Origin of the sequence: Kribbella yunnanensis (assembly GCF_039529655.1) — a bacterium.
Taxonomy (GTDB): Bacteria; Actinomycetota; Actinomycetes; order Propionibacteriales; family Kribbellaceae; genus Kribbella; species Kribbella yunnanensis.
Map to the genome: position 1 here is coordinate 19,269 of NZ_BAAANF010000005.1, position 53,348 is coordinate 72,616.

A 53,348-nucleotide genomic window follows, 5' to 3' on the forward strand; every position below is an offset into this window, starting at 1 on the left:
AGCTCATACCCACAAGGGTTTTCGGGCACTGTCACCCGGCAGGATCACCCCAGCACAGCCGTCCCGTCAAACGCTGGCGAGTCTGTGATACCGGTCACCGCGCAGAATCGACCGGTCGTCGCATGAGACCTCTTTGTTGCGAGCTGTTTACGCAGAGTTGTTGCGATGAGAGCGTTCTCAGTCTACGTTGGCGACTGATCTGGGGGGTCCTCCACCGAAGCCGCCACGAGGGAGATCCATCATCGACGAGTGCGCGCGCCGGACCATCGTCATCGACCTGTGTCTGGCCGAACGAGACAGCCTGCGCAGGTATGTGACGAGCATCCTGGGCCGTGACAGTCATGCGGTCGAGGACGTCGTTCAGGAAACCTTGTTACGAGCCTGGCAATTGGCCGAGCGGATCGACTGGCACGACCGTCCGGTCCGGATGTGGTTGTTCCGGGTCGCCCGCAACCTGGTCATCGACCTGCACCGCCGCGACGGCCGCGCCGTACCGGTCGGATTGGACGCTCCGGATTTCGAGACCGACCGGCAGCCCGACGAGGTGCAGCAGGTGATCGACCGCCGGGTGCTGGTCGAGGTCCTGCGCCGGTTGTCGCCTGCGCACCGTGAGGTCGTGGCCCGGATCCACCTGCTCGGGCACCCTGGCGAAGAGGTCGCGGCCGTGCTCGGCGTCCCGCTCGGGACGGTGAAATCAAGGGCCCACAACGCTGTTCGGCAGATCCGCGCCGAGCTCAGCCGCGGAGATTGGGCCGGAGCTGCTGCATGACAGGGTTCGGTAGCAGTGGCGTGCGCGCCTTCCTCGGGTACGTCGGGGTGGCGCTGCTCGTCATCATCCTGGTCAACCTGCTGGTCCGGAAGCTGGGTGGCTGGAAGCGGTTGGGGCGCTGGATCTCTCGCGAGACCCGCCGAACCGTGCACGCGTTCACCGAACCGATCGCAGCTCGCCGACGCTACCGCCGCCGACTCAGCCTGCTGACACAGGTGCTGCGGGACCAGACTGCCTGGGACGCGGCCGAGCAAGTGATTGTTGCCGCGGCCAACCTTGTTCCCGGAACCGCGCCGTACGCCGTCGCCATCACCCGCAAGCGAGTCGGCGTACTGGTCGCCGGCCCCGAGGCGGAGGTCGACCTGCCCGCGCCATGGCAGCACGACGACCAAGACCCGCGGTTGTGGTGGATCGACCGCGACAGCCTGCCCGAGCCGACCGCCCGCCTGACCGAGACGCCGCTGCTGGTCTGTCTCGGCACCGACAGCAGCGGCAGCGCCGTACTGATGATCGACGTTCTGTCCGGACCACGCACCCTGTCCGTGTACGGCGTGGACCGGATCGCCCGCCCGGTCGTCCAGGCGATCGCCGCCCAGCTCGACGTTCGGCTGCCGGTCGGGGCGATTGAAGTTGCCGACGGCATCCATTCGCGTCATGACGGTCTGCCGCTCGCCGAGGCATTGGTCCGGCTCGGCGCCTGGTTCGTGGTCGGTGCCGAACCGCTGCAAGGGCCGCTCCCAGCCGGCCGCCGCCTACTCAGCCTCGGCCCTGCTCGCGGCAGCTGCCGGTTGGTCGAGGCGCTGCCCGACCAAACCCTGCGACTGCACGGCGCGGCTGAGTGGCTCCGGATCGATCCGTTGCCGTTGGCAAGGGCTGTCGCGCGCTCGATCCGCCGACTGCCACCACACGACTTCGGGACCGAGACTGCCGCGCTCGCGAATGAGCCGCTCGATGATCTCGACGACCTGAGCCTGCCGGAGGGCCCGATCGGCGTCTCGGCCACCGCTGGCGAGCCCGCTCGGAAGGCTGCCTCATGGAGCTGAACCTCACCACCGTCGAAGCCCGCTCCGGTGAGCGCTCCGACCGGATCGTCCGCGTCCCACGCGGCCTGTCGGTCGCAGGTCTGGCCGAGGGACTCGGCAAACCCGGTACGCCGCTCTTTCTCGGCCGCAGACTGCTTGACCCGACAGCGCCGCTGGCCGGTTCCGGCGTTCGGACCGGCGGTGTCCTCGGGCTGGGTGGGCCGATCGACGTACCGGATCTGCTGCAGGGGCGCCCGACTGGTCCAGCGCCGGTCGTGGTCGAGTTGCACGCGGTCTCCGGTCCGGAGGCTGGTCGGGTGTGGCGGGTCGGACCGGGCAGCCACGAAATCGGTGCGGATCCGCTCTGCACGATCCAGCTGACCGGGAACGACGTACCGCAGGGTGGTCTGTGGGTGACCGTCGGGCCGGCCGGTGAGGCGTTCTGGCATCGCACCGACGACCTGACCGGAGCGGTGGCGAGCCGGCAGATCGGCCCGCCGGAGGACGACGCCGCGACCACGGCGATCCGGGTCGAGGACGACGAGCATGCCGGTGACCCGGCCAAGTCGCAGCGGGTGGTCGATCCTGGCCACGCCGCCGTCGGCGAGGTTCGTGCGTGGCAACCGGATGAGGACCTCGCAGCTGGCACGGTGCTGCTGCGGTGCAGTGGCGCGCTCGAGCCGCAGGCCGCGGTTCGGCTGGCCGACGACGGCTACACCTTGGACTACAACCGGCCGCCGCGGTTGGCGCCGCATCTGGACGACGAGAAGATCCGGCTGCCAACGCCGCCGGCGCCGCCGCAGAAGCGGCCGTTCCCGTGGCCGGTCGTGATGGCTCCGGTGGTGCTCGGCCTTGTGATGGTCGGCCTGTTCAACTCCTACTACTTCCTCGTCTTCACGATGCTCAGCCCAATGATGATGGGCATGAACTTCTTCAGCGCGCGGAAGACCAATCGCGCTGATCACATCGAGGCTCGCCGCCGGTACTTCGCTCGGATGGCGGCTCTCGAGGAGGAGATCGAGGCCGCGGTCACGCGGGAGCGGTTGATCCGCAACCTGACCGCGCCCGATCCGGTTCGGATCGCGCAGTTGGCGACTCGACCGGGCAGCCGGCTGTGGGAGCGTCGCCGTACCGATCCGGACTATCTGCTGCTTCGGCTCGGTACTGCTGACCAGGCGTCGCTGAAAGAGGTCGACGACCAAGGTCGCGAGGAGAACCACCGGACGATCCGCTGGACCATCCCGGATGCGCCGATCGCGCTGCCGATGCGTCAGCACGGCGTTCTCGGGATCGCCGGTCCCGAGGCTACGATCCGCGGTGTCGCGCGATGGCTGGCGATCCAGGCCGCCGTACTGCATTCGCCGCAGGCGCTGAAGATCGTCGTACTGGCTGATGAAGAGACCGTCGACGACTGGAACTGGGTGCGGTGGTTGCCGCAGTTGCAGCCGGACAAGGCCGCAGCGGCAGTGCTCATCGCGAACGACGAATCGACGACGTACGCACGGATCAGTGAGCTGGTCGCGCAGGTCCAGGGCCGGCACCGCCGGATCGCGGCCGAAGGACAGTCGGCGCAGAACCGCCTGCCCGAGACCGAGATCGTGGTGATCGCCGACGGCTCGCGCCGGTTGCGCGACGTACCGGGGTTCATCCAGGTGCTGACCGAGGGCCCGGCGGTCGGCGTGTACTCGGTCTGTCTGGATCGCGACGAGCGCCTGCTGCCGGAGGAGTGCGGCGCGGTGATCGCGGCCGAGGAAGAGACGCTGACGATCCGCCGGCCGGGGATTCCCGATCAGGAGGATGTCCGTGCCGACCTGGTCACGCCGCAGTGGTGCGAGCAGATCGCGCGGGCGCTCGCGCCGGTGCGCGACATCAGCCCGGACCACGACGCGGGCCTGCCGAAGCTGGTCAAGCTGCTCGACGAACTGGAGCTCGAACCGCCCTCGGCCGCGCCGATCGTCGAGCGCTGGCGCCGCCGCCCGGCCAGTACGTCGTTCATCCTGGGGACCGACTTCGACGGCCGGTTCTCGGTCGACCTGGTGGCCGATGGGCCGCACGGTCTGATCGCCGGTACGACGGGATCCGGCAAGTCAGAGTTGTTGCAGACGATGGTCGCGTCGCTCGCGGTTGCGAACCGGCCGGACGAGCTGACGTTCGTCCTGGTCGACTACAAGGGCGGTAGCGCCTTCAAGGAATGCGCCGGGCTGCCGCACACGCTCGGGATGGTCACCGACCTCGACTCGCACCTGGTCGAGCGGGTGCTGGTGTCGCTGGACGCCGAGCTGCGTCGCCGGGAGCGGATCCTGGCGGCGGCCGACGCCAAGGACCTGATCGACTATCAGATGAAGCGGGCTGCCGATCCGTCGATCGCGCGGTTGCCGCGACTGTTGCTGGTGATCGACGAGTTCGCCGCGATGGTTGCCGAGATCCCCGACTTCGTCCCGGGCCTGATCAGCCTCGCGCAGCGCGGTCGATCGCTCGGGATCCACCTGATCCTGGCCACTCAGCGACCGGCTGGTGTCGTGACCGGTGATATCCGGGCGAACACCAACCTGCGGATCGCGCTGCGCGTCACCGACCAGTCCGAGAGCCAGGACGTCGTCGATGTGAACGAGGCGGCGTCGATCAGTACCGGGATTCCGGGGCGGGCGCTGATTCGCCGCGGGCCGCGACTTGCGGACCTGTTTCAGACCGCGTGGGTCGGCGGGGAGCGCAAGGAGGGCGTGGAGCCCACCGGGCCGGTCGATCCGGCTGGCGTTTCGGTGACCGAGCTGCCGTGGGAGTCGCTTGGGCGACCGATCGAGCGGGACGATGAGGCGGAGGTCGAGGAGTCCGCTCCGACGGTTCCGCTGACCGATCTGCATGTGCTGGTCGAGGCGGTGCGCGATGCGGCCGCCGAGTTGCCGGACTTCGCCGTACAGCCGAAGCCGTGGCAGCCCGCTTTGGGTGCCCAGCTGTTGCTGGAGGATCTGCCGGATACCAGCGAGACCGAGATGTTCGTGCCGTATGCGCTGGAGGACATCCCGGCGTTGCAGCAGCAGCGGGTTGCGGGGATCGACTTCGACAGCTTCGGCCATCTGTATGTGATCGGTGCGCCGCGGTCCGGGCGTACGCAGGTGCTGCGGACGATGGCGGCTTCGGCGGCCAAGACCTTGAGTGTTGCGGATGTGCATATCTACGGGATCGACGCGGCTGGTGGTGCGCTCGCGCCGCTTGAGACGCTGCCGCATTGTGGGGCGGTCGTTTCGCGGCACGACATGGAGCGGCTGACGCGCTTGCTGCGCCGGCTGAACCAGGAGCTGACCGAGCGTCAGGAGCTGGCCGGGCAGCACAACGCGACTGGGTTGAACGAGCTGCGTAAGGCGCTGCCGAAGGCGAAGCGGCCGGCGCATATCATGGTTCTGATCGACGGTTGGGACGCGCTGTCGACGATGCTCGACGATCACGACGGTGGCAACCTCTTCGGTGAGGTACTGCGTCTCCTCCGCGAAGGAGGCGGTCTGGGGATTCACCTGATTGCCACGTCGGAGCGGTCGCTGCTCGGTGGCCGGCTCTCGTCGCACAACGACCACAAACTCTTGCTGCGGCAGGCCGATCGGACCGACTACCAGGCGGCCGGTCTGCGGCTGGCGAAGGTACCGGCGATGATCGGGCCGGGTCGCGGCTGGCACGTGTTGACCGGCACGGAGACACAGGTCGCCGTACTGGCTGAAGGTGGCGGTTCGACTCAGGTGGAGGCGATCCGGTCGATTGCGGCTGAGGCGAAGAAGCGCGACTTCAAGGTCGCGGACGCGCGGCGGCCGTTCACGATCGCGGAGCTGCCGACGTCGGTCGAGTTTGCCGAAGCGTACGAGAAGGTCGACGCGGTGGACCGGCGACCGCAGTGGGGTCTGATCGGCCTCGGCGGCGATGAGGGCGGTGCGATCGGGGTCGACCTGGGCGGCGTCAGTTCGTCGTACGCCGTCCTTGGTTCACCGGGCTCGGGCCGCAGCAATGCGCTGTCGTGTCTGGCGGTTTCGCTGCTCGCCGCGGGGTCCTCGCTGATCGTCATCACTCCACGCGAGTCGCCGCTGCGGATGCTTCAACGACACCCGCAGGTCGTACTGATGCAGTCCGACCCCGCCGAGGACGTCCTGCGCGCCGCCCTCGAAGGGCTGCCCGGTCCGAAGGTCGTCGTGATCGACGACGCCGACCTGCTGATGACCGCCGCCGCCGACAAGATCCTGAAGGACATCGTCGTCTCCGGCCGCGACCAAGGCATCGGCCTGATCTTCGCCGCCACCACCGACGGCTTCCAGTCCGGCCTCAGCGGCTGGTCCTCGGCCGCCCGCCGAGCCCGGCGAGGATTGTTGCTCGAGGCCCGTTCCATGAGCGACGGCGAACTCATCGGCGTCCGCGTCGGCTCCAACATCACCCGAGCCACCCCCCGCCTAGGCCGAGGCTGGACCACCGGCCCCGCCTCCCAACCCCTCACCATCCAAGTCCCCCTAACCGTCCTCCGCCCCCAATAACCCCCCCGCGCCCCACCACCCCCCCAAAGGTGGGCGCGCTGCTCTTTGTGCGCTGCACGCAACTTTGAGAACCCACCGACCCTTCTGGCGGCCGCGAAATGGTCGGTGGCTACCCAAAGACGCCGTACGTGCACAAAGGTGGGTGGGCTGCTCTTTGGGCGGCCGGTACGGCGTTGGGCGCGGATCGGGGGCTGTGGGTGCGGGCGGTGGTTGAGGGGTGCTCAAGGTGCGCCACCGTGGTTGGTGGGTGCAGAAGGTGGGTGAACCCACCGAATGGGAGGTTCCCACCCCGGGATTCCGTGGGGGAACCTCCCAGGGGATGGGTGCACCCACCAAATGGGGCGGGCCGGGGCGTGCGGAAGGGGCTCCGGGCGGTGGGTGCCGGGAGCCCCTTGGGGTGCGGGGGGTTACTTGGCCTGGTTGAGGGAGTTGCTGATGCCTTGGTCGAAGTCTTCGGCGTTCTTCTTGATGCTGTTGAACATCTCGCGGAAGTCCTCGATGCCCTTGACCGCGGCCTTCAGGCTGGTGTCGAAGTTGTTGTAGGTGTTGCGGATGACCTCGCTGGACTGCTTGAACACCATGCCGTCGTCGACGAGCGTGTTGACCCGGGTCCGCAGGTTCTCCACCAGCGGGACGATCTGGTCGTGGGCGTTCTTCATCAGGTTGGTGACATCGACGATCTTGCCGTAGTCGAGGTTGATGCCGTCGTACGCCATTGCTGGTGGTCCTTTCGGGGGTGGGCGTGCTAGAAGATCGGGGTGTAGTAGTACGGGTCGTCCTCGACCGGTTTGGGCTTCTCGACCCAGTCGGCCGAGGTGCCGTCCTCGTTGTCCGGGCCGCGGGTGTACTCGGTCACGGTGCCGTCGGACTTGGTCGTGGTCTTGGTGCCACTGCCGTCACCGCCGAGGTTCGTCACGGTGGTGTCCTTCTTGCCGTCGGCGTCCGTGCTGGTCGCGGTCGACGTACTGCTCCCGTCGGTGTTGATCTTGGTCTCGTCGTGGACCTTCGACCCGTCGGGGTAGTCGCTGTCGGTGATCATCGTGTGCTTGTCATCGCTGTACGTCGTCACCGAGTGGTACGTCTTGCCGTCGTACGTGACCGTGGTTTCTTCCTTGATCACATTGCCCTTGTCGTCCAGGGTCAGATGCGTCTGGATGTTGCCGCGGTCGGTGGTGATGGTCTGGTCGAGCGGCGGGTGGTCACCGGGGTTGGTGGCGCTGCAGAAGTCCGGCTTCTTCTGGCCGGCCGGGAGGTTCTCGCACTCGCTCTTGTGGGCCTGGTAGTAGTCCCACTGCGACTTGTCCCGGTAGTAGTTCGACAGCGCCAGGTTGCTGTTGGTGACGTTCATGCCCTGGGCGATCTCGGCGTCGAACTGGAGGAACGCCTCACCGACCGAGCCGAACGAACCGGCCAGCTTCTTCAGGCCGTCCTCGGCCTTGGTCATCGTGCCCTGGGCGTTCGTGTGCAGCGCGGTGATCGCGGTGTCGATCTCGCTGCTGCCGAGGATGCTCGAACTGTCCTGCCCGGCCAGCGTGCTGAACAGGCTGTCGTTCAGCGTCGGCTTGATGTTGCCCGCCAGGTCCTCGAGGTCCTTCTTGGCGTCGTTGAGCAGGTTGTAGTTCATCTTGAGTTTGTCCGGCACGACCCCTCCTGACTTCTCGCTTCGTACTGACCACGCTGGAGTAGGCCTGCAGGTTCATTCAGATCCTGAATGAACTCATCAGCCCGCTCGTGCGTGGTCTGTACGGAGGCACAGCACGAGCGTGAGGAGGGGTTGAATGCCACGGCCGGGCGACTGGGATGCGATCGGGCTGGGCGGGGACCCCACTCCCGGGGAGCCGGAGACCATCGGGCAGCTGGCCGACGTACTGCAGAAGGTCGGCGGCAAGGCTCGCGAGATCATGACCGCCGTCGACTCGGTGATGAACAAGAACGACGACAGCGTTTTCGTCGGTGCCACCGCGGACGCCCTGCGCGGCAAGGTCGACGGCCGGTTGCGCGGCCACGTCGAGGACGTGGCGAACGCCTTCGAGACCGCCGCTACCGCCCTGCGCGAGTGGCGGACCGCGGTCGAGGGCTATCAGCGTACGGCGGATGCCGCGCTCGCGGCGGGTCGTGGCCTGGCCGAGGACGACCCCGAGCGGGATCGCCAGAAGGGTGTCGCCGAGGAGGCTGGACGGGACCAGTCGAGTGCCGCCGGAGGGTATGCCGGTCGGATCAACGGTGTGTCCAACATCCAGCTGCCGATCTCCGAGTGCGAGGCGTTCTGGGAAGCCTTCAAGTGGCTGGCGATCATCCTGATCATCCCGGCGCTGATCTTCGGTGGGCCGATCGCGTTGATCGCGCTCGGGGTGAACCTGGCGCTGTTCATCAAGACGATCGTCGACGTCGCCAAGGGTGACGCGAGCTTCCTCGACCTGTTCCTGGCCGGGCTGGGCCTGATCGCGCCGACCACCAAGGCGCTGCCGATCTTCAGCATCATCAAGGGTGTGGCCAGCGGGATCGCCGCCGGTGTGAAGGGGATCGCGAACACCTTCCGGAACATCTTCAGCAAGAACTTCCTGATGTCGGGCCTGACCGGTCTGCGCGGGCTGGGCAGTCTGGTCAACCTGACGATCCGCGAGACCGGGCTGTTCGTGGTGAAGAACCTGCGGAACTTCCCGGTCAATGCGGCGAGTTTCGTGAACAACTTCGGGACCATCTCGCTGAATGCGTTCAACAAGCTGTCGTTGACGTTCTCGGCGGGGTTGTCGGCCGTCGGCAAGGGGATCGGGGCGATCGGTCGCGGGATCGGTGCGCTGTGGACCGGGACCGGGAAGTTCATCTCGGCGCACTTCGGTAACTTGCAGTGGACCCGGATCTTCCTGCCGGTCGCGGCTGACGACATCCGGGCGTTTCAGGCGCTGGGGATGAGCAACTGGGCATCGTTCACGCAGGCGCTGAAGGTTGGCGTGGTCGGGCGTGGCGTGTTCGCGCAGAACGTGTTCGGGATGCCGACGATGGCGGCGATCGGGCGCGGGATCAGTGCGGCCCCGATCCCCACCGGCAACCTGGGATTCGTCGACAACCTGAAGTCGTTCTTCAACCAGATGATGGAACCGCCGAAGCTGGTTCCCGCCGTACACATCAACAACTTCGGTCTCGCCACCGACTCCGGGTTCGGGGCCGGCAAGGCGTTCACCGCGATCGACGAGATCCACCTGACGCCGATGAACACCACTCCGCCGACCAACGTCGGCGTCAGCGTGGTGAACCCGCCGACGGTGACGACATCCAGCGGCCTGCACATCCCGGTCACGTCGAACGTCGGCAACGTGTCGACCAACGTCTCCTCTCTGCACGTCGGTACGCCGTCGATGGGAAACGTCGGCAGCGTGTCCACGAACATCCCCGCGATGCACGCCGGTACGCCGTCCGTCGGTGGCGTCGGCAATTTGTCGACCAACATCCCGGCTATGCATGCCGGTACGCCGTCGGTGAACGGGGTGAACGGCATCGAGGGACTCGTCCAGGGGATGCCGAACGCGAACCACGTCGCGCTGCCTGCGTTGCCGACGAACGGGGTAGCGCACGGTACGCAAGGCACCGGGACGTTCGGTCATTTGACTGGGAACGCGAGTGTCGCTCAGCCGAACGTGAACGTCAGTTCGCTGCATGTCTCGTCGCCGCAGTCGAGCGGCATCGGGGACCTGGTCAACTCGGGTATTCGCAACAACACCCCAACTGTCTCCCCGAACTTCGCTACGACGATTGGTGATGGGGCCGGCCAAGGTTTCCAGGCTGCGCACATCCGCACGTCTATCGACGAGATCCTGCACTCGCCAGGAGCCACGAACAGCAACCTGACGTCGGTCGCGCCACCGACCGTCGACCGCGTGAACAGCGCCCTCAACCTCCTGCACGGTGGAGACCTCAAGGTCGGCACCCCGGCCGCCCACGTGAAGGTCGACAACCCCGGCCTCGCAGGCACCCAAAACCTCGCCTCCCCACCGGCAACAGCCCATGTCCAGCCGGTGAACCTCCCGCGCACCGAGGTCCCAGTCCAAACCTCGCTCGTCCCAACCACCCCCGGCCACGTGGGGGCGCCAGGAGTAGGAAGCACCCCCGGGGTGGGTGGGCCGGGGCATATCGGAGCCCCGGGAGTGAGTGGCACGCCGGGAGTGGGCGGGCCAGGACATGTCGCGCCCCCCGGCGTGGGTGGGCCCGGGCACGTCGCGGCGCCGGGCAACGTCGGTACGCCGGGTGGTGGGCACTCGTTCTCGCCTGGGAAGTCTGAGATTCCGCTGACGGGGTTGCCGGATCATCCGGGGGCGGTGATCAAGGTGGAGCGGTTCGAGGGCGGGATGACTCAGTTCAACCTGCATGGGGGTGGGGCGAACGGGCGGCTTGACGTGCTTGGCGGTGGGCATGTGCGGTTTACCGACACGTCGACTGGGGCGACTACGCGGTTCGGTAGTGATGGCATCGTCATCGATCAGGGGATTCGGCTGACGAAGACTGACGGCGTACTGCGTCCTGGTGATCAGATTCTGGTGAAGGGGGCCGACGGCAACTTCCAGGTGACTGGGTTGGACGGGAAGCTGGTGCCGGACGGGTTGAAGGTTCGGGCGCTCGACACGGGCGGCGTACAGGTTCTTGGCAGGGACGGGGCTTCCTGGAACTACAGTGCGACCGGCAAGCTCGAGGGGCAGAACGTCACCGCGCACTGGCAGAACGATCTGGCCGCCAAGGCTGGTGTGTTCCACAAGGCCGGCGACACCGACCTCGCGGTCACGCAGAAGATGGACGACTTCCGGTCGGTTCAGAATGCGCAGAAGAACTTCGACATCGCGAACGACAACGTCGAGATCCATGGGCAGCGGGCGGATGGGCCGTCCTCTGGACCGTCGGTTGGCGAGCAGGTGCATCTCGACCTGCATGGTGCGCAGCGGGACCTCGACAACGCCAAGGCTGCGTTCCAGGAAAAGCACCACCTCAACGCGGACGGACTCACGCAGCAACTGGACGACATCACTCGGCAGTCGCTGAACGAGCGTCCGCGACTCCTCGGCGGCGGCCGGACGCAGACCTTCGACCTACCAGGCAATACGGGCGTCAAGTTCGATGTTGCCGATGGCAAGCAGATCACGCTGCACGGCGACGGCTACAGCTCCGAGGTCGCCGGCACCACGCTGAAGATCACGCAAGACTCGACCGGCCACTCCTGGACGTACAACCTCGGCTTCGGTAACCGCGCCAACCTCGTCGGTGAGTCCTTCCCGCTGAACGGCGGTCACTTCAACGGCCAGCCGGTCGCGCTGGAAGGCAAGCTCGGCCAGTTCGACCGCGGTCTGCTGACCAGCGACGGCAAGACCTTCCCGGTCAAGGTCACCGACGACACCATCGTGGTCGGCTCGCCGCACGGCCCGCTCACCTACGACCGGAACGGCGCCTTCACCGGCGCCGGCCCGAACGAGGCCGGCCACCTCCCGAAGCCCGTCCCGCCGCCGCACCTCCTCGACGACCCAGCAGCCCTCGCGCGCTGGGAAGCCCAGGTCGACCTGTCCCGCACCCACCTGACCGTAGCCGCGGCGGACAAGGGTGTCGAGAAGCTGATGAAGGACGTCATGGGCGGCTCCTTCACCTCCAAGCGCGGGTACGGCGGTTACGTCAACCCGACCGCCCTGGCCGACAACACCCTGGTCGCCAAGGCGCGAGCGTTCAACACGATCACCGACGACCTGTTGTTCAAGGGCCCGGCCGACAACATCACCGTCTATCGCGGTGTCTCGATGGACCCGCATGCAGTCGGCGCCAACAGCTTCACCGAGCGACTGCCGATCTCGACCTCCACGTCGATGAAGTTCCAGGACGAGTGGGCGAAGAACGGCGTACTGTCCAACCGCGCGGTGTTCGAGATCGACGTACCGCCGAGTCACGGCAAGCTGGCGATGTCGTACCCCGACCACTACACCCCCGGCGGTGGCGAGGCCCGCGCCTGGAACCAGGACCAGTCGGAGTTCACCCTCGCTCCGACAACCCTGGTCCGAACCGGCAAGCCGGACCGCTTCGAGAACGGGATGCGGATCATCTCGGTCAAGGCCGAGCAGATCCCGGCCGGCCGGCTCGACTCGCTGATCACCGAGCAATGGAAGGGCCTGGACTCGGTGACCGCGTTCGACGACTTCGCGAAGTCCTTCAACCAGACGAACCTGCGCAACTTCGAGGGTTTCGACGACGCGATCACCCGGTCGACGACGAGCACCGACAACCTGATGCACACGATCCACGTGCAGCGGCCGGGGTTCAAGGACGAGCTCACCATCACGGTGATGCGCAACGAGCAGGCCGACTCGGTCCGCGTCACGATGGTGACCGACGGCAAGACGGTCTTCAACGACACCTGGTCGGGGACCGATTTCCGCAACCTGGCCACGGATCTGCGCGGCAACGTGCTGCACAACAACGAGCAGTTCACGAACCTCGCCAAGCCGGCCGAGTGGACCAAGTCGCGGCCGACCGGCCAGCAGCTGTCCGACGCCTGGGACGCCGACAGCCTCGCCCGCACGAACGTGTTCCGCTCACCCGGTGACGCGGACAACCTCGTCGTACAGAAGGCCAACGACTTCACCGCGGTCCAGAAGGCGCAGAACGACCTCGGCAAGGCCCTGGACAACTTCACCATCAACGGCAACCGCATCGAGGGCCCGTCGTCCGGACCTTCGCTCGGCGACCTGGCTCGCGTGGACCTGCAGAACGCGCAGGGCGAGTTCGTCAAGGTCAAGGAGATGTTCGAGTCGAAGTACCCGGGGATGAACGTCGAGAGCGTCCAGCACCAGCTCGACGAACTGCTCGTCGACTCGCTCCGGGACCGCCCGCGCCTCGTTGCCGGAGGCACCCAACCGCGCCCCGCGGAGATCCCGAACGGCAACGCCTACTTCAAGGTGGACGACGGTGTCGTCACCTTCACCGGTCCGAACGCGAACGCATTCACCGGTTCCTTCGACGGCCCGGTGCTGAAGGTCACCGAGACCTCCTTCGACGGCACCGTGATGCGCCAGCTCGAGTACTCGATCAACCGCCGTACTCAGATGCCGTTCCTGAACCGCGACGAGTTCACGCTGAGCGGCGGACCCTTCGAGGGCAGGCGCATCGGCGCCGAGATCGAGGGCGGCCTGCCAGGGCAGTCACATCTGTACGACGATGCCGGCGGCAACGTCCCGGTCCAGTACTTGTCGGGTGAGTTCCGCGTCCCGTCAACGCAAGGACCGGCGAGGTACACCCGAGAAGGCGACTTCATCGGGATCGGCGCGACCCGGACCGACCACCTGCCGCCGGTGAACCCGCCGGAGAACCTGATCGGCGACGACCTGGCCCGCTGGACCGCCCAGGCGGAGATCTCCCGCACGCACCTGACCGCGGCCCGCGACCTCGACGACGTCGGCAAGATGATGGACTCGATCTCGCAGGCAGCCTTCACCTCCAAGCGTGGGTACGGCGGTTACATCGACTCGGCGTTCCGCAACGGGGACCTCGAGGAGAAGGTCCTGGAGTTCAACACGATCGCGAACTCGCTGATGGTCGACGGCAAGATCGGCCGAACCACGGTCTACCGCGGTGTCGCGATGGACAAGGCCGCCGCGCATGCGGACACCTTCATCGAGCGACTCCCGGTCTCGACGTCGAGCGAGTGGAAGTTCCAGCCGCAGTGGGCCAAGGACACCGATCTGAGCAAGCGAGTCGTGTTCAAGATCGACGTACCGGAGACGCACGGCAAGCTCGCGATGGCCTATCCGGACGACTACGCCCGGGGTGTCGGCGAGGCGGCGCCGAAGAACCAGGGGCAGTTCGAGGTGACGCTGTCGCCGACGATCCTCGAGCGGACCAGCGAGCCGATCTTCGAGCGTGACGGTCTGACCGTGATCCCGGTGCGGGCCAAGCAGATGAACGACGACCAGATCAGCCACTACCTCAACGAGCGATGGGGTGGGCTCGACTCGGCGGATGCGTTCGACGACTTCACCAAGTCGTTCGGTACGGCGTCGATGCAGAAGTTCCCGGGGATGGACGGGGTCACCGCGACCTCGAAGACCACCGACAACCTGATCCACGAGGTCACCGTCAGCAAGGCCGGGTTCCCGGGCAACGACCTGAAGATCACCGTCACCCGCAACGTGGACGCGGACTCGGTCCGGGTGACAGCGACCGCGGACGGACGGCCGGCGTTCAACCAGACCTGGAGTCGCGAGGAGTTCGCGAGTATCGCGACCGACCTCAAGGCCGGGACACTGCATGACAACGACCTGTTCGTGTCGATGTCGAAGCCGGCGGCCTGGAGCTCGAAGGGCAAGGGCGCGGAGACGTTCCACCCGCAGTGGGATGCCGATCTGGCCGCGAAGACCAACGTCTTCAAGCGGGCCGGCGACACCGATGCGATGGTCGACGTCCGGATGGAGGACTTCTCCCGGCTCCGCCAGTCGCAGCACAACGTGCACGAGGCCGATCTCAACTTCAATCTGCACGGCGATCGGCTGGACGGCCACTCCGCGGACGTCTCGGTCGGTCAGCAGGTCAAGATGGACCTCGACTCCGCGAAGGCCGATTTCGACAGCGGCCGCGCGGCGTTCAAGCGCAAGCACTCGATGGACTTCGACGACGTCCAGGCCGATGTCCAGGCGACGAACAAGCGGCCGCGCGGCGATGGCGCCGGCAAGTTGTTCGACGTACCGGGTGGGAACGTCTCGTTCCAGGTCGAGAACGGTGTCGTCAGCTTCGCGGGTAACCAGGCCGGTGTCTTCCACGGCGTGGTGAACGGCCGCGAGGTCGTAGTCACCCGCGCGGGCGCCGGTGGCGCGCAGGTTGCGGGGGACGCCTGGACGTTCCGGCTGGGCTTCGGTGGCCGTCCGAACCTGATCGGCCGGACCATGACGCTGACCGACGGCCCGCTGGCCGGCGAGGTCGTGAACCTGCGCGGTATGGCGGGTCAGCTCGACGGCTCGCTCGGAGATGCCGGGGTCTGGCCGCGGCACTTGTCCGGCGACGATCTGTTCGTCGCGACGCCGACCGGTCCGCTGCACTACACGCGGGACGGCAACTTCATCGGCCCGGTCCAGACCGTGACCCGCAACCTCGGCCCGGCCACGCCGCCGCCGCACCTCGTCAACGACCCGGACGGTCTGGCGCGCTGGACGTCGCAGGTCGACTCGTCGCGGACGCACCTGTCCGCAGCGGTGGACAACAAGGCTGTCGAGAACCTGATGAAGGACGTGATGGGCGGTTCGTTCACGTCCAAGCGCGGCTACGAGGGTTTCGTGAAGCCGTCCGCGCTGGCCGACGGCACGCTGGCTGCCAAGGTGAACGACTTCAACAACGTCACGCGCGATCTGCTGCTCAAGGGGCCGGACGAGCGGATGACCTTGTACCGCGGGGTGTCGATGGACCCGCATGCCGCGCAGGCCGACGAGTTCGTGGACCGGTTGCCGAGTTCGACCTCGAACCACCTCGGCTTCCAGGAGGAGTGGGCGAAGAACGGTGCCGCGAGCAACCGGTTCGTGTTCGAGATCGACGTACCGGCTGGCCACGGCAAGCTGTCGATGGCCTACCCGCCGGGCTATCAGGCCGGTGACGACGCGGCCAAGGCCTGGAACCAGAGTCAGTGGGAGGTCACGCTCGCGCCGACCACGCTGACCCGGACCGGACCGGACCGGATCGAGGACGGGATGCGGATCATCCCGGTCAAGGCCGAGCAGATCCCGCCGGGCAAGATCGCGGACCTGCTGAACGAGAAGTGGCCGGGGATGAACCTGGACACGGCGTACGACGACTTCGTGCGCGCGTTCGACAACGGTTCGGTGAACCGCTGGGACGGCTTCAGCGACGTCACCGTGACGACCACGAAGAGTGCCGACGGCAACCTCACCACCCACACGCTGAGCAAGCCGGGGTACGGCGACAAGCTGGATGTCCTGATCAGCAAGGACGGTGGCGCGGTTTCGGTCAAGATCGAGGGTGGCGAGACCGCCTTCAGCAAGGGTCCGTGGAAGGGCACCGACCTGACCGATCTGGCCGCGCAGTTGCGCGGAAACGTCTTGCACGACAGCGATCTGTTCATGCGGTTGCCGCAGCCGGGCGCCTGGGCGCAGGAGCCGGTCGTCGTCAACATGATGCGCATGCCGCAGGTGCAGCAGCACCCACTCGGCGGTGCGTTCAACGGTCACCAGGTGGTCCTCCCGCACGGTGGGCAGCCGCATGTCACTGGTCCGCAGGCGAACCAGTTCGCCGTCCACGACTTCGGCGACGACGGCTTCCGCGTGATCGGCCCGAACGGACAGACCCAGCGGTACGGCGCGGACGGCGTACAGATCGCCGACCGGCTGCAGCTGAACGGACAGTTCGGTGATCGGTGGGTGGTCCGGCCGGTTCAGGGTCATCCGCATGTGGCGGGGACGGACGGCCCGCTCTTCAGTGTCTTCAATACGAACGACGGTGGCTTCCGCGTGCTCGGACCGCGGGGCGAGACCTACCGGTACGGCGCGGATGGCGCCCTCCACGGTGGTGGTCGGGCGTTGGCCGACAACATGTATCCCCGCGGATCGGTGTTCACCGAGGCCGATGGCGCTGGCGGGCTGCGGGCGGTCGACGTGCACGGTACGCCGGTTCTGCATCACCGGGTGGAGTTGCTGGGGAACGGGCAGTTCCGGATGTTCGACGACTCGACTTTGACGGTTCGGTGGTTCGGCGATGACGGGCTCGGTCGCGCGCACGGCATTCGGGTGCAGGACCCGTCGTACACGGGGAACACCTATCTTTATCGGACACCGGACGGTCAGGCCCGCTTCGTCGACGACGCGGTGGCCCCGCGGACCGGCGTGGTGCATTTGTCGCAGGACGGTACGAACACTTTCCATATCATTGAGGCGAACGGTGTCAGCCGGCACTTCGACAATGCCGGGGGCTACCTCGAGCGGCACGTGCCCCTCGCTGGCACCCAGCGGGTCGTCGTCCACGACGTCAACAACGGCCTCGTCCTGCGCGGTCCGAACGGCGACACCGCCACGGTCACTCATGTGCAGGGCGGCTACCGGGTGGTCGACAACGCGCGGTTCGATCAGTTCGGCGCGGATGGTGCGTTCCAGGCGTTCGGCCGGCGGATCCAGCTGCCGGGCGAGACTGCATGGTTGGAGATCGGGGCCGGTGCCGGGGCCGGGGGTGCGAGCGCGCGTTGGCTGGATGACGCCACGTTCCAGCCGGTGCCGGGCCGGACGGTCAATGTCAACGGCACCGAGATCCATGTCTCGCGGACCAACGGTCATGACGTGTTTGATCTGCACGGTGGGTTGGTTCGCGAGGTCACCGATCTGCCGGGCAACGGCGTGGCGCTTGGCGGTAGCCGGATCACGCGGGACAACAACGGTGTCGTGCACTGGACCGACAACGCCGGTACGGCGATGCCGACGCCGCATCACCCGCCGACGATCGACAACGCGGGCAACATCCGCATTGAGCTCAACATGCCGGGGCGGCCCAGGAACGGCGAACACCACGTGTTCAACCGGGACGGCGTGGTCACCGAGCAGGGCTTCCGGGTGGTTCGCGACAACCAGCCGACCGAGTTCAAGTACGTCGTCAACCGGTCCGACAACACCTGGCAGCGGGTTCGCGACAACGGGACGGTCGGCGACCTCGGGTTCCAGAAGGGCAAGGTCGACATCGTCGGTCTGGACAACGGCCGGATCCGGTTGCAGAGTTCGACCGCCAAGGAGGTCGAGGTCTTCGAACGGCGGTGGCTGCCGGGTGGCGAGATCCTGGACAGCTTCCGCAAGACCGACACGCTCGGGTTCGGTTCGTTCAACCGGCGGACGACCTGGGCGACGTACGACGGCAATGGCACCCTGACGAACTGGGGTAAGCGGCATCACGCGACCGCCGGCAACGCGTGGCAGGACATCGACCACAACTGGCGGACGGTCCGCGACTACCAGCAGGGCCTGCAGAAGTACGACAACCCGATCGCTGATCAGATGGGCCCGCTGGCCAAGGCCGAGGAGAAGATCACCGGCCATGTGCTGGCGATCCGGAACGGCGACAACTGGACCTGGCACCGGTACCAGGCCGACTTCGTACATGTTGCCCAGGGCAACCGTACGTTCGAGTGGATCGGCGAGGGCTGGACCGACACCGTCCGCGTGATGGAGGGCGGTAACGAGGTCGGCCGGGTCGCGCAGCAGAAGTTCGGCACCTGGCATGGGCCCGACACGGCCCGGCAGTACAAGGAATTCACGCTCGAGCCTGGTGCGGCGCATCCGACCCGGGACGGCTCGTTCGAGCTGCTCTCGCCGCAGCTGAAGCCGATCGGGAAGGGCGAGCTGCTGCCCGACGGGACGCTGCTGTCCGCGGTTCGGCAGGGCGACCAGCGGCCGCCGATCTGGATCCGGAAGAACTTCCTGGACAACCCGCCGACCACCGGCAGTGTCGCGCACATCGCCACCGACAACCGCTTCCAGATCTTCCGCTGGGAGACCAGCACGGGCGGCCGCGGCGTCCGGTACGTCGGCGCTGACGAGGCGATCGTGGATGTTGACATGAACGGCGCGTTCGTCCGGTCGAAGGGCAAGCTGCACGACGGTACCGACCTCAAGGTCGGCGACCACGCGACCCCGCCCACCAACGCCTACCCGCACGCGCAGACCGACGTACCGTGGACCAACGGTGACGTGAACGGCTGGCGGGTGAACAACGGCAACGCCTGGCAGGACTTCGCCGAGGTCGACGGCCAGGGCTGGCGAATGTTCCGCGAGAGCCAGCCAGGCGGCATCGTGCGCGAGTACCCGGAGCCGGGCAACGCGCACATCTGGGTGAACCGCGATGCCCACGGCAACCTTGTCGGGATGTCGCACCGCGTCCCCGACCCGGCGCTTCCCGGCCAGAACCGGTACGTCGTTGCCACTGGCAACGCGGATTCGTCGAGCTGGCGGTGGCATGAGCTGGACCAGAACGGCGTACAGATCGCTGGTCGTGAAGGCGATCGGTTCCACTTCAAGGGCTCGCGGGACGAGAGCATCAGCTTCGACAACTCGTTCCGGGACTTCGACAACGCCGGCAACCTGGTCCGCGACCGCCGGATGCTCGACGAGCGGCGCTTCATCGAATCGTGGAACGACGGCGGCCAGTGGGTGGTCAAGGAGTTCGACAAGGCTGGTGCCGAGGTGGTCGGGACCGCGCAGCTCAACCGCACCTGGCTGCAGGCCGACGGGACCTGGGGGAACAACTGGACGACCGGTTCCAGCCACTTCCGCGACAGCACGCCTGCGACGCCGGGGACCCCGGCACAAATCGTCCGGGAGACGCCGACGCACATCGGCGACGGCCGCCCGGCGCGGGTCCGCGAGTACACGATGGACGGCAACGGGCACACGGACTTCGGACAGTGGAAGGAGTTCGATCTCGACAAGGTCGTCCGGGAGCGGACGCTGTCGGGGAACAACTACCTCGAGACCGACAAGATCCACGGCCAGTGGAAGCTGTATGACAACACCGGCCGGGTGGTTGGTGAGCGGTCCGACAACGGCCTGGTCTTCGAGTTCCGCGACGGGCAGTTGCGGCTGACCGGCAACGAGTTCGACTTCCGCGGGCAGATGACCGAGTTCCGCGGCTGGAACACGCGGGTCGGCGATGTCCAGCGGCAGCCGTGGCTGATGCAGTCCGAGTGGACGTTCGCCGACAAGACGCTGATGCCGGGTGGGAGCGCCGTACTGCGGGAGGCGAACTACGCGCCGTTCTCGCGGCTGCTGACCCAGAAGCTCGCGATCACGATGACGTTCGACTTCCTACTCGACTACGCGGCGGCGCTGATGATCGCCGGGATCGTCGCCGAGGCGCAGAACAAACCGTTCACCGGGAACGACGCGCTCAAGGCCCTGATGAACGCAGCGGTCGGCACGGTGATCAAGGGCGTGGCCGGGGCGGCGCTGACCGACACCAAGATGCTGGGTGCCTTCCGGAACCTGAAGCAGAACATGAGCAACCTCGACGGCGGCAAGCTGATCACGAACCGGCCGATCAACCACACCTCCACCTGGGGTGCGGAGTGGGCCGCCAACACCGGTGCGGTGAAGTGGCGGGCGGGCGTCTTCGACTACGGCTTCGGCATGCTGCTGCTGCCGTTCACCGCGTTCGTGAACGGCGCGATGAACGCCGCGATCTTCGGCGTACCGGGCTCGGACGGTAAGAGCCACAAGGTGTACGGCTGGCAGGCCGTGGCCGAGGGCGGTATCACGGCCGTGGCCAGCCTCGTGTCGGCGAACAGCATCGGCCTGCTCCGGACAGGTATCGGTCAGTACTCGATCGGACGGTTCGTCCAGAAGGGCGGCATCGGCGAGATGGCGCTGAACATGCCGCTGCGGCTCTGGGAGAAGGGCATGGGCTCGCTGCTGACGCCGGCGATCCGGGGCGCGATCGACCCGCCCTGGTCGCACATCCCGCCGACGCCACCGCCGGCGCCCCCGGCCGGGCAGCCTACGATCACTTCCGGCGGCGTCATCCTGCCGCCGGGCGTCACCTCCGTACCGGCTCAAGGAGCACCGTGACCACTCGCTACGTGGGCCCGAAGGGGCGTGGAAGTTTCCGTCGGATCGGCGACGCTCTGCGGGCCGCCGGTCCCGGCGACGTGATCGTGGTGGCCGGTGGCGAGTACGCCGAACAGCTCCGCCTGGACCGCTCGATCGCGGTCGTGGCCGAGCCCGGTGGCGGGCTGGTGACGGTGACCGGCGTACCGGGGGGTGAGCCGACGGTCGTTGCCGAGGGCCTCGAATGCACGGTGCGCGGGATGACCATCAAGGCGCCTGCTGACGACGCCGGTGCGCCGGCGGTCGGGGTGGCCGGTGGTGCCGGACTGATGATCGAGGACTGCACGGTCTCCGGTGGCCGGATCCATGCCCGGGGCAACGAAAACACGGGACAGGGGTCCGACCTGACCGGGTACGGCGTTACTACGTTGATGATCCGTGGTTCTCGGCTGGAGCAAGGGCGGTTGGCCGCGATCCACTTGTCCGGGCGGGTCCAGGCCAAGATCGAGGACTCCGTGATCGACACGGTCGACGGGATCGGCGTCGTACTGTCCGGACCGGCGTACCTGGATGCGTCGCGGCTGCGGTTGAACCAGACCTCGGGGTACGGGTTCCGGTTGCGCGGGACCAGCAAGCTGGTGTCGACCGACGGGACGATCCGGCAGACGGGGATGGCCGGCGTACTGCTGGAGGACGGTTCGGCGGCGACGCTGAGCGATATCCGGATCGAGAAGGCCGGTGGGCCGGGTGTGCATGCGACCGGGTCGGCGCGGAGTGAGTTGACCGACTGCCGGGTTCGTGACGCGCGGGCGAGCGGGTTGGTCGCTCAGGACAGTGCGGAGCTGATTGCGACCGACTGTGCGGTGACCGACGCGGGTGCGAATGGCTTGCTGGTCTCGGATTCCGCGACGGCGACGGTGACCGCGACGCGGTTCGACAGGCCGGCGTACAGCGCGGTGCATTTGACCGGTACGGCGAATGTGAAGCTGACCGATTGTCACGTCCGCGAGGGTGTTGAGCACGGCGTCCATGTGACGGCGTCGGCGCGAGTTGAACTCATCCGGTGTGGGATCCAGGACGTCGGGCTGACTGGGCTGTCGGCTGTGGACGCTGGCTTTGCCGATGCTGAGGACTGCCGGATCGTCGGTGGTGGGACGGGTATCCGGTTGGAGTCCACGACTGCGACGAGTGTGCGGACGTCGTCGGTGACGGGGACTGTCGGCACGGGCGTCGAGTTGGCGGGGGCCGGGTTGGCGACGCTGGATGCCGTGCGGGTCAGTGGGACGAAGGCGGCCGGCATTGTCGTCGGTACGGGCGCTGCTGCGGCGATCGACGCGAGCACTATCGAGAACTGCGCGGGGTCCGGGCTGGTGATCTGGTCGGAGGCGACTCCGACGGTGAACGGGCTGCGCGTGAGCACGGTGGCGAAGAACGGGATCTACGTGGCCGAGAAGGCCGGTGGAACTTACACGGACTGCGATGTGGTTGGGACGAAGTACCCGGCAGTGCACTTGGCGAAGACTGCGGCTCCTACTTTCAAGCACCTGCGGATCCGGGACTGTTCCGAGGCGGTCGGTCAGGAGGACGGCGCCGTACCGGTCTTTGAGGACTGCACTGTCGACGGTGTCGCGATGATCCGCGAGACGCCGGTAGCGGCGACCGCGGGGAAGGCTCCCGAGGTTCAGGTGGCGGGGGCGCTCGACGAGAGCATGCCGCCGGACGACGAGACGCTTGAGGACGTGCTGGCCGAGCTCGAGGAGCAGGTCGGGCTGGACCGGGTGAAGCGTGATGTCCAGTCGATGGTGAAGCTGATGCAGACGGTCCGGATGCGCGAGGAGGCCGGTCTACCGGCGCCGCCGCTCAGCCGGCATCTGGTCTTCGCGGGTAACCCGGGTACCGGTAAGACGACGGTCGCGCGGCTGTACGGGCGGATCCTGAAGGCGCTCGGCCTGCTGCGGAAGGGCCACCTGGTCGAGGTCGACCGTACGGCGTTGGTCGGCGAGTACGTCGGTCATACCGGACCGAAGACGCAGGCCGCCGTCACGCAGGCTCTGGGCGGCGTGCTGTTCATCGACGAGGCCTACTCGCTGGCGCCGATCGGGATCGGTAACGACTTCGGCGCTGAGGCGATCGCCACGCTGGTGAAGCTGATGGAGGACCACCGCAACGACCTCGTTGTCATCGTGGCTGGGTACGTCAACGACATGTCCCGCTTCATCGGGTCGAACCCGGGTCTGTCCTCGCGGTTCACCCGGACGCTGCAGTTCGAGGACTACACCGCGGCCGAGCTGGTCGCGATCGTCGAACACCAGGCACGCGGTCACCAGTACGAGCTGACCGTTGATGCGCGGGCGGCGTTGAGCACGCTGTTCGAGCAGCTGCCACGCGGCGAGGGCTTCGGTAACGGGCGGTCCGCGCGGCAGATCTTCCAGGCGATGACCGAGCGGCAGGCGCACCGGATGTCGGAGATCTCGACGCCGACCCCGGCGCAGCTGGTGTCGCTCGAGGTTCCTGATCTTCCGGAGACTTTCTAACACCTGTGCGTGAGTAGTTCACAGAAGTTATCGTTCGGCATGGACAATATTTCCCGCCGTGGACTGCTCACGGGGGTCGGCGCGCTGCTCGCCGCCGGTTCCCTGGGTGTCTCCACCGCCTCCGCCCGGAGCCTTGCCCTGCCCGCCTCCAAGCGCTTCAAGATGAGCGCCACGACCAACGAGTTCTTCCGCCACAAACCGCTGTGGGGACCGCGGGTGATGCAGTCGTTCGCCTTCGACACCCCGAACAACCGGCTCTTCGCCGGTCAGCTGCGGTCCGAGACGCCCGAGAACAGCGGTGATCTGACACTGAGCCAGCTCGATTTCTCCGGCAATGTGCTCGGCCACATGTACCTGACCGGCTTCGGGCACGCCGTGTCGATCGGTGCCGAGGCGGTCGGAAGTACGTCGTACATCTGGACCGAGACCGATGCGGACACCACGAACGGGCGCGGTCGGCAGATCACCCGGTTCCCGTGGCAGAACGGGAAGACGCTGACATCGGCCTCGGTCACCAAGTGGAAGCCGGTGTCCGGGGCGAGCGTCTACACGCCTGCGGTCGACCAGCGGTTCGGTCGGCTGGGTGTGCGGCATGCGCGGTCGGATGGGATGTACATCAACGTGTACTCGCTGGCGGCTGCGCGGACCGGGGATTTCTCGACGGTGCTGGCGTCGTTCAAGCAGCCGGCGCTGACGGCCGGGATCGACTTCCAGGGGTGGGCGCTCTACGGCTCGTACTGCTACTTCTGGGAGGGCGAGGCCTACCCGGGCGAGCCCGACGAGACGAAGGCGACCTCGAAGCTGTGGTGCTACGACATCAACGCCGGTGTGCTCGTCGACTCGTTCCTGACGCTGGCCGGGAAGAGCCTGACCTACCGTGAGCCCGAAGGCATGGCGGTCTACGGCTCCACCGACGGCACGGCCCGCCTGTACTTCGGCTTCGCGTCCGGCGAACCCGGCGACCGCCGAGCCAACCTCTTCTACCGCAACACCCTGGTCTAGCGATTACTGGGCGACGCCGTACAGACGGTCACCGGCGTCGCCCAGGCCGGGGACGATGTAGCCCTTCTCGTTGAGGTGGCTGTCCATGGCGGCGACGACGAGGGTGCAGGGGATGTTGAGGTCGGTCAGCTCGCGCTCGATGCGCTCTACGCCTTCGGGGGCCGCGAGCAAGCAAATGGCGGTGATGTGGTCGGCGCCGCGGTCCACCAGGAACTGGATCGCCGCGGCCAGCGTGCCACCGGTCGCCAGCATCGGGTCGAGGACATAGCACTGGCGGCCGGACAGGTCCTCCGGCAGACGCTCGGCGTACGTCGAGGCGTCCAGCGTCTCCTCGTTGCGAATCATCCCGAGGAACCCGACCTCGGCGGTCGGCAGCAGCCGCGTCATCCCCTCGAGCATGCCCAGGCCGGCCCGCAGGATCGGTACCACCAGCGGCTTCGGCGAAGTCAGCTTCACACCCTCGGCGTCGGCCACCGGGGTCGGCACGGTGACCGGACCGGTCCGCACGTCCCGGGTCGCCTCGTAGGCGAGCAGCGTGACCAGCTCCTCGGTCAGCCGGCGGAACGTGGGCGAGTCCGTGGCCTCGTCCCGCAGCGTGGTCAGCTTGTGAGCGACGAGCGGGTGGTCCACGACAAGGATCTGCATAACCCGGAACGCTACCGTCGGCGATTCCTCCCGCGAAACTTCTCACCCCCTTACGATCGAAAGTGCATTGGTTTGTGCCCTTCGCCCCGGGGAGTGCCGATGACTGAGAATGCTGAATCGTCCGAGCCGCCCCGGCCGCGGCTGGTGGTGCCGCGCCGTGATCTGGACCGGCTGCATCGCCGGGCCGAGTTCCTGCGGGAGCTCGAGGAGGCGAAGGCCCTGCGGGACCGGATCGCGCCCCGGCGCGCCCGCGTCCGGCGACTCCGCGAGGCGATGCGGAGAGCGACGTACCACCACTAGGTGCCGGACCTAGACCCCATCACAACTGCCCTGACCGGCCCGTGTTCGCGCTCAGGACGCGGCGCGAGACGTAATTGTGATGGCCCGGGTGTCCGGGTGTTCGCAGATATTTCTCCCACCGACCTCGGGAGTCTGTCACCATGACAGCGTGTCCGACGCCACAGCAGGACCAATCATGACCGATCTCGACTTCGCTGTTGCTGCCTACACCGAGGACGGCGCGTGGACCGTCACCCCGCTGGTGCTGCGCGGGGAGCCCGACCTGTCCGCGGTGGTGTCGGGACTGCGCCGGTACCCCGGTGAGGCCGGCGTACTGGGGATGATCTCGGTCGACGAGGACTTCTTCATCCTGCTCCGGCTGGTCGGTGGCCGGGCCCGGCTGCTGATCTCCGATGTCACCGCGGCCACCGAATGGCCGCTGGCCCGGCAGGTCGTCGACGAGCTGGACATCCCGCTCGCCGATGACGACGACGAGCAGGTTCCGGCCGGTGACCTGGCGATCATCGCCGATCTCGGGATGAGCGCGATGGACCTCGGCGCGCTCTGCGACGACGTCGACCTCTACCCCGAGGAGATGCTCGAGGAGATCGCCGAGACGCTGGGATTCGGCAACCAGTTCCACGAGGCGATCGAAGCTCTTGGTTAGCCCGGCACTGCAGCGCGAGTGGTCCCGGCTGATGGCGGTGGCCCTCGATGAGGCTGAGCTCGCGCTGCCCGACGTACCGATCGGTGCTGTCGTGGTTGACGCCTCAGGGGAGGTGATCGGCCGCGGGCACAACGAGCGCGAGACCACCGGGGACCCGACCGCGCACGCCGAGGTGCTGGCGCTGCGCGCGGCCGCCCGGCACGTCGGCGAGTGGCGGCTGACCGGGTGCACGCTGGTGGTCACCCTCGAGCCCTGCACGATGTGCGCGGGCGCGATCGTGCTGTCCCGGGTCGAGCGCCTGATCTTCGCCGCGTACGACGAGAAGGCGGGTGCCGTGGGGTCGTTGTGGGACGTGGTCCGGGACCGCAGGCTGAACCATCGGCCCGAGGTGTTCGGCGGCGTGATGGCCGATGTGGCTGGTGCACGGCTCCGCGATTTCTTTTCCGGGCACAGGTCTTGATAGCCTCTGCGGCGGTGGCGTGTCCGAGCGGCCGAAGGAGCGCGCCTCGAAAGCGCGTGACGGGTACCCCCCGTCCGAGGGTTCAAATCCCTCCGCCACCGCCAACCGCCCTCCGGGGTGGAAGAAGGACCGAAGACCCTGATGCCGTGTGATGCGTCAGGGTTTTCGTTCTCTCGGGACCTGAGTTCGGCGGAAAGGCCCCCAGCGTGAACGTGGCAGAGCTCGACCAGATCTTGTTGGCCGGAGCCGTGGTGCTGCTGGTCGCGGTGGTCGCTGTGCGCCTGTCCGGGCGATTGGGCCTCCCCTCGCTGCTCATCTATCTCGGGATGGGTCTGCTGCTCGGCGAGTCCGGGCCGGGGCACATTCACTTCGAAGACGCTCAGATCGCGCATGCGCTGGGGTTCGCGGCGCTGGTCATCATCCTGACCGAGGGCGGTCTGACGACTCGCTGGAACGAAGTCCGCCCGGTGATGCCACTCGGGCTCGTGCTCGCCACGGTCGGGGTCGCGATCAGCGTTGGCGTGGTGGCCAGCATCGCGCACTACATTCTCGGGCTGGACTGGCAGATCGCCGTACTGATCGGTGCTGTGACGTCGCCGACCGATGCGGCGGCGGTGTTCTCGGTACTGCGGCGGGTTCCGATCAGACCGCGGTTGCGCGGCGCTCTAGAGGCCGAATCCGGCCTGAACGACGCCCCGACCGTCCTCCTCGTCACCTTGGTCAGCACGGGTGCCACGAGCGAGCACGGCTGGCTGTACTTCACCGGCCTGGTCTTCTACGAGTTGGTGGTCGGCGCGCTGTTCGGGTTCGTCATCGGCTGGATCAGCGTCGGCCTGATCCGCCGCGTCGCCCTCGGCTCCGCCGGCCTGTACCCGCTCGCCGTCGTCTCGCTCGCGATCATCTCGTACGCCGGTGGCACCGTCCTGCTCCACGTGTCGGGGTTCGCCGCCGTCTACGTGACCTCGCTGGTCCTCGGCAAAGCCGAACTCCCGCACCGGATGGCCACCCGCTCCTTCGTCGACGGCCTGGCCTGGCTGGCCCAGATCGGCCTGTTCGTCATGCTTGGCCTGCTCGCCTCACCCGGCCGCATCAGCCTGAACGACGTCCTGGTCGCCCTCGTGATCGGAATCGCCGTCACAGTCATCGGCCGCCTGCTAGCGGTCGTCGTCTCGGCCACCCCGTTCAAGGTGCCCTGGCAAGAACAAGCCTTCATCTCCTGGGCCGGCCTCCGCGGCGCGGTCCCCATCGTCCTGGCCACCATCCCCCTGGCCGAACAGGTCCCTCAAGCCACCAGGATCTTCGACATCGTCTTCGTCCTGGTCCTCCTCTTCACCCTCCTCCAAGGCCCCTCCCTGCCCTGGCTCGCCCGCAAACTGGGCGTCCTCGACGAGAACGCAGCCTTCGAGGTAGAGATCGACGTAGCCCCCCTCGAATCCCTCAACGCCGACATGCTCCAGGTCCACGTCCCCAGCGAATCCCGCCTGGCCGGCGTAGAGATCGGCGAACTCCGCCTCCCCGCCGGCGTCTCGGTCTCCCTCATCATCCGCCGCGACGAAGCCTTCGTCCCCGACCGCCGAACCGTCCTCCGAGCCGGCGACGCCCTCCTCGTCGTAGCCCCCAGCCCCCTCCGAGACCAAACCGCCCGCCGCCTCCGAGCCATCTCCCGAGCCGGCCGCCTAGCCGGCTGGTTCGGCGAACGAGGCCGCGAGAACCACTGAGTTGTCCGGACCTGAGTTCTGAACTACCTTTGAACTATGTCAGATCTCCAAGAGGTCACCTTCTCCGAACTCCTCCAACGCCCGAACGAAACCGTCGAGAAGCTGAAGAACACCCGTCGCCGAGCCCTGCGCGTCCACCGCCGCGGCTCCGAGGACGACCTTGCGCTGACCACCATCGCAAAGGTGGACGAGGACCACGAGATCCTCGTGCTGACGGTTCGGGTGCTCCGGGCAGTGATGGGCGATCCGATGACTCGGTCGCGATTCCTGCTGGACCTGCTGCCGCAGGTCTTTCCGTGGATCGCGTTCCTTCCTGCGGAGGCGCGGGTGTCCTTCGCGCAGGAGCTCGTCGACATCATGGATGCCAGCGCCGATCTCCGGGTCAACGCGCCCGTGCTCCAATTGATCCTCGAGTGGCGCAACACCGCCGAGATCTACGCCGATCCGGAGCTGCTCGCGATCCTGACTTCGACCGATCGAGGCGACTTCGGTCCGGTGCCCCGTCCGGCGGCCGAGTGACCCCGGCGAAGCGTGGCGACCGCGTTGCGCCGCCGGCCGGGCGGGATCAATGGGAGGTCAGGTTCCATACCTCGCAGGCGGCGAAGGGCTGGGAGGAGCTCTGTCGTCAGGTGCCCGGCAATACGGCGAGGGCCTGGGAAGAGATTCGGCGTGAACCGCAACCGGCCGTCCGCACGAGTCGCCGGCTGCGATTGAAGGGGCCGCTTGCGTACGACGATGGCCTCGAGCAGTGGCAGTACGAGGTGACCGGAGGTGGGCGTATCTGGTACTTGGTCGACACCGACAAGAACACCGTGTGGATCACGTATGCCGGGACCGGGCACCCGAAGGCGACCGACTGATCAGTTCGGGTTTTGGCCCTTGGGGATGGGTTGGGGGGTGTAGATGACGGGGAGGCAGACGGAGGTGCCGGCGGGGACGGTGATGGAGGCCGGGCCCTTGGCGTTGAGTTTGGTGTATTTGGTGCCTACGACGAGGTCCACGGTGTGGCTGTCGCGGCCGTCGGCTACGGGGACCGGCTTTTGGGCCAGTTGGCCGGCTACTAGTTGGAGCTCGGGGGAGTTGGCGGCGTTACCGCGGATCTCGACGGTGTCGACCTTGTCGCCCTTGGGCTCGTTGGCGATCTTGGCTACGTGGAAGCCGCGCTTCTTGAGGAGGTCGGCGACCTTGGCGGCGGTGCCGGCTTTGGCGCCGCCGTTGTAGACGTTGACCGAGACCTGCTTGGGGACCAGGCGGTTGTTCTCGAGCTTCTGGTCGACGCAGGTCGGGCCGGCGCTGGTGTTGATCAGTGAGTTCCAGCCCCACCAGGCACCGCCGACCAGGATGGACAGCAGGATGACCATGGTGATGGGCGTGCGCCAGTGGATACGCAGCGAGGGGCGCGGCTGGGGGTGGAGGGCGGTCATCGTGATCAGTCCACGACCAGAACCCGGGCGTGCAGAACCAGGCGCTGCTGCAGTGCCGCTCGCAGCGCGCGGTGCAAACCGTCCTCGAGGAACATCTCACCCCTCCATTCGACGACGTGGGCGAACAGGTCGCCGTAGAACGTCGAGTCCTCGTCGAGCAGTGCATTGAGGTCGAGCGTGCCTTTGGTCGTCACCAACTGGTCCAGCCGCACCTGCCGTGGTGGCAGCGACGACCAGTCCTTCGGCTTGAGCCCGTGGTCCGGGTACGGCCTTTCCTCCCCGACACGCTTGAAGATCACCCCCCGAAGTCTAGCGTTGTCAGAGGTCGCGTGAGAGGTCATAAACGTCACCGGAACAGTCCGGAACCAAGGATCAACCTTTTGGATGAGTTGTACGTCATACCCAGGTTGTAGATCGTGAGGTAATAGCATGCGGCCATGACCGAGACAGCCGACGTCGTCGAGACCGTCAAGCAGGGATACGCGTTCGAGGGGGCGGCGATCGAGCTCGGTGCGCTGCTGGCCGACGGGGAGCCGAAACCGGAGGCGGCGGTCCGGATCCCGTTGTCGATGGTGAACCGGCACGGGCTGGTGGCCGGGGCGACCGGTACCGGTAAGACGAAGACGCTGCAGCTGATGGCTGAGCAGCTGTCGGCGGCCGGGGTGGCGGTGTTCGCCGCGGACATCAAGGGCGACCTGTCCGGGATCTCGCAGCCGGGCGTGAGCAACGAGAAGTTGCTGGCCCGGACCAAGACGATCGGTCAGGAGTGGACCGCGACCGGTTTCCCGACCGAGTTCTACGCGCTCGGCGGGCAGGGCACCGGGATCCCGATCCGGGCGACCGTGACGTCGTTCGGGCCGGTGTTGCTGTCGAAGGTGCTCGGGCTGAACGACGTCCAGGAGTCGTCGCTCGGGCTGATCTTCCACTACGCCGACAAACAGGGTCTGACGCTGCTCGACCTGAAGGATCTGCGTGCGGTCATCACGCACCTGGCCAGTGACGAGGGCAAGGCCGACCTGAAGGACCTGGGTGGGCTGTCCGCCGCGACCGCCGGAGTGATCCTGCGGGCGCTGATCGGGTTCGCCGACCAGGGTGCCGAGGCGTTCTTCGGGGAGCCTGAGTTCGACACCGCGGATCTGCTGCAGCAGCGTGACGGCAAGGGCGTCATCTCGCTGCTCGAGCTGCCGAACCTGCAGGACCGGCCGGCGCTGTTCTCGACGTTCCTGATGTGGCTGCTGGCCGACCTGTTCCACGACCTGCCCGAGGTCGGCGACGTGGACAAGCCGAAGCTGGTCTTCTTCTTCGACGAGGCGCACCTGCTGTTCAACGACGCCTCGAAGGCGTTCCTGGACTCGATCGCGCAGACCGTCCGGCTGATCCGGTCGAAGGGTGTCGGCGTCTTCTTCGTGACCCAGACCCCGAAGGACGTGCCGGACGACGTCCTCGCCCAGCTCGGTTCGCGGGTCCAGCACCAGCTGCGCGCCCACACGCCGAACGACGCGAAGGCGCTCAAGGCGACGGTGTCCACGTTCCCGAACTCGGCGTACGACCTCGGTGAGGTGCTCACCCAACTCGGCATCGGCGAGGCGATCGTGACGGTGATGAACGAGAAGGGTGCACCGACCCCGGTCGCCTGGACCCGGTTGCGCGCACCGCTGTCGCTGATGGCCCCGGCTGCCGCCGACCAGATGACCGCGGCGGTCCAGGGTTCCCCGAACAACGCGAAGTACTCGCAGGTGCTCGACCGGGAGTCGGCGTACGAGATCCTCGCCAAGAAGGTGCAGGCGGGCGCCGAGCAGGCTCAGGCCGAGGAGCAGGCGAAGCAGCAGGAGCAGCACGAGCAACCGGTACCCCGCGGCCGGGCGCCGAAGCCGGAGAAGTCGATGGTCGAGCAGGTCATCGGTTCGTCGGCGTTCAAGCAGTTCGCCCGTACGGCGGGTCGCGAAATCGTTCGCGGTCTGTTCGGCGCTGCCCGTCGCCGGCGGTAATCACTCTGGGATGCGCTCCGGGTCCGCTCAGCGGACCCGGCCGCCGATCCTGCGGTGTGGTCGAGGGCAACCGGGAAACCTTTTCGAGACCGTCCGGTCTGCCGAAAACCTAGTGATATCAAGGTTTTTCCGTTTGATGATTGATCAAACGACTGAATCCGCCGGCACTGATCATCGTTTCCACATTGTCATCCAGGCCGCTCCGTCGCGGATTGGGACGAGACGCTCACTCGTCGTACCGTGGGAGTAATGGTTGCGCAGAGTAGGCGATCGGTACGGAAATGGGCGCTGTGGACCCTGACGGTCCCGGCGTTCGTTGTCGTCGTGCTCGTCGACTTCGCCGCCCTCGGGTACGGCGTCCAGACGTTCACCGAATTGCCGAGCTGGCGCGGGCTGGACGTGGTGGCGGCGTTGACGGTCTCGGCCCTGATCGCGGTCGAGGGCGCGCGCCGGGTGGAGAACCGCCGCCGGCGTGGTGGCGCGCTGCACAAGGACCTCGCCCCGGCCTGGATGATCGCGGCCGCGATCATCCTGCATCCGGCGCTGGCAATCCTGGTCGTGGTGCTGCTGCGGATCTGGTGGCGGATCCGGGCCGGCAAATGCATCCCGTACCGGTGGGCCTTCTCGACCTCGGTGCATGTGCTCGCCGTCGGCGCCGCGCACGAGGTGTTCGTCTCGGCGCGCGAGCTGTTCGGCGGCAGCGAGCTGGCGCTGGTTGCCTCGATGGTGATGACCGCAGTCACCTTCGTCGCCACCGACGCTCTGCTCTGCGGTCTGGCCATCTCGCTGATCCTGCCGGGCAGCAGCCGCCAGGAGACGGTCGGTGGGCTCGACGACCTGTGTATCGACGCGACCGCTGCGATGTTCGGCTGTCTGCTGGCCGGAGCCTGTCTGATCAGCCCGTGGTTCGCCTTCGTGGCGATCCCGATCACGCTGACCGCGCAGCGCGCGCTGCTGCTCGGCCAGCTGGAGTCCGAGGCGCAGACCGATCCGAAGACCAGCCTGACCCGGGTCGACTGGTGGCGTCGGCAGACCGAGGAGATGCTGCGCGGGGCACGCACCCAGCGCGAGCAGATGGCCGTGCTGCTGATCGACATCGACCACTTCAAGCAGGTCAATGACCGGCACGGTCACCTGGTCGGCGACGAGGCGCTGCGGGCGGTCGCGACGATCCTGCGCAGTGCGATCCGGGCCAAGGACGTGATCGGCCGGTTCGGCGGCGAGGAGTTCGTGATCGCCCTGCCCGACACCGGAATCGACGAGGCCACGGTGACCGCGGACCGACTCCGCAACGCGGTGGCCGCGAGTCCCCTGGCCGCGATGTGCGCCGGTGTCCTCGACGACCCCGACCTGGATCCGGACACCTTTCACCTCACGGTCTCGGTGGGCGTCTCCGTTTACCCCGCCGACGGCATCAGCGTCGACGACCTGCTGCTGCGCGCCGACCGCGCCATGTACGCCGCCAAAGCCGCCGGCCGCAACCGCGTCCGCCTAGCCGCCGACCTCTCGGCACTCACCACCCCCAAGCCCCACCCCCACCCGGTCGCAACCGGCGCCGCCGCCCCCACCGACCGCGCCTGACCCCACCCCACCGCACCCCTTCGTGCCCCACCCCACCCCTTCGCCCCCAAAGGTGGGTCCGCTGCTCTTTGTGCACAAACTCCCACTTTGAGAACCCACCGATCGTTTCGGCGGGCTCTGGGTGGTTGGTGGGTGCACAAAGATGCGATCGGTGCACAAGGGTGGGGCGGCTGCTCTTTGGGGGCGAACTCCTACTTTGAGAACCCACCGATCGTTTCGGCGGGGTTTGGGTGGTTGGTGGGTGCACAAGGATGCGATCCGTGCACAAGGGTGGGCGGGCTGCTCTTTGGGGGGATGGGGTGGGGTGGGCGGGGATCGGAGAGGTGGGGGGTGGGAGAACCTTTTCGTCCGCGACCGCGTCCTTAGGAGTGACCACTGTGGACGGAGAGCTAATGGGTCGTGACGACGACTTCACTGCGTTTGTGCTGGCCAGGTCCGGTCGGTTGGTGCACTTCGCCCGGATGCTGTGTGGCGATGCCACGCTGGCCGAGGACCTGGTGCAGAACGCGCTGGAGAAGGCCTACCTGCGCTGGGACCGGATCGAGCTCGCCGATCCGTTTGCGTACGTCCGGCAGGCCGTGGTCAATCAACATCTGTCCTGGGTACGGCGTCGCCCGTGGCGCGAGCGGCCGAGTGGAGCCACGGCCGAGCTCGACCTGCTGTTCGTCGACACACCGGTTTCCGATCAGTCCGGGGCGGTCGATCGGCGGGTGACAGTCGGGGCCGCGCTGGCCACGTTGAGCCGTCGGGAGCGAACGATCGTCGTACTGCGGTATGTCGAGGATCTGACCGAGCGGGAGACGGCTGCGGTGCTCGGGATCGCGCTCGGCACGGTGAAGAGTGCGAATGCCCGGGCGCTCGACAAACTGCGAGCTGCGCCGGAACTGAGTGGGGTGACGCGATGAACGAGGATGACCTCCGGACCGTGCTGGCTCCGGACGGCAGTGTCGCGCCGCTGGATCCGATGCGAGTGATCGCGGGGGCGCGGCGGCGACGGACGGTTCGCGGTATGGCGGCCGGCGTGGCTGCGGTTGGTGTCGCCGGGCTCGCTACGGCTGGGATTCTCATCGGGCTAGCGCCGGGTGCCGCGCCGGAGCCTGCGGGTCCGCCGGCGCCGCCGGTGGTCACGCCGAGCCCGAAGCCGAAGGCCACGCCGACGCCGTCGACACCGGCTACGCCAACGCCGTATGCGCCGACGCCTACCCCGACGCAGACGCCGGGAGACGAACCGACACCGAACACTCCGCCGCCGAAACCCCAGAAGACGCCCAGCAATACCCCGGTCGGTACCCCGAGCAAGTTCCCGACATCACCGTCGACATCGGGAAGTCCTGCCTGAGCAGAACCTTTTCGGCACCCGGTCGCGTCCTTCAGCCCGACCGAACGACGAATAGGTGGTGGAGGGCAACTAATGGACGAAGCAGGCCGGAAGCGGCGGACGACTCGGATCGTGCTCGGCGGAGTGAGCGCCGCAGTGGTGGTGCTGCTGGCAGTCGGCGGGACGGCGATGGCACGCAGCGGCGGCGGAGACCCGCCCCCGCCCACCCCGACGCCGAGCTATGCACCGACCCCGCCGACCACCGCGACGCCACTGCCGAGCGACCCGGCAATCCCGCCGACGGCGACGCCGAGCCCGAGCGGTCCGCCGAGCGAGCCGACGCCGATCCCGACGATGACGCCGAGCGGCGGGCCGACGCCCAGCCCGGCCGAGCCGCCGCGTACACCGACGAAGCGACCGACGAACCCGTCGACCCCGACCCCGACGGCAACGCCGAGCGATGCACCGACCCCGAGTCCGAGTGTGCCGCCGCGCACGCCGACCAAGCAGCCGACGCCGTCCAAGGCGCCGTGGCCGACCCCAACCCAGTCCCCGGGCAAGTAGGCCCGTCGCGACCCGGTCGCCAGGAAGACGGGTCGGCCGCGACCCGGTCACGGGACAAATAGGCCGGTCCCGACCCAGTCATCGGCGCCAAGCCAGCCAGAAACGAAGAAGCGCCGTACGAACCGATTGCGGATCGTACGGCGCTTCGTCGTACTCAGCAGGCGCCGAAGGTTCCGGCCGAGACCCACGCCTTGGCTACATACATCCCGGGGTGGACGCGGAGCCAGACGTTGCTGGTGCCTTGTGAACCGGAGACGCTCTGGCCGGTGGTCTGGCACTCGACCGTGACCTGCGCGGACTTGCCGGCCATGCCGACGACCGCGCCGGTGGAGCTGGAGGTGCTGCGGAGGTTCAGGTAGCCGGACGTGATCGACACCGTGCCGCGGCCGCCGTCACCGGTCCACAGATAGGTGACGTCGACGAAGCCGTTGTTCGACATGCCGAGTGCATCCCAGAAGGTGCCGTCGGCGAGGTCGATCCCGGCCGGGTTCGCGACCGTGCGGCCGAACTGGTCCTTCCCGCCGTTGTACCCGTCCTGGTACGCCGCCTGCGCCTCAGGCTTGCCCTGCGGCAGGTCCTTCCACATCTCGCGGGTGGCACTCGGGTTCCAGTAGTCGTCCTTGGTGTTCCACGGGCCGACGTCCCACACCGGCTCGAAGGCGCACCGCGTCGCCGTACAGACCTTGACCGAGTAGTTGCCGGAACCGTTGCCGGCCAGGCCGCGACGGGACGGCAGGGCGACGAAGTGATCGCGGCTGACGATCACGTGCCCGTTGGCCGTCGTACCGCCGACGAGTCCTTCGCGGGTAGCGAAGACGCGCGACTTGAGCGGCGCCGCCTGCACGGTCATCCGGCCAGGTGCCACCTTGTCGGTCGGCGCCACGGTCACGTCCCTGACCCACGGCTGCGCGCCGGTCGGTGGCGCGCTGACGATGATGCGCAGCTGCACCTGGTCACTCGCGCCAGGCAGCACCGTCGGCGTACCGGCGCTTGCTGGCGTCCACTCCGACCAGCGGTCGTGCACCCAAGCCCGTACGTCGACCTCTGCCGACGAACCGTCCGGCGTACCGGTGCTGTAGTTCGCGACGACCGCTGATGTCGGTGCGTCGAATCGGACCGGGGTGAGCTCGGCGAGGCCCGAGCGCTGCTTGATCTCGGCCGAACCGATCGCGGCCGGCGCATCGCCGAGGATGATCCGGCTGCCGTCGTACCGGACGTTGCTGGCGTTGCTGATGGGCTGTGGGGCGGCCGAGCTCGGCAGACCGATAGTCAAGAGTGTGAGAGCTATCGCGAGACAGGCTGCGAGCTTCGTAGGTCGAGTGATACGCATGACGCGGAACCTCCGGGGCGGTGAAGGTACTGCTCGAAGGATCCAATGTGACAAAGAAACCTCTCTTCTGTACAGCCTGTGAATAAATTTCTTCCAAGGAGTTGGTGACAGAACAGAACCTAGTCGGTCACCCAGGGGGTTTGGACCGGTGTGACAGAGGCAGAGGAGATTCGATGACCCGGACCGCGGACGCCGATTTCGAGCGCTTCGTGCAGACCCAGTCAACCCCGTTGCTCCGCTTTGCGGAGATGCTCTGCGGCGATCGGCACAACGCCGAGGACCTGGTGCAACAGGCGTTGATGCGGTCGTATCCGAAATGGCACCGATTGGACGGCGATCAAGTGCGCTATGTCCGACGCGTGCTGGTCAACCGGTTCCTCACCCAGGCCCGCCGGCGCTGGAACAACGAAGTACCCAGCGATCCGGTTGAGAACGATTGGGACCAGCGAGCGGTAGCGGACTTCGCCCAGCAGGTGCAGACCAGAGAGGCCGTGCTCTCGGCCTTGGCCGGTCTGACTGTTCGGGAGAGAGCCGTCGTCGCGCTGCGCTACTCGCAGGATCTCTCCGAGGCCGAGACTGCCGAGCTCCTCGGTATGGCTCCCGGGACCGTCAAGTCGACGTCCTCCCGGGCGCTGGCCAAGTTGCGCCTGGCACCCGACCTGATCGACAGCGTAGTTGGAGGAAACTGATGAGTGACGAGCAGCGGGTACGCAGCGCTCTCGAGTACGACCTGGAGCCGTTCACCCCGAACGCGGGTGAGCTGATGCGGCGCGGCAAGCGCCTCGCGTGGGTCCGGCGCGGTCTGGCCGCGGCGGGCGTCACCGCCCTGGCCGGAACCGTGGCAACGGTGTCCGCCGCGGTCGGGGGACCTGCCCCGGTCAAGAACCTGTTCGCCGGTGGCCCGAAGCCGCCGCCCGTAACGGTGCCGAACGACGTCCCGAAGCCGTCGGTGGACCCGACCTGCCTGCCGGGCAAGCCCGACGTGCCGTCGAAGCCGGACGTGCCGGCCAAGCCGACGCTGCCGGTGGTGACGGTCAGCAAGACGATCGACCCGAACCAGCAGCCCACGCTGCCGACGACCAAGCCGAACCTGCCGGGCAAGCCCACCGTCCCGACGGCCAAGCCGTCGCTGCCGGGCAAGCCGTCGCTCCCGACCACGAAGCCGACGGTTCCGGGCGGTACGCCGTCCTTCCCGACAACGAAGCCGTCGCTGCCGGGTAAGCCGACCCTGCCGACGACCAAGCCGTCGCTCCCGAGCAAGCCGACCCTGCCGACGACGAAGCCCTCGTTGCCGGGCAAGCCCACGCTCCCGACGACGAAGCCGTCGCTGCCGAGCAAGCCGAACCTGCCGGGCAAGCCGACTCTGCCGCCGGTTCCGACCGCGAAGCCGTCCCTGCCGGGTAGGCCGACCCTGCCGGACTGCGTGCACGGCGTCCCGACCACCGCTCCGTCGCTGCCGTCGAAGCCGGGCAAGCCGTCGGTGCCCGCGCCGAAGCCGGACGTGCCGAAGCCGGCCGCCCCGACCGTCAAGGTCTCCGGTGGCGTCAAGATCACGATCGACCCGGGCAAGCAGCCGCAGGGTAAGCCGTCGATCCCGACCACCAAGCCGACCTTCCCGACCACGAAGCCCAGCGTTCCGAAGCCGAGCTTCCCGACCACCTTCCCGACCGGCCACCCCTCCTCAGGCCGGTAGGGCGAATCGGTCACCGGCGAGCGGGTGGTGGGCGGAACCACCCCATCTCGCCGGTGACCAGCAATCCGTCGACCTGCTCACGGTCGGCTCCACCGAGCGGCCCCGTTCCGGCACCCTCCCCCCTGCTGCCGGAGCGGGGCCGTCGGTTATGCCAGCTTCCGCAACAGTTCGGCGGTCGCGTCGTCCGCCGGATAGAACGACTCGATCATCAGTTCGGAGACGGTGACGTCGAGCGGGGTTCCGAAGGTCGCGATCATGGTCAGCAGCGAGAGCCGCTCGCCTTGATAGGTCAGCTCGAACGGTACGACGACCTCGGCCGGCCCGGGATTCGCCGGCTGATCGTCGGCCGCGTACCCGCGAAGTTCGTCGTACAGGTCCTGGAGTTCGGGGTCGGCGGTGCTGACGACCTGGCGTTGCAGACTGGCCAGTGCGGCGGCGCGAACGTCGGCCAGGTTGGTGATCCGGCTCGCCAGTCCGTCCGGGTGCAGGGTCAGCCGGAGTGCGTTGATTGGTGCCTTGAGCAACTTTTCGTCGACGTCGGCGGTGAAGATCTTGATCCCGGCGTTGGCCTCGACGATGTTCCACCAGCGGTCGACCACGAGGGCCGGGTAGGGCTGATGCGCCTCCAGTAGTCGGCGCAGCGTGGTCCGGATCGCCAGCATGGCCGGCGAATGCAGCGACGACTCGCTGTAGATCGGTGCGTACCCACCGGCCAGCAGGAGCTGGTTGCGGTCCCGCAGCGGTACGTCGAGATGTTCCGCCAGCCGCAGCACCATGTCGCGGCTCGGTTGCGACCGCCCGGTCTCGACGAAGCTGACGTGTCGCGTGGACACCTCGACCCGGTTCGCGAGATCGAGCTGACTCAGCCGCCGATGCTCGCGCCAGCCGCGCAGCAACTCACCGACCGGGCGCTGGAACGTCTCTGTCATACCCCGACAGTAGCCATCGGTGTAGCGACCGCCATTACCTCTGACGTCATCGACCGTACGCCGTCCGTCGCGGCAAGGTTCTGGTCATCCGAACCAACCAGGAGGAAACGATGACCACGCAGACTCTCGCCGACCAGTACTTCGCGACCTGGAACGAGCCCGACGCCGACCGCCGGGCCGAACTGATCGCGGCGACCTGGACCGAGACCTCGACCTTCGTCGACCCGAGCTTCGAGACGCACGGCCACGACGAGCTCAACAAGCTGATCGGCGCCGCCCAGCAGATGTTCCCCGGGCTGTCCTTCGTCCGGATCGGCGAGATCGACGACCACCACATCTACCGCCGCTGGACCTGGCACTTGAAGGCGGAGGGTCAGGAGCCGGTCGCAGGCGGTACCGACATCGTCCATGTCGACGCCGACGGGCGCATCACGCACCTGATCGGCTTCCACGACTTCGCCCCGGAGCACTGAACCGGAGGCGTCGTAGGTTGCGGGCATGTGGAAAAAGCTGAGTGGGGTGCTTGGTGCAGGGGTGCTGCTCGCCGGGTTGATTCCGGCGGGTACGGCGGCCGCGGTGGGGCTGCAGTGGAAGGAGTGCAAGCCGGGCGCGGTCGAGCAGTGCGCGACGCTGAAGGTGCCGCTGAACTGGTCGAAGCCGTCCGGGCCGACGACGAACGTCTTCGTCGTGAAGGTGCCGGCCAAGGACCAGGCGCACAAGCGCGGGTCGCTCGTCTTCAATCCGGGCGGCCCGGGCGGTGCCGGTGGGTCGATCTTCGAGGCCGGGCTGGCCGACGCGTTCCTCGGTCCGCTGCGGGACAACTACGACCTGGTCAGCTTCGACCCCCGCGGTACCGGGCAGAGCAGTCAGCTGAACTGCGGCCCGGTACTGCGCCCCGGCGTACCGGTGTTCCCGAAGAACCAGGCGCAGTACGACGCGATGGTCGCGGCCAGCCGCGCTACCGGTGAGCAGTGCCTGAAGCAGCACGGCGACCTGATGCGGAACCTGGACACCCGGACCGTGGCGCGCGACATCGACGCGATCCGGGCTGCGCTGGGGGAGCGCAAACTCAGCTTCTTCGGGATGTCGTACGGGTCGTTCCTCGGCACGATGTACGCGCAGATGTTCCCGCACCGGGTCGACCGGATGCTGCTCGACGGGATCATCGACCACTCACAGGGTTCGCGCCGGTTCATGCTCGAGGAAGCCAAGTCGATGGAGAGCGAGTTCAACGCGTTCATCGACTGGTGTGCCACGGACGCCGCCTGTGAGCTGCACGGTCAGGACGTCGGCGCACTCTGGGACAAGACGGTCGCGAAGGCCGACAAGACCCCGCTGACCAGTTCGTTCGGGCCCGTCACGGGTGACGTGATGCGGATGTCACTGCCCGCACTACTGCCGAAGCTCGCAATGTTCGGCGCGGACTGGACCGCACTCGCAAGCGCCCTCGCCAAGGCGACCAAGGGCGACGGATCCGGTTTCGCCACCAGCTACCTGAACAACTCCGAGACTGCCTACGCGGCCGTCTCCTGCATGGACCTGCCCGGCGAACTCAAGGGGTACGCCGACGCCCGCGCCCGGCTGGCCCTCGCAAAGGCCGTCGCCCCGCGCGTCGGTGCAGCCGTCGAGGGCTGGGTCATGGCCGCCGCCTGCTCCGGCTGGCCGATCCCGCCGAGCAACCCGTGGCAGCGCACTCCGGTCCACGGCGCACCGCCGATCCTGATCGCCTCGTCGACCAACGACCCGTCCACCCCGGTCTCAGGCGCCCGAGGTCTAGCCCGTCAGATCGACAACAGCCACCTGTTCATCGCCGAGGCCCACGGCCACACGGCCTACCTCAACTCCGAATGCGCCCGCACCAACATCACGACGTACTTCCTCACCGGCAAGCTGCCGGCCGGGAACGCCTGCCGCTGATCATCCTCCGAAGAACAGGACGTATACGCCCGCTGGGTCACCCTGCCGGCAGTCGTGAGCGGGGTGGCGCACGGCAGTGGATCTATACGTCCTGTCCATCGGCAGATCGCTAGAGCAGGGACTTGAGCAGCCGTTCGCAGCGGACGGGGTCTTCGGTGAGGCCGTCGCCTAGGCCCCAGAGCCAGTAGTCGACTGCACGGAAGACCGTCCAGTGGCGGGCCCGGTCCCGGACCAGGCCCGCCTCTTGGACGACAAGGTCGAAGTACGGCGGGATCTCGGCCATCTCGTCGAGTTGCATCCACAGCACCCGGCCGAGGTCGAACTCGATGTCGCCGCGATAGAGCAGCGGATCGACCGTCACCCACGCTTCACGCTCGCCCGCCAGCACCTGGTGGACGTGCAGATCCCCGTTGACCGAGAGGTCCGTGGCCGGCTCAGTCAGCTCCGGCGCGATCTCCAACGCCGTACGGAGGAAGCTGACGTCGAACGGGCGCCCGAGCCCCTCCCACTGCTTCTCCAGCTCGGCTGACCGCTGGCGGACGATCTCGCCGGTGGACAGAGCCTCGGGCCGCGGCGATACGGCGAGTCGCCGCATCATCCGGCCGAGTACCGCCATCGCCTCGTCCAGCGGTCGAGTCGCGAGCGGCGTCTTCAGTCGCTCCAGCAACATCGCGCCGGCGGCCGGATCGGCGTCGTACAGGAGGACCATCCCGCGGCCGTCCCACCAGCGCAGCGCCTGCACGTGCTCATCGGTCCCGGGCCCGGGCGGTGTCATCCGGAGGACGAACTCGTCGGCGCCGCGCCGCACGGGGATGACGAGCGCGTTCGAACCCCAGGCGAGCGGGCCGTCCGGTTCCAGGTTCCAGGCGGTGCATTGGGCTTTCACGAGGTTTGGGAGCGCGTCCAGCCAGGTTGTGCCGTCATGCCACCACCGTGGCATCTGCCGAAAGCCGTCCGGGACGTCGATCATGGGTGCAGAGTAGGGGGCAGGCCTCGGTAGGGGGAGTGAGTTTTTTGCAGTTCGATCTGGGAGTCTCGCAGCAGGTGGAGGCGGTCTATACCTCTGCTGATGTGGTGGAGCAACGCCGAGTGGTGCGCGCGGCGCTGGCGTTGCGGCCGGGGGACCGCGTGCTGGACATCGGGGTCGGGCCGGGACTGCTGGCGGCGGAGATGGCCGCCGAGGTCGGGCCGGACGGGCGGATCTGCGGGATCGACATCAGCGAGAGCATGCTGGCGATCGCCGCGACCCGGGCCGAGGTCGCGGGCGGGCCGACGATCGAGCTCGAGCTCGCGTCGGCCGGGCGGATCCCGCATGCGGCGGAGAGTTTCGACGTGGTCGTGTCCACCCAGGTCTTCGAGTACATCGAGGACGTGGCCGGCGCACTCGAGGAGGTACGGCGGGTGCTCCGCCCGGGCGGGCGTGTCGTGCTGCTCGACACCGACTGGGATTCGCTGGTCTGGCGGTCGAGTGACGACGAGCGGATGCGGCGGGTGCTGACCGCGTTCGAGCAGCACCTCGCGGATCCGCATCTGCCGCGCACGTTCGACGACGTACTGACGAAGGCCGGGTTCACGGTCACCCACCTGCAGGCGGTGCCGCTGCTCAACGCCCGGTACGACGAACGGTCGTACAGCGCGGGGCTGATCGACATCGTCGCCGGGTTCGTGCCCGGCCGGGACAAGGTCACCGACGTGGAAGCGAAGGCGTGGGCGGACGACCTGCGTGGTCTCGGCTCCGGCTACTTCTTCAGCCTGAACCGGTACCTGTTCGTGGCGTCTGCCCTGTAGTTCTTCAAGCCCGGATCCGAGCTCGGCGGGCGCACCTGGGATGCGCCCGCCGGGGCCGGTCGTTCTCCCGCCCCTCAGTGGGAGAACTCGCGGCTCGGTGAGTCTCACCCATGCCCGAATGACACTGACTGAACCGCGGGACGCCCCTAGTGGTACCCCACTCCGGCCGCGAGCACACCTCGACGCACGCGGGAAGCTCAGAAAACTTGACGTGCATCGAACCTTTTCCGGCCCGGGCGGCCATTGAGGGTGCGCCGTCCGGCGCTTACGCTGACGGCGATTCCGCCGCCCAGGGGAGGTTGCGGGACGCCCTGGGGAAGGAACAGGCATGTCCCACGAGGTCCGGGTGACCTGGCGAGGCAAGTCCATGAACAAGCGAACGGTGGCGATGGTCGAGGCCGCCGAGAAACTGCTCCACTCGAGGATGGCGATCCTGCAGGGGTCGTACAACAAGGGCGGTGTCGGGGCTTCGGCCGGCACCCATGACGGCGGTGGTGCGGTCGACATCGACGTACGGCGATTGGCTCCCGCATCGCGGGTCGCGGTCGTGAAGGCGCTCCGCCAGGTCGGATTCGCGGCCTGGCTGCGGACGCCGTCCCAAGGCAGCTGGCCGTTCCACGTGCACGCGATCGCGGTCGCTGACAAAGATCTGTCGGCGAGCGCGGCACGGCAGGTCGCGGACTACCACCAGAAACGCAACGGTCTGAAGAACCGGGGCAAGGACGACGGCCCGCCCGGGTACTACTGGATGACGTGGGAGCTGTACCAGAAGTCGCGGACGCCTCCGCTGCCCGAGCCCGACTCGATCATCTCGCTGGCCGCGATGCGCTATGCCGCGACGCACGACGTGATGACCGGCGCGTGGGGCGCGGACCGGCTCAAGGTGCTGGCATGGGCGGCGCATCCGAAGGTGGGCGCGCTGGTCAACGCCGAGCTGGCGCCGCCGCGGGGAGTGGCGTGGCACGTGCACTTCCGGCGGATGATGCGCAAGATCGAGGCTCACTATCAGCTCCGGAACACGGGTCAATTCGATCCCGGGGTCGCTGCTCAGATGAAGCGGTTCGGGTACAAAATCGTTGCCTAGAGCATCGACAAGGCCCCACCGGTAGCAGCCGGTGGGGCCTTGGTGGTCCACTACCGCCCGGGCATTCCCGGTGCAGCTGTGGAGGTGGAGAGCGGAACCGACGCCGATGCAGGGGTCAAGACGTCAGCTCCGCTTGTCTGTGTTGAGTTCTCTATCTTTTTAGTTCAGGCGCCGAGTTCACAGCCCAGACCTGCGCCTGGTGGAACTCGAGGTGCTGCCGTAAGGCAGCCGGGGTGCCGACCGATCCGAGGTGGTTCATCGCGGGCACGACAACTGCCCGAACGTCGGACCGCTTCACCTCCTCGAGCAGTGCGTGGAATGCCGCGGATTCGGCCGTGTCGCGCTCGGTGTAGACCGTGCCGAGGGTGAATCCCTCGGCGCTGGCGAAGGCGGCGAGGGAATCCGTCGCCGCGGCCAGCTCCTCCGCGCAACTCAGCGCGTCGGCCCGCACATATCCGAGCAGCGTCGGCCGGGTCGTCATTGACCCGGCCCTGCCACAACGTCCGCCGGCACCGGCTCGCTCGTCACCCGGAGGGAGGCGAAGCGCCGCTGCATGGCTTCCTCGTACTGCGCTGCCTGCTCCGCTGTGGCGGTGTGGTCCGCGATCGGGTGAGCGCCGAACCAAACCCGCACCCGGAAGTGCGCGGTGGGGGTTTCCAGCGTCTCGGTCATCAGCGGTCCTTCGGCAGTCTCGGTCGGCGCCCCGGACGGCTTTGTCCGGTGCTGAGAAAAGAACACCTCATCGCTGCCTCCGCAGGAACACTTTCGCAGGGACCTTTACAGAGCCTTGACGCAGAGTAGGGAAACCCTACGAATCCCCTGGTCAGAGCGGTCTCACCGGATGCTTATCCGCCCTTGGTAATGACCTGTCAAGAATGTTTGCACGGATTTACCAATAACGATTCGGGCGCTCGGCCGACGTTTCGAAGCAGCTGGAAATGTCGGACTTCCTGCTAACCCTGTGCGGCCATTCGATTACGCACTGCTGGCCGCAATCCGCCGAGCGCGATCAGCGCCCCGAGCCCGGCCGCGATCAGCGGTACCAGCAGACCGTTGCGGAAGGCATCGATCGTCAACTCGTCCGCCGCAGCCAGTACGGCGGCCACCACGGCGAGCCCGAGTGCGGCCCCGAACTGGAACGAGGTGGTCAGCACGCCACTGGCCAGCCCTTGCTCGTCTTCGGCGACCCGGTCGGTGGCTGCGATCGTCAACGGCCCGTACGCCAGCGCGAACCCGAGACCGAGCAGCAGGAACGTCGGCAGCATCGCGGCGAACGTCGTACCGAGGGGCAGGAAGGCGGCGTAGCCGAGGATGGCGAGCGCGAAGCCGCCGAACACCACCTTGCCGTTGCCGAAGCGGTTCACCAGCCAGGGCGTCAGGGTCGGCGCCAGTACGGCGTCGATGCCGATCACCATCAGCGCCAGGCCGGTCTTCCACTCCGACCAGCCGCGCAGCTCCTGCAGGTACAGCACCGCGACGAACTGGAACCCGACGAACGCCCCGACCAGCAGGATCGCGCCGAGGTTCGCCCGGATCAGCGCGGGGTTCCGCAATAGGCCGAGCCGGATCAGCGGGCTGGCCACTCGCTTCTCGACCGCGACGAAGGCGGCGAGCAACGCCGTACCGGCTGCTGCGGTCACCAGGGACTGCGTGAGGGACACGTCGGGTGCGCGGACGACGGTGGCGACGAGGAGCAGCATTGCGCCGGTCAGGGTGAAGGCGCCGAGCAGATCGAATCCGCCGCGCTGGTCAGGCCGTTCGGCGTCCCGCGGGATCAGGGCGATCGCTGCGGCCAGGATGACTGCCGAAACCAGGACCGGCGCGAAGAAGACCCAGCGCCAGTCGATGGTGGTGAGCAGTCCGCCGGTGACCATGCCGAGCGAGAAGCCGCCGGCCGCCGTACCGGCGTACACGAGCAGGGCCTTGTTCCGTTGCGGGCCCTCCGGGTAGGTGGTCGTGATGATCGACAGGCCGGCCGGTGTCATGAACGCCGCCGCGACGCCGGTGGCGAAGCGGGCCAGGATCAGCACCCAGCCTTCGGTCGCGAACCCGCCGAGACCGCTGAACAGCAGGAACACGACCAGCCAGCCGACGAACATCCGGCGCCGTCCGAGCAGGTCCGCGGCGCGGCCGCCGAGGAGTACGAAGCCGCCGTAGCTGAGGGCGTAGGCGCTGACGACCCACTGCAGTTCGCCGGTGCTGAGGCCGAGTTCGGCGCGGATCGAGGGCAGTGCGACACCCATCATCGAGACGTCGATGCCCTCCAGGAAGATCGCGCCGCAGAGCACGAACAGGACAGCCCACGAACGGGCGGTCAGGGTTGTTGACACGAAAACTCCCAGGTCGTTGATGGTTCTCTCTTGTAACTGACCCCATCTTCAGGAACCATCAGCAACTATGGAAGAAGGCACTTCAAAGGAACCGAGTCACTCCTGCTGTACCGAGGAGGCCTTCCAGTGGGACACCCGGGAGGACTGTGACGTCCGGCAGATCCTGGACCGGATCGGCGACAAGTGGTCATTGCTGGTGATCGCGTTGCTCGACGACGGGTCGATGCGGTTCACCGAGCTGAAGAAGACGATCGACGGGATCAGTCAGCGGATGCTGACGGTCACCCTGCGCCAGTTGGAGCGGGACGGCCTGGTCAAGCGGACCGTCTATCCGGTCGTACCACCTCGCGTCGGCTACGAGCTCACGCCGCTCGGCGTCACCCTGCACGCGACCATCCAGTCGTTGGTGACCTGGACCGAGACGCATCAGATGGAGATCGCTAGCTCCCGAGCTCGGTACGACGCGGCTGCGGCTGTGGCTTCCGAGTGAATGCTGCCGGATGACTCGGTACGGCGAGCAGTGTCAGCGCGCCCGCGATCACGGCGAACCCTGCTAGCGCGTTGAGCGTTGTCGGCAGGCCGATGAGCAGTGTCGCGGCCGGTGCGGCGAGGGCGCCGATGATGAGGGCGAGTGAGTCGGCGGCGAAGAAGAGTGCGCCGATGCGGGCGAGCATCTCGGATGGCGCGGTCCGCTGGATCGTGGTCTCGGCGGTGATCAGCAGGATGCTGCCGGGGATGCCGATCAGGGCTGCGGCGCCGATCGCTGTGGCGACATTCGGTGAGTTGACGAGCAAGAAGAATGCGGCGGCGGTGGCGAGTTGGGTTGCGGCCAGGAGTTCGCGAATTCCCAGCCAGGACTGGGCTTTCGAGCTGAGAGCGGCGCCGAGTAGGTAGCCGGCGCCGAGACCCGAGATGAGGTAGCCGATCGTCGCGCCGGGTGCGTGCAGGCGCTCCACGATGAAGGGGACGAGGAGTGCGGTCAGGCCGGCGTTCGCGGTCAGGAAGAGCGTTTGGCCGAGTAGAACTCCGCGTAGGGCCCGATGGCGAACGACGTACTGGATGCCTGGGCGGACGCCGCCGCTGGCGGTGCGCGGGTAGGCGCGGATCGTCGAGATGATTGCCGCTGACAACAAATAGCTGGCGATGTCGATGATCAGGACTGTCGTCATGCCGGGGCCGGCCAGTAGGAGGGCGCCGAGGGGCGGGGCGGCCAGGCGGATCGCGCTGGCGGTGGTCGCGGTGATCGCGTTGGCTTTGGCCAGTTCTGGGCCGGTGCCGACGACTGCGGGGATCAGTGCACGCGAGGCTGGTCGGAAGACGGTGGTTGCGGCGTTCTCGACCAGGACGGCTAGGAAGATCAGCCAGATGCGGTGTCCGGCAAACAGGATCGCCGCGACTGCGGCTGCGCTGACCAGGTCGGCGATCCAGAGCGCGCGCGAGAGGTCCCATCGGTCCAGCAGGGCGCCGGCCCAGGGGCCGAGTAGTAGTGGGGGCAGGGCTTCCAGGGCCAGCGTCAGCCCGGTGGCGGCCGCTGAACCGGTCAACGTGAACACCTGGACCGGCAGGGCGACGACGAGCAGCCAGGAGCCGATACCGGAGACTCCGCTGCTGATCCACAACCGCCGGAAATCGCTGTTCACGAAGCGGGAAACTATCGTGATGAGACAGTAGTTGGCAAGAGTGTTCTGTGAGAATAGGATGCTCGGGTGGAACTGGGCGAAGTACTGCGTGATCGCCGGAAGGCGGCCGGGCGCACGATCGCGTCGGTCGCGATGGACGCCGGCCTGTCGGTGCCCTATATCGCCAACCTGGAGAACGGTCGCGGCAACCCGACCGTCGCCGCGCTGGACCGGCTGGCCGAGGCGCTCGGGGCGCGGCTCGAGGTGCGGATCAGCGGGGAGGCTGCGGCGGAGGTGCCGTCGGTGGCTGCGGAGCTGGTCGACGGCTCGCCGCGGGCGGCCGAGGTGGTGCGGGCGGTCGCTCGCCGGGGGCGGACGCGGGCAGCGATACGGGACGAGCTCGTCCGGACTCTCGACGTACTGGGAAACCTGCTCGGACAGCCGGTTGAGGCAGCGGACCTCGACCGGTTGCTCGACTTGGTTCTACTGGCCGAAATGCGGTCGAGTGCTGTCGGACCGACGGACTAGGGTCGGCAGTATGCAGATCGGGGCGCGGATCGCGCGAGCACAGTTGAGCGGCTTGGGCAGGTCGCGTCGGCAGATCGTCGTCGGGCCGTTGGTGGGCCTCCTGCACGACGACGACGCGTGGTACCTGTCGACGATGGTCGCGGCCGAGCCCGGTACGCCGTTCGATCCGGACGAGGTCCGCGAATCGGTGACGATCCTGCGGAAGGCGTTCGCGGCCGAGGGACGCTGGTTGAGCGCCGAGCTGATCGAGGAGGCGAACCCGGGGCTGGCCGAGGAGCTGGAGACGCACGGGATGACGATCGTCTCGCGTCCGCCGCTGCTCGTCGTCTCGGATGACGATCTGGTGCAGCCCGACCTGCCTGCCGGCGTGACCGTTCAGTTGGTGGGCTCGGATGCGGATCAGGCCGACGCGAACGCGGTCTCCGCGGATGCCTACTCGGCTGAGGGTGTTGGATTCGCCTATCAGCCGGTGCTCGGGGACGGCGGTGCGGTGCTCGTCCGGGTGGACGGCGTCCCGGCGGCGACTGCCGCGTGGACCGCGGTCGCCGATGGTGTCACCGAGGTGGCGGGCGTCGGCACGATCCACAATCATCGCCGACAGGGGCTCGCCGGAATCGCGACGGCGTACGCGACTCAGTTCGCCTTCGAGCAGGCCGGTGCCACGCTCGCCTGGCTCACCCCGGGCGACGACGGCGCCGACCGCGTCTACCGCCGGGTCGGCTACACGCCGCAGGCGACCGCCGTACATCTGGGTGATCCAGGCGGTCATCTCAACGACCTGCGCTGACTGTGCAACCCCGCTCTCCTGACTTCTCGTATTGAGGGGGACAGAGGAGAGTGGAGGGCCGATGGTGGACCGGGATCAGGAGTACGTCGAGTTCGTCGCGGCGGCGAGTGCGTCGCTGCGGCGGACCGCGTTCCTGGTGTGTGGCGATTGGCATCGCGCCGACGACGTCGTACAGGACGCTTTGTGCAGGCTGTACCGGTCGTGGCCGAAGGTCGATCGCGACGGGAACCCGCTCGCCTACGCCCGCCGTACGGTCGTCAACGCGGCCCTGGACAGCGGCCGGCGCCCCTGGCGCCGGGAAGTGCCGACCGCTGACCTGCCCGCGGACCGGGTCACGCACGCCGACCCGGCCGCCGGCCACGCCGACCGGGACGAGGTCCTGACCGCCCTTGCGACCCTTGCTCCGCGGCAGCGGGCCTGTGTCGTGCTGCGGTACTACGAGGACCTGTCCGTCGAGCAGACCGCCCGGATCCTCGGGTGCTCGGAAGGCACGGTGAAAAGCCAGGCCGCTCGTGGTCTCGACACTCTCCGAACCGCCATCGACGAGGCCCGCCGGATCGGCAGGCCGGCATGAAGGAGAACCCCATGGACGACGAACGCGTCGTCGGCGCCGAACTCGAACGACTCGCCGCCAACGACCCACTGTCCCCGATCGACCCGCAAGCCATGCTCACCCGCGGCCGCCGCAGCCGCCGTACCCGCCGTCTTCTCAGTGGCGGCGGTGGGATCGCAGCGATCGCCGTGATCGCCCTCGGCGCCAGCGCGCTGAACGGCCAGACCGCGGCCACGCCGGAGCCCCAGATCGCGAGCCCGCGGACCACGACGGCAGACCCGGACTTCACTGCGGTCCCCGGCGTACCGCGCGGCGAGGACGGCGCCGGCGCCAAGCTGGCACTGGCGGAGGTCAACCGTCGCTGCGCTCTGCGGAATCCTGGGGTCGAGCGTCCGGTCCGGCCGGCTGCGCCCAACCTGCAGTCGGGGACGACGGTTCAGTACGACCTGCGGCGGGGCGATCACGCGGCGAACTGCACAATCCCCGGCGGCGACCGGCCGTCGGCCGCACTCGTCGAGGCCGCCCGGAAGGACCCGGTCCCGAAGACCGTGGCCGACCAGCTGCGCAACTGTTCGGTCCACTTCTGGACCGATCTGCGGAACTGGAAGGTGCTGACCTCCGACCTCCAACCCGGCCTCGCGTCCGCCCTGGTCGCCAAGTCGCCGTCCGGCCGGAGCATCGTCACCTGCATCCTCGAGATCACGCCGTACGAAGGGCCGCAACTCAGCGCCGACTCGCGGATCCTCCGGACCGCCAACACCGGACGCAACACCTTCAGCCAGGTCTTCACCACCATCCCGGGTGGTCAGCACGGCTGCTCGCCCACCACCCACGACAAGTGCAAGGGCTGGCTCTACACCCAGACCGGCCGGATGCCGTCGAACGTGGCCCGAGTCCGCATCGAGCCGATCGCCGGTGGCAAGCACGACATCACCGTCACCGACGGTTGGTTCGCCCTGGCCTGGCTGAGCAGTGATCCCCAGGCGCGGCCGGACGCGAAGGCGACGGCGTACGACAAGAACGGAAAGGTCCTGCAGGTCCTCGGCGGTTAATGGCACCATCTCGGGCATGAGCGGAGTTGTCGAGCAGCGGAGCATCGATGTGGTCCCGGCCGACGAGCGGCACGGTACGCCGCTCAGCCAGTTCACCTTGTGGTTCGGGGCGAACATGCAGGTCACGGCGGTTGTCGACGGTGCGTTGGCGGTGGTCTTCGGCGCCGACGCACTGTGGGCGATCATCGGCCTGCTGCTCGGCAACATCTTCGGCGGCATCGTGATGGCGTTGCACTCGGCGCAGGGCCCGCGCCTCGGGTTGCCGCAGATGATCTCCAGCCGCGCGCAATTCGGGGTGTACGGCGCCGTCGTACCGCTCGTGCTGGTCGTCGTGATGTACCTCGGCTTCGCCGCCACCGGGACGGTGCTTGCGGGGCAGGCGATCAACAAGATCCTGCACGTCGGGCCGACCGCCGTTGGGATCGTGGTCTTCGGCTTGCTGACTGCTGTGGTCGCGACGCTCGGATACCGCTGGATCCATCTCCTCGGCCGGGTCGCAACGGTCTGCGGCGTACTCGGGTTCACCTACCTGGGCATCCGTCTGCTGGTGACGTCGGACGTAGGTGCTCTGTTCGGCGCCAAGCCCTTCGACTGGGTGTCGTTCCTGCTCGCCATCTCCCTCGGCGCCGGCTGGCAACTCACCTTCGGCCCGTACGTCGCCGACTACTCGCGCTACCTGCCTGCCGATACTCCCGAGCGCCACACGTTCCTCGCCACCTTCCTGGGAAGCGTCATCGGCTCCCAGTGGTCGATGACCCTAGGCGCCCTCGTCGCAGCCGGCGGCGCAGGCTTCCTCGCCAACCAGGTCGGCTACCTAGGTTCCCTGGCCGGCCCGATCGCCATCCTCATCTACCTGGTCATCGTCATCGGCAAACTAGCCGTCAACTGCCTCAACGCCTACGGCGGCTCAATGACCCTCCTCACCACAGTCACCGCCTTCAACCGATCAACCCGCATCGGCCCGGCCGCACGCGCGGCGTACACGATCGGTTTTCTCTTGGTGTCGGTGCTGATCGCTTTGCTGGCGTCGAAGGACTTCCTCGACAACTTCAAGAACTTCGTCCTGGTCCTCCTGATGGTCTTCACCCCCTGGAGCGCCATCAACCTGACCGACTACTACCTGATCTCCCGAGAACGTGTAGACATCCCAGCCCTCTACAACCCCGCCGGCCGCTACGGCACCTGGAACATGACAGCCCTCGTCTCCTACTTCGTCGGCATAGCCGCCCAAATCCTCTTCCTAGCCCAAAAGCTCTACACCGGCCCAGTAACCAACCTGCTAGGAGGCGCCGACATCTCCTGGCTCATAGGCCTCCTGGTAACCACCGCCCTCTACCTCCCCTGGTCCCGCCAAACCGCCAACCCACCTGAGTAGCCCCACCCCGCTCGGATTTCGTGCGGGTGCGGTCGACCCGACTCGTGCACCAACCTCCGCGCTCAGCTGTGGCGATCAGGTGATCACCCGACCGACAGGAGGTCTTGGCCGAATCGGGTCCGAGGTCCATCCTGCTGAGCCCGCGCGGGCATGTACGTAGACACCTATGTCCTGTCGTTCGGCCGATCAATCGCCGATCCGCAGCGCGCAGTCGAGAGTGGCCAGCATCGAGTAGTACCCGTGGGCCTGGATGAGCTCGACCAACTCCCGATCGGACAATTCGAGCTGCGCATCGGCAAACGTGGCATCGTCGATCCGCGGACTGTCGACCAGCGCCCGCGCAAACCGGTACACAGCCTGATCCCGGTCGTCGAAGGACTCAATCTCGTCCGCCCCCGACAACAACGCCTCCAGCTCCGCAGCACTCAACACCCGCACGTGCGGAAAGTGCCGCTCCACCAGGTACGTCGACCCCGCGGCGCGGGTGACCACAGCCGCGGCAATCTCCACCAACCGCTCGTCCAGTTCCAGGCTGTCGTGGATCGCCTGCCCGAGCTTCATCACCAACTCAGCAGTCCCCTCGGCCAACGCCAACGTCAGAAACATCCGCGGATCCGGCGGCAACCGCTCATGCCAGTCCTTCAACACACCAGTCAGCCGCTCAGGGTCGGCGTACACAATCCGTGCCATCCACCGACCCTAACCACCCCGCCACCTCACCACCCGCCTTTCCACCCACACGCAACCCGCGGCCCCTGCTGGCCCACACCCTTCGCTCCCACGCCCTCAAACGTGCTGGCCGCGCCCCTTCGCGAACCTCAACGCCATCACAACCACACCTCAGCCCCCACCTCCAGGCCTACGCCGCTCCACAGTCCCCAGTTGTGATGGCCCGTGCGTCCGCACCCACCCCAGGCGCAGCCGCCACACACCGTGCGTTGCCCTTCGTGCTCAGGTGGTTAGCCCCGCGGCTCGTGTCTGCAAAGCCGAGCCGACTGGTACGTCGCCAAGGACATGAGGAGGTGGGTGATTCGCGAGTGGATTAGGTGTTGCCGACGCTCACGGGTTGAAGCAGGGGCGACTACTACGTGTCCTTAGCGACGCCGTGGGAGCAGCGCCGCACGGTGTTCGTCCTGCGAGTGTCTACAGAGCTCAGCCCTACCCTGACGATTCAAGCCAGCCTGGCATTCTGACTCTGCGCCGCGACCCACCGCTGATTCGACTCGTAACGCATGAGCAGAACTGGCCGCTCGTCATTGCCCGGCGCTGAGGGGCGGACGCGCCCCACTCACCAACCTGCTTCGCGCCTTGCTGCGGTGATTCCACTGAGCGTGAACCGCT

General features: G+C 67.5%; 42 protein-coding genes and 1 tRNA gene. 29 read left to right on the top strand and 14 right to left on the bottom strand.

Features of this window, described 5'->3' with window-relative positions; all coding sequences use genetic code 11:
- The first annotated feature begins 187 nt into the window (after positions 1–187).
- The 3 genes from ABD231_RS08855 to ABD231_RS08865 are packed head-to-tail and all read left to right on the top strand — an operon-like array spanning position 188 to position 6,299.
- A complete protein-coding gene (locus ABD231_RS08855; RefSeq protein WP_344147904.1) occupies positions 188–769 on the top strand; it encodes a sigma-70 family RNA polymerase sigma factor in 582 nt (193 codons plus the stop codon).
- Positions 766–1,812: a hypothetical protein gene (locus ABD231_RS08860; protein ID WP_344147907.1), complete on the top strand. Its 1,047-nt coding sequence runs from the start codon at positions 766–768 to the stop codon at positions 1,810–1,812. The genes ABD231_RS08855 and ABD231_RS08860 overlap by 4 nt, the downstream gene beginning before the upstream one ends.
- On the top strand, positions 1,803–6,299 hold the full coding sequence (locus ABD231_RS08865) for an FtsK/SpoIIIE domain-containing protein (protein ID WP_344147911.1): 4,497 nt from the start codon (positions 1,803–1,805) through the stop codon (positions 6,297–6,299). Before ABD231_RS08860 ends, ABD231_RS08865 begins: the two co-directional genes overlap by 10 nt.
- 407 nt (positions 6,300–6,706) lie before the next feature.
- Here ABD231_RS08865 and ABD231_RS08870 read toward each other — a convergent pair whose 3' ends face one another.
- Entirely contained in the window at positions 6,707–7,015 is a 309-nt protein-coding gene (locus ABD231_RS08870; protein WP_132409322.1) for a hypothetical protein, read from the bottom strand.
- Between the two features lie 29 nt (positions 7,016–7,044).
- Positions 7,045–7,941: a hypothetical protein gene (locus tag ABD231_RS08875; RefSeq protein WP_344147919.1), complete on the bottom strand. Its 897-nt coding sequence runs from the start codon at positions 7,939–7,941 to the stop codon at positions 7,045–7,047.
- A 136-nt stretch (positions 7,942–8,077) separates the two neighbouring features.
- Between ABD231_RS08875 and ABD231_RS08880 the strand changes: the two genes are divergently transcribed.
- From ABD231_RS08880 to ABD231_RS08890, 3 genes are read left to right on the top strand one after another with little or no spacing between them, the layout of a single operon-like run.
- Positions 8,078–20,863, top strand: a complete 12,786-nt coding sequence (locus tag ABD231_RS08880; protein ID WP_344147922.1) for a hypothetical protein — start codon at positions 8,078–8,080, stop codon at positions 20,861–20,863.
- Positions 20,860–23,376 (top strand): right-handed parallel beta-helix repeat-containing protein, encoded by a 2,517-nt coding sequence (locus tag ABD231_RS08885; protein WP_344147924.1) that lies wholly within the window; start codon positions 20,860–20,862, stop codon positions 23,374–23,376. Before ABD231_RS08880 ends, ABD231_RS08885 begins: the two co-directional genes overlap by 4 nt.
- A gap of 39 nt (positions 23,377–23,415) precedes the next feature.
- A complete protein-coding gene (locus ABD231_RS08890; protein ID WP_344147927.1) occupies positions 23,416–24,378 on the top strand; it encodes a phage baseplate protein in 963 nt (320 codons plus the stop codon).
- A 3-nt stretch (positions 24,379–24,381) separates the two neighbouring features.
- On the opposite strand, the gene upp is transcribed toward ABD231_RS08890, so the two are convergent.
- A complete protein-coding gene (upp, locus tag ABD231_RS08895; protein WP_344147930.1) occupies positions 24,382–25,023 on the bottom strand; it encodes a uracil phosphoribosyltransferase in 642 nt (213 codons plus the stop codon).
- Between the two features lie 99 nt (positions 25,024–25,122).
- Between upp and ABD231_RS08900 the strand changes: the two genes are divergently transcribed.
- The 7 genes from ABD231_RS08900 to ABD231_RS08930 all read left to right on the top strand — a co-directional run bounded on the left by ABD231_RS08900 (position 25,123) and on the right by ABD231_RS08930 (position 29,007).
- Positions 25,123–25,323 carry a hypothetical protein gene (locus tag ABD231_RS08900; protein WP_344147933.1) on the top strand — a complete coding sequence of 67 codons (201 nt, stop codon included), beginning with the start codon at positions 25,123–25,125 and terminating at the stop codon, positions 25,321–25,323.
- A gap of 175 nt (positions 25,324–25,498) precedes the next feature.
- Positions 25,499–25,969 carry a tRNA adenosine deaminase-associated protein gene (locus ABD231_RS08905; protein ID WP_344147936.1) on the top strand — a complete coding sequence of 157 codons (471 nt, stop codon included), beginning with the start codon at positions 25,499–25,501 and terminating at the stop codon, positions 25,967–25,969.
- Positions 25,970–26,000: 31 nt separating this feature from the next.
- Positions 26,001–26,429, top strand: coding sequence for a nucleoside deaminase (locus ABD231_RS08910; RefSeq protein WP_344148307.1), 429 nt, complete (start codon positions 26,001–26,003; stop codon positions 26,427–26,429).
- A 13-nt stretch (positions 26,430–26,442) separates the two neighbouring features.
- Positions 26,443–26,533, top strand: a tRNA-Ser gene (locus ABD231_RS08915).
- 102 nt (positions 26,534–26,635) lie between these two features.
- Positions 26,636–28,147, top strand: a complete 1,512-nt coding sequence (locus tag ABD231_RS08920; RefSeq protein WP_344147939.1) for a potassium/proton antiporter — start codon at positions 26,636–26,638, stop codon at positions 28,145–28,147.
- Positions 28,148–28,183: 36 nt separating this feature from the next.
- Positions 28,184–28,666: a hypothetical protein gene (locus tag ABD231_RS08925; protein ID WP_344147942.1), complete on the top strand. Its 483-nt coding sequence runs from the start codon at positions 28,184–28,186 to the stop codon at positions 28,664–28,666.
- Positions 28,663–29,007 carry a hypothetical protein gene (locus ABD231_RS08930; RefSeq protein ID WP_344147945.1) on the top strand — a complete coding sequence of 115 codons (345 nt, stop codon included), beginning with the start codon at positions 28,663–28,665 and terminating at the stop codon, positions 29,005–29,007. Before ABD231_RS08925 ends, ABD231_RS08930 begins: the two co-directional genes overlap by 4 nt.
- On the opposite strand, the gene ABD231_RS08935 is transcribed toward ABD231_RS08930, so the two are convergent.
- A complete protein-coding gene (locus tag ABD231_RS08935; protein WP_344147948.1) occupies positions 29,008–29,571 on the bottom strand; it encodes a LytR C-terminal domain-containing protein in 564 nt (187 codons plus the stop codon). It abuts the gene before it with no gap.
- Between the two features lie 5 nt (positions 29,572–29,576).
- Complete coding sequence (locus tag ABD231_RS08940) at positions 29,577–29,870, bottom strand: type II toxin-antitoxin system VapB family antitoxin (RefSeq protein WP_344147951.1); 294 nt, start codon at positions 29,868–29,870, stop codon at positions 29,577–29,579.
- 138 nt (positions 29,871–30,008) lie between these two features.
- On the opposite strand from ABD231_RS08940, the gene ABD231_RS08945 reads away from it, so the two are divergent.
- The 4 genes from ABD231_RS08945 to ABD231_RS08960 all read left to right on the top strand — a co-directional run bounded on the left by ABD231_RS08945 (position 30,009) and on the right by ABD231_RS08960 (position 34,479).
- On the top strand, positions 30,009–31,559 hold the full coding sequence (locus tag ABD231_RS08945) for a helicase HerA-like domain-containing protein (RefSeq protein ID WP_344147954.1): 1,551 nt from the start codon (positions 30,009–30,011) through the stop codon (positions 31,557–31,559).
- A 249-nt stretch (positions 31,560–31,808) separates the two neighbouring features.
- Positions 31,809–33,140, top strand: coding sequence for a GGDEF domain-containing protein (locus ABD231_RS08950; protein WP_344147957.1), 1,332 nt, complete (start codon positions 31,809–31,811; stop codon positions 33,138–33,140).
- A 377-nt stretch (positions 33,141–33,517) separates the two neighbouring features.
- Positions 33,518–34,045, top strand: a complete 528-nt coding sequence (locus tag ABD231_RS08955) for a SigE family RNA polymerase sigma factor (protein WP_344147960.1) — start codon at positions 33,518–33,520, stop codon at positions 34,043–34,045.
- The gene (locus ABD231_RS08960; RefSeq protein WP_344147962.1) at positions 34,042–34,479 is read left to right on the top strand and encodes a hypothetical protein; all 438 of its coding nucleotides are present in this window, start codon (positions 34,042–34,044) and stop codon (positions 34,477–34,479) included. The genes ABD231_RS08955 and ABD231_RS08960 overlap by 4 nt, the downstream gene beginning before the upstream one ends.
- A gap of 218 nt (positions 34,480–34,697) precedes the next feature.
- On the opposite strand, the gene ABD231_RS08965 is transcribed toward ABD231_RS08960, so the two are convergent.
- Together ABD231_RS08965 and ABD231_RS08970 are read right to left on the bottom strand one after the other, a co-directional pair.
- Positions 34,698–35,018, bottom strand: coding sequence for a hypothetical protein (locus ABD231_RS08965; protein WP_344147964.1), 321 nt, complete (start codon positions 35,016–35,018; stop codon positions 34,698–34,700).
- A gap of 158 nt (positions 35,019–35,176) precedes the next feature.
- The gene (locus ABD231_RS08970) at positions 35,177–36,352 is read right to left on the bottom strand and encodes a hypothetical protein (RefSeq protein WP_344147966.1); all 1,176 of its coding nucleotides are present in this window, start codon (positions 36,350–36,352) and stop codon (positions 35,177–35,179) included.
- Positions 36,353–36,525: 173 nt separating this feature from the next.
- Here ABD231_RS08970 and ABD231_RS08975 point away from each other — a divergent pair, with 173 nt between their 5' ends.
- On the top strand, positions 36,526–37,041 hold the full coding sequence (locus ABD231_RS08975) for a SigE family RNA polymerase sigma factor (RefSeq protein ID WP_344147968.1): 516 nt from the start codon (positions 36,526–36,528) through the stop codon (positions 37,039–37,041).
- The gene (locus ABD231_RS08980; RefSeq protein WP_344147971.1) at positions 37,041–38,045 is read left to right on the top strand and encodes a hypothetical protein; all 1,005 of its coding nucleotides are present in this window, start codon (positions 37,041–37,043) and stop codon (positions 38,043–38,045) included. Before ABD231_RS08975 ends, ABD231_RS08980 begins: the two co-directional genes overlap by 1 nt.
- 146 nt (positions 38,046–38,191) lie before the next feature.
- Here ABD231_RS08980 and ABD231_RS08985 read toward each other — a convergent pair whose 3' ends face one another.
- Positions 38,192–38,974, bottom strand: coding sequence for a helix-turn-helix domain-containing protein (locus ABD231_RS08985; RefSeq protein ID WP_344147974.1), 783 nt, complete (start codon positions 38,972–38,974; stop codon positions 38,192–38,194).
- 110 nt (positions 38,975–39,084) lie between these two features.
- Between ABD231_RS08985 and ABD231_RS08990 the strand changes: the two genes are divergently transcribed.
- Together ABD231_RS08990 and ABD231_RS08995 are read left to right on the top strand one after the other, a co-directional pair.
- Positions 39,085–39,447: a nuclear transport factor 2 family protein gene (locus ABD231_RS08990; RefSeq protein WP_344147977.1), complete on the top strand. Its 363-nt coding sequence runs from the start codon at positions 39,085–39,087 to the stop codon at positions 39,445–39,447.
- 25 nt (positions 39,448–39,472) lie between these two features.
- Entirely contained in the window at positions 39,473–40,891 is a 1,419-nt protein-coding gene (locus tag ABD231_RS08995) for an alpha/beta hydrolase (protein WP_344147980.1), read from the top strand.
- A gap of 109 nt (positions 40,892–41,000) precedes the next feature.
- Here ABD231_RS08995 and ABD231_RS09000 read toward each other — a convergent pair whose 3' ends face one another.
- Positions 41,001–41,861, bottom strand: coding sequence for an aminoglycoside phosphotransferase family protein (locus tag ABD231_RS09000; protein ID WP_344147983.1), 861 nt, complete (start codon positions 41,859–41,861; stop codon positions 41,001–41,003).
- Positions 41,862–41,896: 35 nt separating this feature from the next.
- On the opposite strand from ABD231_RS09000, the gene ABD231_RS09005 reads away from it, so the two are divergent.
- Positions 41,897–42,679, top strand: coding sequence for a methyltransferase domain-containing protein (locus tag ABD231_RS09005; RefSeq protein ID WP_344147986.1), 783 nt, complete (start codon positions 41,897–41,899; stop codon positions 42,677–42,679).
- 328 nt (positions 42,680–43,007) lie between these two features.
- Positions 43,008–43,763 (top strand): hypothetical protein, encoded by a 756-nt coding sequence (locus ABD231_RS09010; protein ID WP_344147989.1) that lies wholly within the window; start codon positions 43,008–43,010, stop codon positions 43,761–43,763.
- A gap of 151 nt (positions 43,764–43,914) precedes the next feature.
- Here the strand turns inward: ABD231_RS09010 and ABD231_RS09015 are convergent, their stop codons facing one another.
- From ABD231_RS09015 to ABD231_RS09025, 3 genes are all read right to left on the bottom strand, one after another.
- Complete coding sequence (locus ABD231_RS09015) at positions 43,915–44,244, bottom strand: serine integrase family protein (RefSeq protein ID WP_344147992.1); 330 nt, start codon at positions 44,242–44,244, stop codon at positions 43,915–43,917.
- Entirely contained in the window at positions 44,241–44,435 is a 195-nt protein-coding gene (locus ABD231_RS09020) for a hypothetical protein (RefSeq protein ID WP_344147995.1), read from the bottom strand. Before ABD231_RS09020 ends, ABD231_RS09015 begins: the two co-directional genes overlap by 4 nt.
- Before the next feature lie 281 nt (positions 44,436–44,716).
- Positions 44,717–46,093, bottom strand: a complete 1,377-nt coding sequence (locus tag ABD231_RS09025) for an MFS transporter (protein WP_344148002.1) — start codon at positions 46,091–46,093, stop codon at positions 44,717–44,719.
- 67 nt (positions 46,094–46,160) lie between these two features.
- Here ABD231_RS09025 and ABD231_RS09030 point away from each other — a divergent pair, with 67 nt between their 5' ends.
- A complete protein-coding gene (locus tag ABD231_RS09030; protein ID WP_344148006.1) occupies positions 46,161–46,583 on the top strand; it encodes a winged helix-turn-helix transcriptional regulator in 423 nt (140 codons plus the stop codon).
- On the opposite strand, the gene ABD231_RS09035 is transcribed toward ABD231_RS09030, so the two are convergent.
- Complete coding sequence (locus tag ABD231_RS09035) at positions 46,534–47,733, bottom strand: MFS transporter (RefSeq protein ID WP_344148009.1); 1,200 nt, start codon at positions 47,731–47,733, stop codon at positions 46,534–46,536. The two genes, ABD231_RS09030 and ABD231_RS09035, sit on opposite strands and share 50 nt — an antisense overlap.
- A gap of 66 nt (positions 47,734–47,799) precedes the next feature.
- On the opposite strand from ABD231_RS09035, the gene ABD231_RS09040 reads away from it, so the two are divergent.
- The 5 genes from ABD231_RS09040 to ABD231_RS09060 all read left to right on the top strand — a co-directional run bounded on the left by ABD231_RS09040 (position 47,800) and on the right by ABD231_RS09060 (position 52,007).
- The gene (locus ABD231_RS09040) at positions 47,800–48,240 is read left to right on the top strand and encodes a helix-turn-helix domain-containing protein (RefSeq protein WP_344148012.1); all 441 of its coding nucleotides are present in this window, start codon (positions 47,800–47,802) and stop codon (positions 48,238–48,240) included.
- 10 nt (positions 48,241–48,250) lie between these two features.
- A complete protein-coding gene (locus ABD231_RS09045) occupies positions 48,251–49,027 on the top strand; it encodes a GNAT family N-acetyltransferase (protein WP_344148014.1) in 777 nt (258 codons plus the stop codon).
- Between the two features lie 61 nt (positions 49,028–49,088).
- Positions 49,089–49,601 (top strand): SigE family RNA polymerase sigma factor, encoded by a 513-nt coding sequence (locus tag ABD231_RS09050; protein WP_344148017.1) that lies wholly within the window; start codon positions 49,089–49,091, stop codon positions 49,599–49,601.
- An 11-nt stretch (positions 49,602–49,612) separates the two neighbouring features.
- Positions 49,613–50,632, top strand: coding sequence for a hypothetical protein (locus ABD231_RS09055; RefSeq protein ID WP_344148020.1), 1,020 nt, complete (start codon positions 49,613–49,615; stop codon positions 50,630–50,632).
- A 16-nt stretch (positions 50,633–50,648) separates the two neighbouring features.
- A complete protein-coding gene (locus ABD231_RS09060; protein ID WP_344148023.1) occupies positions 50,649–52,007 on the top strand; it encodes a purine-cytosine permease family protein in 1,359 nt (452 codons plus the stop codon).
- A gap of 186 nt (positions 52,008–52,193) precedes the next feature.
- Here the strand turns inward: ABD231_RS09060 and ABD231_RS09065 are convergent, their stop codons facing one another.
- A complete protein-coding gene (locus tag ABD231_RS09065; protein WP_344148026.1) occupies positions 52,194–52,697 on the bottom strand; it encodes a carboxymuconolactone decarboxylase family protein in 504 nt (167 codons plus the stop codon).
- Positions 52,698–53,348: the final 651 nt, after the last annotated feature.

Coding starts and splice junctions, on each gene's coding strand:
- ABD231_RS08945 (WP_344147954.1), top strand. CDS start 30,009: ATGACCGAGACAGCCGACGTCGTCGAGACCGTCAAGCAGGGATACGCG.
- ABD231_RS09010 (WP_344147989.1), top strand. CDS start 43,008: ATGTCCCACGAGGTCCGGGTGACCTGGCGAGGCAAGTCCATGAACAAG.
- ABD231_RS09015 (WP_344147992.1), bottom strand. CDS start 44,244: ATGACGACCCGGCCGACGCTGCTCGGATATGTGCGGGCCGACGCGCTG.
- ABD231_RS08960 (WP_344147962.1), top strand. CDS start 34,042: ATGAACGAGGATGACCTCCGGACCGTGCTGGCTCCGGACGGCAGTGTC.
- ABD231_RS08880 (WP_344147922.1), top strand. CDS start 8,078: ATGCCACGGCCGGGCGACTGGGATGCGATCGGGCTGGGCGGGGACCCC.
- ABD231_RS08900 (WP_344147933.1), top strand. CDS start 25,123: ATGACTGAGAATGCTGAATCGTCCGAGCCGCCCCGGCCGCGGCTGGTG.
- ABD231_RS08975 (WP_344147968.1), top strand. CDS start 36,526: ATGACCCGGACCGCGGACGCCGATTTCGAGCGCTTCGTGCAGACCCAG.
- ABD231_RS08985 (WP_344147974.1), bottom strand. CDS start 38,974: ATGACAGAGACGTTCCAGCGCCCGGTCGGTGAGTTGCTGCGCGGCTGG.
- ABD231_RS09000 (WP_344147983.1), bottom strand. CDS start 41,861: ATGATCGACGTCCCGGACGGCTTTCGGCAGATGCCACGGTGGTGGCAT.
- ABD231_RS08995 (WP_344147980.1), top strand. CDS start 39,473: ATGTGGAAAAAGCTGAGTGGGGTGCTTGGTGCAGGGGTGCTGCTCGCC.
- upp (WP_344147930.1), bottom strand. CDS start 25,023: ATGCAGATCCTTGTCGTGGACCACCCGCTCGTCGCTCACAAGCTGACC.
- ABD231_RS08860 (WP_344147907.1), top strand. CDS start 766: ATGACAGGGTTCGGTAGCAGTGGCGTGCGCGCCTTCCTCGGGTACGTC.
- ABD231_RS08870 (WP_132409322.1), bottom strand. CDS start 7,015: ATGGCGTACGACGGCATCAACCTCGACTACGGCAAGATCGTCGATGTC.
- ABD231_RS09030 (WP_344148006.1), top strand. CDS start 46,161: ATGGAAGAAGGCACTTCAAAGGAACCGAGTCACTCCTGCTGTACCGAG.
- ABD231_RS09020 (WP_344147995.1), bottom strand. CDS start 44,435: ATGACCGAGACGCTGGAAACCCCCACCGCGCACTTCCGGGTGCGGGTT.
- ABD231_RS09060 (WP_344148023.1), top strand. CDS start 50,649: ATGAGCGGAGTTGTCGAGCAGCGGAGCATCGATGTGGTCCCGGCCGAC.
- ABD231_RS09045 (WP_344148014.1), top strand. CDS start 48,251: ATGCAGATCGGGGCGCGGATCGCGCGAGCACAGTTGAGCGGCTTGGGC.
- ABD231_RS08910 (WP_344148307.1), top strand. CDS start 26,001: ATGGCGGTGGCCCTCGATGAGGCTGAGCTCGCGCTGCCCGACGTACCG.
- ABD231_RS08970 (WP_344147966.1), bottom strand. CDS start 36,352: ATGCGTATCACTCGACCTACGAAGCTCGCAGCCTGTCTCGCGATAGCT.
- ABD231_RS08905 (WP_344147936.1), top strand. CDS start 25,499: ATGACCGATCTCGACTTCGCTGTTGCTGCCTACACCGAGGACGGCGCG.
- ABD231_RS08890 (WP_344147927.1), top strand. CDS start 23,416: ATGGACAATATTTCCCGCCGTGGACTGCTCACGGGGGTCGGCGCGCTG.
- ABD231_RS08950 (WP_344147957.1), top strand. CDS start 31,809: ATGGTTGCGCAGAGTAGGCGATCGGTACGGAAATGGGCGCTGTGGACC.
- ABD231_RS08865 (WP_344147911.1), top strand. CDS start 1,803: ATGGAGCTGAACCTCACCACCGTCGAAGCCCGCTCCGGTGAGCGCTCC.
- ABD231_RS09050 (WP_344148017.1), top strand. CDS start 49,089: ATGGTGGACCGGGATCAGGAGTACGTCGAGTTCGTCGCGGCGGCGAGT.
- ABD231_RS09065 (WP_344148026.1), bottom strand. CDS start 52,697: ATGGCACGGATTGTGTACGCCGACCCTGAGCGGCTGACTGGTGTGTTG.
- ABD231_RS08990 (WP_344147977.1), top strand. CDS start 39,085: ATGACCACGCAGACTCTCGCCGACCAGTACTTCGCGACCTGGAACGAG.
- ABD231_RS08980 (WP_344147971.1), top strand. CDS start 37,041: ATGAGTGACGAGCAGCGGGTACGCAGCGCTCTCGAGTACGACCTGGAG.
- ABD231_RS08925 (WP_344147942.1), top strand. CDS start 28,184: ATGTCAGATCTCCAAGAGGTCACCTTCTCCGAACTCCTCCAACGCCCG.
- ABD231_RS08935 (WP_344147948.1), bottom strand. CDS start 29,571: ATGACCGCCCTCCACCCCCAGCCGCGCCCCTCGCTGCGTATCCACTGG.
- ABD231_RS09055 (WP_344148020.1), top strand. CDS start 49,613: ATGGACGACGAACGCGTCGTCGGCGCCGAACTCGAACGACTCGCCGCC.